Origin of the sequence: Streptomyces atratus (assembly GCF_900119365.1) — a bacterium.
Lineage (GTDB): Bacteria > Actinomycetota > Actinomycetes > Streptomycetales > Streptomycetaceae > Streptomyces > Streptomyces atratus_B.
Window position 1 is genome coordinate 57,672 of the sequence record NZ_FPJO01000004.1, and the last position, 55,616, is coordinate 113,287.

General features: G+C 72.1%; 50 protein-coding genes, 5 pseudogenes and 1 riboswitch (1 of these 56 only partly in view). Of the genes and pseudogenes, 30 read left to right on the forward strand and 25 right to left on the reverse strand.

Features of this window, described 5'->3' with window-relative positions:
• From BT364_RS09170 to BT364_RS09195, 6 genes are all read right to left on the reverse strand, one after another.
• Positions 1–718 carry the 5' portion of a LacI family DNA-binding transcriptional regulator gene (locus BT364_RS09170; RefSeq protein WP_072484637.1) on the reverse strand. 455 nt of this gene lie to the left of the window's left edge, so the window shows 718 of its 1,173 coding nt (coding positions 1–718); it begins with the start codon at positions 716–718; its stop codon lies off the left edge, out of view.
• A gap of 179 nt (positions 719–897) precedes the next feature.
• Entirely contained in the window at positions 898–1,968 is a 1,071-nt protein-coding gene (locus BT364_RS09175) for a LacI family DNA-binding transcriptional regulator (protein WP_072484638.1), read from the reverse strand.
• An 87-nt stretch (positions 1,969–2,055) separates the two neighbouring features.
• A complete protein-coding gene (locus BT364_RS09180) occupies positions 2,056–3,297 on the reverse strand; it encodes a mandelate racemase/muconate lactonizing enzyme family protein (RefSeq protein ID WP_072484639.1) in 1,242 nt (413 codons plus the stop codon).
• Between the two features lie 12 nt (positions 3,298–3,309).
• Positions 3,310–4,275, reverse strand: a complete 966-nt coding sequence (locus tag BT364_RS09185) for a D-2-hydroxyacid dehydrogenase (protein WP_079179369.1) — start codon at positions 4,273–4,275, stop codon at positions 3,310–3,312.
• Positions 4,269–5,240 (reverse strand): DUF6807 domain-containing protein, encoded by a 972-nt coding sequence (locus BT364_RS09190; protein ID WP_072484640.1) that lies wholly within the window; start codon positions 5,238–5,240, stop codon positions 4,269–4,271. The genes BT364_RS09185 and BT364_RS09190 overlap by 7 nt, the downstream gene beginning before the upstream one ends.
• A gap of 224 nt (positions 5,241–5,464) precedes the next feature.
• Positions 5,465–5,656 (reverse strand): DUF6381 family protein, encoded by a 192-nt coding sequence (locus BT364_RS09195; RefSeq protein ID WP_072484641.1) that lies wholly within the window; start codon positions 5,654–5,656, stop codon positions 5,465–5,467.
• Between the two features lie 131 nt (positions 5,657–5,787).
• Here BT364_RS09195 and BT364_RS09200 point away from each other — a divergent pair, with 131 nt between their 5' ends.
• Together BT364_RS09200 and BT364_RS09205 are read left to right on the forward strand one after the other, a co-directional pair.
• Positions 5,788–6,483 carry a ribonuclease H family protein gene (locus BT364_RS09200; protein ID WP_072484642.1) on the forward strand — a complete coding sequence of 232 codons (696 nt, stop codon included), beginning with the start codon at positions 5,788–5,790 and terminating at the stop codon, positions 6,481–6,483.
• Positions 6,484–6,592: 109 nt separating this feature from the next.
• Positions 6,593–7,318, forward strand: coding sequence for a CDP-alcohol phosphatidyltransferase family protein (locus BT364_RS09205; protein ID WP_072484643.1), 726 nt, complete (start codon positions 6,593–6,595; stop codon positions 7,316–7,318).
• Here the strand turns inward: BT364_RS09205 and BT364_RS09210 are convergent.
• Positions 7,293–7,733: an FAD synthase family protein gene (locus tag BT364_RS09210; RefSeq protein ID WP_072484644.1), complete on the reverse strand. Its 441-nt coding sequence runs from the start codon at positions 7,731–7,733 to the stop codon at positions 7,293–7,295. The two genes, BT364_RS09205 and BT364_RS09210, sit on opposite strands and share 26 nt — an antisense overlap.
• Positions 7,734–7,947: 214 nt before the next feature.
• Here BT364_RS09210 and BT364_RS09215 point away from each other — a divergent pair, with 214 nt between their 5' ends.
• Genes BT364_RS09215 through BT364_RS09225 form a run of 3 tightly spaced genes read left to right on the forward strand, consistent with a single transcriptional unit; the run spans position 7,948 to position 12,133 of the window.
• Positions 7,948–9,213, forward strand: a complete 1,266-nt coding sequence (locus BT364_RS09215) for a glycosyltransferase (protein WP_072484645.1) — start codon at positions 7,948–7,950, stop codon at positions 9,211–9,213.
• Entirely contained in the window at positions 9,210–10,883 is a 1,674-nt protein-coding gene (locus BT364_RS09220) for a lipopolysaccharide biosynthesis protein (RefSeq protein WP_072484646.1), read from the forward strand. Before BT364_RS09215 ends, BT364_RS09220 begins: the two co-directional genes overlap by 4 nt.
• Positions 10,880–12,133 carry an MATE family efflux transporter gene (locus BT364_RS09225; protein WP_072484647.1) on the forward strand — a complete coding sequence of 418 codons (1,254 nt, stop codon included), beginning with the start codon at positions 10,880–10,882 and terminating at the stop codon, positions 12,131–12,133. Before BT364_RS09220 ends, BT364_RS09225 begins: the two co-directional genes overlap by 4 nt.
• Here the strand turns inward: BT364_RS09225 and BT364_RS09230 are convergent.
• Entirely contained in the window at positions 12,093–13,562 is a 1,470-nt protein-coding gene (locus tag BT364_RS09230; protein ID WP_256259650.1) for a hypothetical protein, read from the reverse strand. The genes BT364_RS09225 and BT364_RS09230 overlap by 41 nt on opposite strands.
• A gap of 432 nt (positions 13,563–13,994) precedes the next feature.
• On the opposite strand from BT364_RS09230, the gene BT364_RS09235 reads away from it, so the two are divergent.
• Complete coding sequence (locus BT364_RS09235; protein ID WP_072484648.1) at positions 13,995–15,185, forward strand: glycosyltransferase; 1,191 nt, start codon at positions 13,995–13,997, stop codon at positions 15,183–15,185.
• Here the strand turns inward: BT364_RS09235 and BT364_RS09240 are convergent.
• The 4 genes from BT364_RS09240 to gmd all read right to left on the reverse strand — a co-directional run bounded on the left by BT364_RS09240 (position 15,157) and on the right by gmd (position 20,030).
• Positions 15,157–15,984, reverse strand: coding sequence for a glycosyltransferase family 2 protein (locus BT364_RS09240; RefSeq protein WP_072484649.1), 828 nt, complete (start codon positions 15,982–15,984; stop codon positions 15,157–15,159). The two genes, BT364_RS09235 and BT364_RS09240, sit on opposite strands and share 29 nt — an antisense overlap.
• Positions 15,981–16,676, reverse strand: a complete 696-nt coding sequence (locus BT364_RS09245; protein WP_072484650.1) for a hypothetical protein — start codon at positions 16,674–16,676, stop codon at positions 15,981–15,983. Before BT364_RS09245 ends, BT364_RS09240 begins: the two co-directional genes overlap by 4 nt.
• Complete coding sequence (locus BT364_RS09250; protein WP_371268449.1) at positions 16,673–18,913, reverse strand: LamG domain-containing protein; 2,241 nt, start codon at positions 18,911–18,913, stop codon at positions 16,673–16,675. The genes BT364_RS09245 and BT364_RS09250 overlap by 4 nt, the downstream gene beginning before the upstream one ends.
• 103 nt (positions 18,914–19,016) lie before the next feature.
• Positions 19,017–20,030 (reverse strand): GDP-mannose 4,6-dehydratase, encoded by a 1,014-nt coding sequence (gene gmd / locus BT364_RS09255; protein ID WP_072484652.1) that lies wholly within the window; start codon positions 20,028–20,030, stop codon positions 19,017–19,019.
• 128 nt (positions 20,031–20,158) lie between these two features.
• Here gmd and BT364_RS09260 point away from each other — a divergent pair, with 128 nt between their 5' ends.
• Positions 20,159–21,142, forward strand: a complete 984-nt coding sequence (locus tag BT364_RS09260) for a GDP-L-fucose synthase family protein (RefSeq protein ID WP_072484653.1) — start codon at positions 20,159–20,161, stop codon at positions 21,140–21,142.
• Positions 21,143–21,223: 81 nt separating this feature from the next.
• On the opposite strand, the gene BT364_RS09265 is transcribed toward BT364_RS09260, so the two are convergent.
• The 3 genes from BT364_RS09265 to BT364_RS09275 all read right to left on the reverse strand — a co-directional run bounded on the left by BT364_RS09265 (position 21,224) and on the right by BT364_RS09275 (position 25,088).
• Positions 21,224–22,777 carry an exopolysaccharide biosynthesis polyprenyl glycosylphosphotransferase gene (locus BT364_RS09265; protein WP_107408195.1) on the reverse strand — a complete coding sequence of 518 codons (1,554 nt, stop codon included), beginning with the start codon at positions 22,775–22,777 and terminating at the stop codon, positions 21,224–21,226.
• A gap of 430 nt (positions 22,778–23,207) precedes the next feature.
• Entirely contained in the window at positions 23,208–24,191 is a 984-nt protein-coding gene (locus tag BT364_RS09270; protein ID WP_072484655.1) for an MASE1 domain-containing protein, read from the reverse strand.
• 66 nt (positions 24,192–24,257) lie between these two features.
• The gene (locus tag BT364_RS09275) at positions 24,258–25,088 is read right to left on the reverse strand and encodes a PP2C family protein-serine/threonine phosphatase (protein ID WP_072484904.1); all 831 of its coding nucleotides are present in this window, start codon (positions 25,086–25,088) and stop codon (positions 24,258–24,260) included.
• Positions 25,089–25,355: 267 nt separating this feature from the next.
• Here BT364_RS09275 and BT364_RS09280 point away from each other — a divergent pair, with 267 nt between their 5' ends.
• From BT364_RS09280 to BT364_RS42650, 5 genes and pseudogenes are all read left to right on the forward strand, one after another.
• On the forward strand, positions 25,356–25,655 hold the full coding sequence (locus BT364_RS09280; protein ID WP_072484656.1) for a DUF1876 domain-containing protein: 300 nt from the start codon (positions 25,356–25,358) through the stop codon (positions 25,653–25,655).
• Between the two features lie 6 nt (positions 25,656–25,661).
• Positions 25,662–25,913: pseudogene (locus tag BT364_RS09285) on the forward strand (VWA domain-containing protein); the annotation flags it as partial.
• Positions 25,906–27,018, forward strand: coding sequence for an XdhC family protein (locus BT364_RS09290; RefSeq protein WP_072484657.1), 1,113 nt, complete (start codon positions 25,906–25,908; stop codon positions 27,016–27,018). The pseudogene BT364_RS09285 and the gene BT364_RS09290, both read left to right, overlap by 8 nt.
• Positions 27,019–27,080: 62 nt before the next feature.
• Positions 27,081–27,749: an SRPBCC family protein gene (locus tag BT364_RS09295; protein ID WP_072484658.1), complete on the forward strand. Its 669-nt coding sequence runs from the start codon at positions 27,081–27,083 to the stop codon at positions 27,747–27,749.
• 167 nt (positions 27,750–27,916) lie between these two features.
• Positions 27,917–28,243 carry a DUF6629 family protein gene (locus BT364_RS42650; protein WP_072484659.1) on the forward strand — a complete coding sequence of 109 codons (327 nt, stop codon included), beginning with the start codon at positions 27,917–27,919 and terminating at the stop codon, positions 28,241–28,243.
• Here the strand turns inward: BT364_RS42650 and BT364_RS09305 are convergent.
• From BT364_RS09305 to BT364_RS09320, 4 genes and pseudogenes are all read right to left on the reverse strand, one after another.
• Complete coding sequence (locus tag BT364_RS09305) at positions 28,240–29,091, reverse strand: SCO6745 family protein (RefSeq protein WP_072484660.1); 852 nt, start codon at positions 29,089–29,091, stop codon at positions 28,240–28,242. The genes BT364_RS42650 and BT364_RS09305 overlap by 4 nt on opposite strands.
• Positions 29,092–29,171: 80 nt before the next feature.
• Entirely contained in the window at positions 29,172–30,875 is a 1,704-nt protein-coding gene (locus BT364_RS09310) for an acyl-CoA dehydrogenase family protein (protein ID WP_072484661.1), read from the reverse strand.
• 66 nt (positions 30,876–30,941) lie between these two features.
• On the reverse strand, positions 30,942–31,553 hold the full coding sequence (locus BT364_RS09315; RefSeq protein ID WP_072484662.1) for a TetR/AcrR family transcriptional regulator: 612 nt from the start codon (positions 31,551–31,553) through the stop codon (positions 30,942–30,944).
• Positions 31,554–31,644: 91 nt separating this feature from the next.
• Positions 31,645–31,881, reverse strand: a pseudogene (locus BT364_RS09320) (ATP-binding protein); the annotation flags it as partial.
• 212 nt (positions 31,882–32,093) lie between these two features.
• On the opposite strand from BT364_RS09320, the gene BT364_RS09325 reads away from it, so the two are divergent.
• Positions 32,094–33,767, forward strand: coding sequence for a PHP domain-containing protein (locus BT364_RS09325; RefSeq protein WP_072484663.1), 1,674 nt, complete (start codon positions 32,094–32,096; stop codon positions 33,765–33,767).
• 46 nt (positions 33,768–33,813) lie between these two features.
• On the opposite strand, the gene pgm is transcribed toward BT364_RS09325, so the two are convergent.
• The gene (gene pgm, locus BT364_RS09330) at positions 33,814–35,454 is read right to left on the reverse strand and encodes a phosphoglucomutase (alpha-D-glucose-1,6-bisphosphate-dependent) (protein ID WP_072484906.1); all 1,641 of its coding nucleotides are present in this window, start codon (positions 35,452–35,454) and stop codon (positions 33,814–33,816) included.
• A 206-nt stretch (positions 35,455–35,660) separates the two neighbouring features.
• On the opposite strand from pgm, the gene BT364_RS09335 reads away from it, so the two are divergent.
• The 3 genes and pseudogenes from BT364_RS09335 to BT364_RS09345 all read left to right on the forward strand — a co-directional run bounded on the left by BT364_RS09335 (position 35,661) and on the right by BT364_RS09345 (position 37,055).
• Positions 35,661–36,143 (forward strand): GNAT family N-acetyltransferase, encoded by a 483-nt coding sequence (locus tag BT364_RS09335; RefSeq protein WP_072484664.1) that lies wholly within the window; start codon positions 35,661–35,663, stop codon positions 36,141–36,143.
• A 1-nt stretch (position 36,144) separates the two neighbouring features.
• Positions 36,145–36,675 (forward strand): annotated as a pseudogene (locus BT364_RS09340) (alpha-amylase family glycosyl hydrolase); the annotation flags it as partial.
• A 62-nt stretch (positions 36,676–36,737) separates the two neighbouring features.
• Positions 36,738–37,055 carry a cupin domain-containing protein gene (locus BT364_RS09345; protein WP_072484665.1) on the forward strand — a complete coding sequence of 106 codons (318 nt, stop codon included), beginning with the start codon at positions 36,738–36,740 and terminating at the stop codon, positions 37,053–37,055.
• On the opposite strand, the gene BT364_RS09350 is transcribed toward BT364_RS09345, so the two are convergent.
• Positions 37,045–38,310, reverse strand: a complete 1,266-nt coding sequence (locus BT364_RS09350; RefSeq protein ID WP_256259654.1) for an MFS transporter — start codon at positions 38,308–38,310, stop codon at positions 37,045–37,047. The two genes, BT364_RS09345 and BT364_RS09350, sit on opposite strands and share 11 nt — an antisense overlap.
• Before the next feature lie 80 nt (positions 38,311–38,390).
• On the opposite strand from BT364_RS09350, the gene BT364_RS09355 reads away from it, so the two are divergent.
• Positions 38,391–39,329, forward strand: a complete 939-nt coding sequence (locus BT364_RS09355; protein WP_079179371.1) for a LysR family transcriptional regulator — start codon at positions 38,391–38,393, stop codon at positions 39,327–39,329.
• Between the two features lie 117 nt (positions 39,330–39,446).
• On the opposite strand, the gene BT364_RS42655 is transcribed toward BT364_RS09355, so the two are convergent.
• Entirely contained in the window at positions 39,447–39,647 is a 201-nt protein-coding gene (locus BT364_RS42655; protein WP_256259655.1) for a hypothetical protein, read from the reverse strand.
• A gap of 220 nt (positions 39,648–39,867) precedes the next feature.
• On the opposite strand from BT364_RS42655, the pseudogene rpmE reads away from it, so the two are divergent.
• The 3 genes and pseudogenes from rpmE to BT364_RS09370 all read left to right on the forward strand — a co-directional run.
• Positions 39,868–40,035, forward strand: a pseudogene (rpmE, locus tag BT364_RS09365) (50S ribosomal protein L31); the annotation flags it as partial.
• 301 nt (positions 40,036–40,336) lie between these two features.
• Positions 40,337–40,504 (forward strand): LamG domain-containing protein, encoded by a 168-nt coding sequence (locus BT364_RS41395; RefSeq protein WP_177328071.1) that lies wholly within the window; start codon positions 40,337–40,339, stop codon positions 40,502–40,504.
• A gap of 14 nt (positions 40,505–40,518) precedes the next feature.
• Positions 40,519–41,451: a carbohydrate kinase family protein gene (locus BT364_RS09370; protein WP_072484669.1), complete on the forward strand. Its 933-nt coding sequence runs from the start codon at positions 40,519–40,521 to the stop codon at positions 41,449–41,451.
• A gap of 38 nt (positions 41,452–41,489) precedes the next feature.
• Here the strand turns inward: BT364_RS09370 and BT364_RS09375 are convergent, their stop codons facing one another.
• The gene (locus BT364_RS09375; RefSeq protein WP_072484670.1) at positions 41,490–42,782 is read right to left on the reverse strand and encodes a hypothetical protein; all 1,293 of its coding nucleotides are present in this window, start codon (positions 42,780–42,782) and stop codon (positions 41,490–41,492) included.
• A 198-nt stretch (positions 42,783–42,980) separates the two neighbouring features.
• On the opposite strand from BT364_RS09375, the gene BT364_RS09380 reads away from it, so the two are divergent.
• From BT364_RS09380 to BT364_RS09410, 7 genes are all read left to right on the forward strand, one after another.
• Positions 42,981–44,258, forward strand: a complete 1,278-nt coding sequence (locus BT364_RS09380; RefSeq protein ID WP_072484671.1) for a beta-ketoacyl-[acyl-carrier-protein] synthase family protein — start codon at positions 42,981–42,983, stop codon at positions 44,256–44,258.
• A gap of 13 nt (positions 44,259–44,271) precedes the next feature.
• Positions 44,272–46,128 carry an acyl-CoA dehydrogenase family protein gene (locus BT364_RS09385; protein ID WP_371268458.1) on the forward strand — a complete coding sequence of 619 codons (1,857 nt, stop codon included), beginning with the start codon at positions 44,272–44,274 and terminating at the stop codon, positions 46,126–46,128.
• A 259-nt stretch (positions 46,129–46,387) separates the two neighbouring features.
• Positions 46,388–46,666 carry an acyl carrier protein gene (locus BT364_RS09390; RefSeq protein ID WP_072484672.1) on the forward strand — a complete coding sequence of 93 codons (279 nt, stop codon included), beginning with the start codon at positions 46,388–46,390 and terminating at the stop codon, positions 46,664–46,666.
• Positions 46,663–47,886, forward strand: a complete 1,224-nt coding sequence (locus BT364_RS09395; protein ID WP_072484673.1) for a beta-ketoacyl-[acyl-carrier-protein] synthase family protein — start codon at positions 46,663–46,665, stop codon at positions 47,884–47,886. Before BT364_RS09390 ends, BT364_RS09395 begins: the two co-directional genes overlap by 4 nt.
• 79 nt (positions 47,887–47,965) lie before the next feature.
• Positions 47,966–48,155, forward strand: a riboswitch (cobalamin riboswitch).
• Between the two features lie 35 nt (positions 48,156–48,190).
• On the forward strand, positions 48,191–49,258 hold the full coding sequence (locus tag BT364_RS09400; protein WP_177328072.1) for an ABC transporter substrate-binding protein: 1,068 nt from the start codon (positions 48,191–48,193) through the stop codon (positions 49,256–49,258).
• The gene (locus BT364_RS09405; protein ID WP_072484675.1) at positions 49,255–50,346 is read left to right on the forward strand and encodes a FecCD family ABC transporter permease; all 1,092 of its coding nucleotides are present in this window, start codon (positions 49,255–49,257) and stop codon (positions 50,344–50,346) included. The genes BT364_RS09400 and BT364_RS09405 overlap by 4 nt, the downstream gene beginning before the upstream one ends.
• Positions 50,343–51,140, forward strand: coding sequence for an ABC transporter ATP-binding protein (locus tag BT364_RS09410; protein WP_072484676.1), 798 nt, complete (start codon positions 50,343–50,345; stop codon positions 51,138–51,140). The genes BT364_RS09405 and BT364_RS09410 overlap by 4 nt, the downstream gene beginning before the upstream one ends.
• A gap of 105 nt (positions 51,141–51,245) precedes the next feature.
• Here the strand turns inward: BT364_RS09410 and BT364_RS09415 are convergent, their stop codons facing one another.
• Positions 51,246–52,280, reverse strand: a complete 1,035-nt coding sequence (locus tag BT364_RS09415; protein ID WP_072484677.1) for a DUF2382 domain-containing protein — start codon at positions 52,278–52,280, stop codon at positions 51,246–51,248.
• A gap of 314 nt (positions 52,281–52,594) precedes the next feature.
• Between BT364_RS09415 and BT364_RS09420 the strand changes: the two are divergent.
• From BT364_RS09420 to BT364_RS09430, 3 genes and pseudogenes are all read left to right on the forward strand, one after another.
• Positions 52,595–52,792: pseudogene (locus BT364_RS09420) on the forward strand (alpha/beta hydrolase); the annotation flags it as partial.
• Between the two features lie 129 nt (positions 52,793–52,921).
• Positions 52,922–53,569: an adenosylcobinamide amidohydrolase gene (locus tag BT364_RS09425; protein WP_256259693.1), complete on the forward strand. Its 648-nt coding sequence runs from the start codon at positions 52,922–52,924 to the stop codon at positions 53,567–53,569.
• A 54-nt stretch (positions 53,570–53,623) separates the two neighbouring features.
• Positions 53,624–54,532, forward strand: coding sequence for an NAD(P)-dependent oxidoreductase (locus tag BT364_RS09430; protein WP_072484678.1), 909 nt, complete (start codon positions 53,624–53,626; stop codon positions 54,530–54,532).
• Between the two features lie 57 nt (positions 54,533–54,589).
• Here BT364_RS09430 and BT364_RS09435 read toward each other — a convergent pair whose 3' ends face one another.
• Positions 54,590–55,555 (reverse strand): RNA polymerase sigma factor SigF, encoded by a 966-nt coding sequence (locus tag BT364_RS09435; RefSeq protein ID WP_072484679.1) that lies wholly within the window; start codon positions 55,553–55,555, stop codon positions 54,590–54,592.
• Between the last annotated feature and the right edge of the window lie 61 nt (positions 55,556–55,616).

The window sequence follows — 55,616 nt, forward strand, 5'->3', positions numbered from 1 at the left end:
GTTTGTGCCCGGTCATCCGGTCGTGGACGCTGGTGCACTGCGTCTCGCCCCAGAGCGTCGCTATCCGCTCGTGGCCGTCGGCCAGCAGATGTTCGGTGAGCCGGTAGCCGACGCTGTAGTTGTCGGCGGTGACCGCGTCGATGGCATGGTCCGGGAAGTACCGGTCGACCAGGACCATCGGGATGCGCAGGCGCCTGAGCTCGTCGAGGACGTCGGCGTCCGGCGGGCCCTCGACGGGGTACAGGATGATGCCGTCGACCCGGTCCTCGACGGCCTGGCGCAGCGCCTGGTCCTGGCGGGCCAGCGACGCACCGTGGTCGGCGTGCCCGGTGTCGGTCATATGGACGGCGGAGTCCGAGAAGAACAGCCGCAGCCCGCGCTCCGAGCAGCCGGACTCGATCCCGCGCAGCACCTCCGACTGGTACGGCCCCTGGCCGCTGATGATGCAGGCGATCACACCGGACCTGTGGGCCGCGACCGGCTCCGCGGTCCGGTCACCGGGGTCGGCGACAAAGGTCCCCCGGCCCCGCCGGCGCACCAACAGCCCCTCCGCGACAAGGTCGTTGAGCGCCCGGACGGCGGTGGTGGAGCTGACCCCGAAGCGCTCGCGCAGCTGGTTCTGAGTGATGAACGGAGCACCGGCCTCGTACTCGTCGCGCGCGACCTCGGCCCGCAACTCGTCCTTGATGCGCTGGTACTTGGGCCCTGGCGTACCCATCCAGCCATCACCCCCTCGGATTTGACGCGTCAATCGACGTTGATGTCAGTGTGGTGGGGGTTAATGCATTATTTCAAGAGGGTTGCAGGGAAAGGATCGACAACTTGGCGCGTCAAGCCGGGAGTGTGTTGTTTTAACGCGTCAATCCGGTGTCCCGGACGGTCTCCGGGGCTCGGGATTCAGCCGGTCACGCGGGGCGGCGGTGTCGTGCTGGCCCGGACCACCAGACGCGAAGGCACATCGAGCGTGCGCGGCGAAGCCGTGGCATCACCGAGCGCCAGCAGCAGTGCCCGGCGGCCGATCTCCTCCAGCGGCAGCCGTACGGTGGTCAGCGCGGGCGTGACGTCGCAGGCCACCGGCAGATCGTCGAAACCGACGACGGAGACATCGGAGGGAACACTCCTGCCGAGATCGTCCCGGAGCGCCGCGAGCGCACCCAGCGCCATGGCGTCGTTGAGCGCGAACAGCGCGGTGATCCCCGGCGACCTGCGGAACAGCCGCACCGCCGCGGCCCGCCCGCCGTCCCGGGTGAAGTCGGCCTCGACCCGGTGGTGTTCCGTCACGACGACGCCCAGCTCGGCGGCCCGCTCCAGGAAGCCGTGCAGCCGGTCCTGCACGGAGACCAGCGCCAGCGGTCCGCAGATGACGCCGATCTCGGTGTGTCCCAGCCCGGCGAGGTGCTCGGCGACGGCCCGACCGCCCTCGCGGTTGCCCGGCACGATCGTGTCCACCGGAAGGCCCTGGTGCGCGACCGCGGTCACCCGGCCGCCCTGTGCCGCGAAGGCCTCCAGCTCCTGGGCGAGCGCGGGGCTCCCGCCGGTGAAGCCCGATCCGGCGAGGATCACGGCGCGGGCCCGCTGCGCCCGCAGCCGGGCCACGTACTCCGCCTGGAGTCCGGGTTCGTGGAAGGTGCCGGCCAGCATCACCAGGAGCTTGTGGTCGCGGGCGACCTCCATGACACCGGCCGCGATGGCGGAGTAGTAGGCGTCGTTCACATCGTGCACGACCAGACCGACGATCGAGGTGGTGGACTGCACGAGCGCGCGGGCCGGCGCGTTGGAGACATAGCGGAGCCGGGCGGCCGCCTCCAGGACGCGCTCCTGCAGCTCCTGGGTGACGTTGCGGTCGCTGTCGCTGAGGACGCGCGAAGCCGTGGCGAGAGAGACCCCGGCGTCCTGCGCGACCTGCTGGAGCGTCACGGCGGACGACGGGCGGGGACGGGCGGAACGTCGATTGACCTGGCTCTGCATAGGGCTACGATAGCCGCACTGAAAGCGTTTTCCCATTGCGCACGCCACAGGAAACCCGCCATCGGGACCGTCCTCCCGTACACAGGGTCAGCCCGTGCGCCACCGTCCCGCTGCGGCCGGCGGCACCGTGGTCGCACAGCGGTAGACGGCGTCCTCCCGGCAGGCGTACCGCCGTTCGGTCTCCGGAGTGAGCCGGACACCGAGCCCCGGGGCCTGCGGAGCGAGCAGGCAACCGTCCTCCAGACGGAACGGCTCGACCAGCAGCTCCGACCGCAGCGGATACCGCGGCATCGGCCACTCGGCCAGCCGCCCGCCGCCGGCGAAGGCGGCGTGGTAGTTGGCCGCCTGGCACACGGCACTGCCCCAGCAGTGCACGACCGCCTCGACGCCGTGCTCCGCCGCGCCCGCGAAGACCGCCAGCGTCTGGCGCAGGCCCCCGACGACCGTGGCGTCCGGCTGCACCATGTCGTAGTACCCCGATGCCATGCGTGCCAGCAGCTCCTGCGCGGTGGTGACGGTCTCCCCGCCCGCCACCGGACAGCCGGCCGACCGCCGCAGAGCGGGGTACGCGGCGGCACGCGCAGGCCCGAGCGGCTCTTCCAGAAAGCGCACCGGCCACCGGGTGCCGGTCCTGACCGCGTCGAGGAACGCCGTCGTGTCCGCCACCGACTGGCCGGGGTCCTCAAGATTCTGCGCCATGTCGACGGCGACGCCGATGCCGTGCGCTGCCGCGTGCTCCAGCGTCCACACCGCCTTGTCCGCCTCGTGGCCCCGCGCCCTGATCTTGAAGGTGTCGATGCCCAGGGCCGCCACGGCGGCGATCTCGGCGCTCATCGCCGACGGGGAGGTCGAGTCGCCCCCGCTGGCGTACAGCCGGATCCGGTCCGTACGACATCCGCCCAGCAATTCGTACGCGGGCACGCCCGCCCGTTTCCCGAGGGCGTCGACCAGGGCCGCCTCCACGGCGGAGACGACATGGCGGGCCGCTCCCTGAAGGCTCCAGTAGCCCGTCGCGAGGACCATGTCCCGGTACCGTCCAGCCAGGTCCCCGGCCGGACGGCCGACGAGACAGGGGGCGATCAGATCGACCGTCGACACGAAGACCTGCGGCGCGAAGACGGCGAGATAGCCCTCACCCAGGCCGGTCGTGCCGTCGTCCAGGGTGACCTCCACCAGGCCGGTCGTGCGCCACCCCGTCGGCAGTGCCAGGCGCACCTCCAGACTGTCCGGATCCGCGTAGGGGGCGCTGAGCAGCACCGGCCGGATCGCCGCGATGCGCACACCGTCGTCGAGATGTGCGCCGATGTGCGCGAAAGGTGGTTCGGACATGACGTCGCGTCCTCAGAATCCTCTGGACCACTGCACGGGATTGCGCAGCGGTGAGCCGGCTCGGAATCGGTGCCAGTTGTCGGTGAACAGGTCGATGACCCGGGCGCTCTCGTCCGTCGAACCACCCGCGGTGTGCTGGGTGAGGACGACCCCGGGGCAGGTCCACAGAGGGTGACCGGCGGGCAGCGGTTCCTCGGCGGTGACGTCCAGCACCGCTCCGCCGAGTCGCCCCGAGGACAGCTCGGACACCAGGGCCTCCTCGTCCACCAGCGATCCCCGGCCGGCGTTGACCAGAACGGCCCCCGTCCGCATCCGGGCCAGCCGCCGCGCATCGAGCAGTCCGCTCGTTTCGGGCGTCCCGGGCAGCAGCCCCACCACCACGTCGAAGTCCGGCAGCCGCTCATCGAGCTCGGCCAGGGTACGGAGGTCCCCGGAGCCGCGAGCGAAGTACGAGACGGCGCAGCCGAACGGGCCGGTCAGCTCGGCGAGCCGCCGGGCGATGGACCCCCGTCCCAGCACCAGGACCCGGGCCCCGGTCAGCATTCGCAGCCGGGGCCGCACGGCGGACTTCGCCCACCTGCCTTCGGCACGCAGCCCGGAGAGCCGGTCGATCCCGCGATGGAGCGCGAGGAGCCCCGCCAGGCACGACTGCGCGACCGGGTCGGCGAAGACATCACCCAGGTTGGTGACGGTCAGCCGGCGGCCGAGGCCGGGCCAGTCCAGACCGAGATAGCCGTCGATCCCGACCGAGGCGAGCTGCAACCACCGCAGCCGGGGTGCGTTCGCCACCCAGGCCGCCCTGGGGTTGCCGAGCGCCGTGCCGGCTCCGGCGAGGGCGCGGGCGTCCGCCTCCGACGTGGTCCCCGGCTCGGCGAACCAGACGGGCCCGGGGCCGAGTTCGCGCAGACGGGCGCGGTCGGCGTCGGCGAGCGGCAGTTCCACGTACAGGCCGGCGCCGTCCATGGCCGGGTTCACCACGGGTGCTCCGCGAGGTACGAGGCGATCCGTTCCCGGTCCCACGCCCCGTCCGCGACGGTGACCCGGTAGCGGCGGGCCAGGGTGTCGCCCGGGGCGAGCTCCAGCTCCTCGTGGAACGCGAAGGAGGGGGCGACGGCGGCGAAGGGCTCGTCGCGGACGAACCAGTGGGCCGGGTGGGTGCCGCCCGCTCCCGTGTGATCGTTCTCCGGGGCGTGCTGGAAGATCAGTGTGGCGTGACCGTCGGCGCCGTCGTGTTCGCCGCTGTAGGCCAGCCAGGGCGCGTGCGTGCCCATCAACTCCGGGCCCTCCCCGTCCGGGCCGAGGATCCGCCCGCCCCGGAAGGCGCGCGGCCCGCGCCAGAAGAGGCCGGTGTAGCCGGCCGCCTTCCGGCCGTGGGTTGTCGGGCTGCCGAAAAGCAGCGGTTCGGTACGCCGGTTGGTGATCGCGCTGGACCAGGTCAGTGACCAGCTGCCACCGGTGTTCGCGCCCGTGGTGCCGGAGTCGGGGCCGGCGTGATCGTCGTGCTCGACGTCGTGCAGCTCGACGCGGCGCAGCTCGTCCGCCCAGTGCGTGCCGTCGTTGTGGCGCCAGCTCAGCCGCTCCACGATGACCGCGCGGCCGGCGTCCGCCGCGACCTCGTCGAATCCGAGGTGCGCCATCGATCCGACCCGCTCGGGCAGCGGCTGGTAGTCCTGGCCGTGCACATAGGTGTTGCCTCCCCAGAGGTTCTGCCCAGAGAGGTGGGAGGCCGTCATCTGGAGGCCCTTGTGCCAGCGGTGGTCATGGGGCCGATAGTCGGTGACAACGTTGTCGGTCAGTGTGCGCATGGGGTGGATGTACGGCTTGGGGGCCTCCCAGGCCGCCTCCGGACGGTAGACGTAGCTGATCAGGTCGATGCCGCCCCGCTCCTCCGTGACCGTGATCCGGTCCCCGTGGGCGTGCGTGATGCGCAGTGGACTGCTCATGTCCCGAGTCTCCTGGGTGCGGCTGGAAAGCGCTTACCGCAACCTAGGGCCTTCGCCGGAGGCGCGTCAACAACCGTGGGGCGCAAGGGGGGAGAAGGCCTCGGTCGAGTGGGGGCGGCCGGGATGGGGGAGCGGGCCATGGGGTCGTCCCGCACGGCGGCCGACGGCTTGCCGCACACTCATGGAAGAGGGGCAAGCCGTCGGCCGTCGGCGTGAGGCGGGTGCTACTTGGGCGGGCGGATGCCGCCGCCGCCCGTGGTGCCCATCTGGTCGCACTGCTCCTGAAGCTTCCGGGCCTTCTCCTGGAGCCGCTGGCGCTGCTCAGGGTCGGTGGTGCGCTCGGCGGCCTCGGTCATGTGCCGGGCCTTGTCGCGCAGCTGCTGCGCACGGTCACCGGATTCACGTGCAACGCTCATCATCGCTCCTTGTGCGGTTGGGAAGAGCGGGCTCCATCAGAGAACCAGCGCCGTCGGACCGCCGCACCTCGAATCGTCACTCAGAGTCACGGTCTCCAGTGGGGTGCCGCGACGCTGGCATGATCGGGGGCATGAACGAAAGCATCATCGCCGCGTGTGACGGGGCGTCCAAGGGCAATCCGGGACCCGCTGCCTGGGCGTGGGTCGTGGCCGACGAGCAGGGGCGGCCCGAGCGCTGGGAGGCGGGACCGCTGGGGACCGCCACCAATAATGTCGCCGAACTCACCGCACTGCGAGAGCTGTTGGAGTCGACGGACCCGTCCGTTCCGATCGAGGTGCGGATGGACTCGCAGTACGCGATGAACGCGGTCACGAAGTGGCTGCCGGGGTGGAAGCGCAACGGCTGGAAGACCTCGGGCGGAAAGCCGGTGGCCAACCAGGAGCTCGTGGTCGCCATCGACGTCCTGCTGACCGGCCGGTCCGTGCGCTTCACCTACGTTCCCGCCCACCAGGTGGACGGCGACCCGCTCAACGCGCTCGCCGACCAGGCGGCCAGCGAGGCCGCGGTGACCCAGCGGCCGGCCGGAACCGCGCACGGTGCCACGCAGTTGCCGGCGCCCGCTCCGGCCCGCGCGACCGAGGGCCGCCGGAGCGGCACGGCGACGAAGAAGGCCGGGGGCGCGTCACGCCCCGCCCGCTCCGGGGGAACCATCCGGGCCAGGTTCGCCGGCCGCTGCCACTGCGGAAAGCCCTATGCGGCACAGGACATGATCGCCAAGAACCCCAACGGCTGGGGCCACCCGGAGTGCCGTACCGCACCCGCCTGACACGCACCGTCACCGCCGTGGCCGGCCGGAGCGGGCGAGTGGCCACGCGGGACCGGGCCCGCGTGCCATGATGCGGCTCCGACGGCAATGGCGGCACGCTGGGGGGCGGATGGGAAGCACGGGCACGGTTCTTCGTGAGCTGCGCGGCGCGCAGAAGACGGCCAAGGGGGTGTCGCTGTACTCGCGGTACGTGAACCGGCCGGCCGGCCGGGTGTTCGCGGCCGGTGCGTACCGCATGGGACTGACGCCCAATCAAGTCACTCTGATAAGTGCAGCCTTCACCTTCACTGCCATCGCATCGGTGGCCCTCGTCCGGCCGTCCCCCGGGCTCGCGGTCGCGGTGTACGCCGGTCTCGCCATCGGCTTCGCCCTCGACTCGGCCGACGGGCAACTGGCCCGGCTCACCGGCCGGGGCGGTCCGGACGGGGAGTGGCTGGACCATGTCGTGGACTGCGCCAAGATGATCCTCGTACACACCGCCGTGCTGATCTCGTTCCGGCGATTCCTCACGCTGCCCGGCGAGGTGTGGCTGCTCCTGCCGCTGGGTTTCCTGTTCACGGCCGTGCTGACCTTCTGCGCGGGGCTGCTGCGCGAACAGCTGGGAAAGGCGGCCCCCCGGCCCGCGGCCGACGCCGCCGCCCCGGTGTCGCGGCTGCGGGCCGTCGCGCTGCTGCCCGCCGACTACGGAGTGTTCTGTCCGGTGTTCCTGCTCCTCGGCGACCCCACCGCGTTCCGCATCGGCTACGCGGCCCTCGCGCTGGTGCACGCGCTGTTCCTGGTGGTGTTCCTCGCCAAGTGGTTCAGGGAGCTCAGAGCGCTCCGTACTGCGGACTGACGAGTGTGTCCAGCGCCCGGCGCAGCTGGGTGCTGGACGTGTGCACGGTGTACGGGAAGTAGACGACCTCCACGCCGACCTCGGCGAAGTCGCGTTCCAGCCGTTCTCCTCGTTCCGTGTCCCGCCAGTCGTCCCCCTTGAAGATCACGTCGAACCTCACCTGCTGCCAGGTCTCGACCTTGTCGGGCACCGTCTCGACGAACGCGGCGTCCACGTAGCGCACGCTGCGCACGATCTCCAGCCGCTCCGGCAGCGGAATCACCGGCCGGTGCCCCTTGGCGAGCGCGGCCATCTCGTCCGAGACAACCCCGGCGACGAGGTAGTCGCACTGACTGCGGGCATGCCGCAGGATGTTGAGGTGCCCCACATGGAACAGGTCGTAGACCCCCGGCGCGTAGCCGACCCTGTGCGCCATCCGTTCTCTCCCCCCCACGGTGAACGCGATGCCCGTGTCCCGCACGGCAGTTGTCCGGACATGGCATCCGGTGCGGTGGGATATCGGTATCGGTGTTGATGGTGCAACGACCTTACTGTGAAGGCCACTTGCTCATCACGTGAACGGATAAGCTCGCTTTTGGGGCTGTTCCTCGAGGGGAAGACAGATTGTTCCGGGGGGAAGGCGGGCGTCCATGTCCGATGCCGAGTCTCACAAGCCGTTCGAGGACCGCACGCTGCTGGTGGTCTCGACGAACTACGCACCGGAGGTGACAGGCATCGGCCCGTACGCCGCGCAGCTCGCCGAGCACTGGGCCGCGGCCGGGGCCGACACACACGTACTGACCGGAATGCCGCACTACCCCTCCTGGCGGACCGACCCGGAGTACCGGGGGGTGTGGCGGGTCGCCGAGAAGCGGGCCGGGGTCACCGTGCACCGAAGAAGACACTATGTGCCGCCCCGTCAGACCGCCCTGCGAAGGGCCGTGTTCGAGGCGACGGTGCTTGCTCACGGACTGCTGTCGCCACCCGCATCGCGCCCGCCGGACGCGGTGGTCTCCCAGATTCCCAGCCTCGCCGGGGGTGTCATCGGTGCCCGGCTGGCCGCCCGCCACCGTGTCCCGTACATCCCGGTCGTGCAGGACCTGATGGGCGCCGCCGCCGCACAGAGCGGCATCCGGGGCGGCGGCAGGGCGGCGGCCGCCGCCTCGGCCGCCGAACGGTACGCGCTGCGCTCCGCGGCTCTCGTCGGCGTCATCCACGAGAGCTTCGTGCCCCGCGTCACCGCGTACGGAGTGGACCCGGGGCGCACCCGCACCGTGCCCAACTGGTCCCATGTGCGGGCGTCTTCCGCCGACCGGGCCGGCACCCGGGCGCGGCTGGGCTGGAGCGAGGGCACCCCGGTGGTCCTGCACTCCGGGAACATGGGGCTGAAGCAGGGGCTGGAGGTCCTCGTCGACGCGGCCCGGCTCGCCCCGGATATACGCGTGGTGCTCATGGGTGACGGGAACCAGCGCGAGGTGCTGCGGGGGCGTGCCGCGGGCCTGCGCAACCTGGACATCCTGCCCCCGGCCGACGCGGCCGAGTTCACGGACATCCTCGCCGCCGCCGACGTACTCGCGGTGACACAGCGGGCATCCGTACTCGATATGAGCGTCCCGTCCAAGCTCACCTCCTACTTCGTCTCGGGCCGGCCCGTGGTGGCCTCGGTCGCCGCCGGGGGAGGCACCGCACAGGAGGTCCAGCGGTCCGGCGCCGGGCTCCTCGTCGCCCCGGAGGACCCCGCCGCCCTGCTCTCGGCCGTACGCAAGCTCATCGAGGCACCGGCCGGGGCGGACGCGCTCGGGGCCAACGGGCCGCAGTACGCCGCACGCCACCTGAGCCGCGAGGCGGGCCTGGCCCGCTTCGACGCCCTGCTCACCGAGGTCCTCGCGGACACACAAGGGAGACCACGTCGATGAACCAGCCGATCCGCGCCCTGGAGGACCAGGACGAACCCGCGCTGCTGAGGGACCAGTTCCGCCAGCTCCTGCGCTACCGGGCCCTGCTCGCCTGCGGCGTGGTCGTCGGGCTCCTCGGCGGCGGCTGGCTCGCCCTCAGCGGCGAGGAGGGCTACACCTCGACGGGCGAGGTCGTCGTACGCTCCGCCGCCTCGGACCCCTTCGCCGCCGGCGCCTCCGCCGACAAGGGCATCAACATCGGCTCGGAACGGCAGACCGCCGTCAGCGACACCGTCGCCACCCTGGCCGTCGCCACCCTGGCCAGGCAGGGGGACCGGGTGGAGGTCGGGCCACTGCTGTCCGGTCTCCAGGTCACCAACCCGCCGAACACCCTCGTGCTCCGCTTCTCCTACACAGGCCGGACCCCGGCACTGGCGAGGGAACGGGCCCAGGCGCTGGCCGACGCCTATCTGGAGATTCGCCGACAGCGCACCGAGAACAGCATCGCCAACATGGTCGAGGGCTACCGCGCCCAGCTGAGCCCGCTCACCGCGCAGCGCGACCAGCTGACGGAGCAGGCCGCCGGAAGCGACGACGTGGCCGGCGCACGGGCCAACCTCGTGGTCGCGATCTCCGAACTAAGCCGGAAGATCTCCGAGTTGCGGGCGCTGGACACCACGCCCGGATACCTGACGAAGAAGCCCGTCGCCCCGAGCGGGCCCACGGGCGCAGGGCTGCCCCTGCTGCTGGGGCTCGGCGGCGCCGTCGGCCTAGCCCTGGGACTCCTCCTGTCGTGGGTACGCCTCGTCTTCGACCCGGCCGTGCGCTCGACCCGGGAACTGGTCCGTTCACTCGGCGCGCCCCTGCTCGGCACCCTGCCCAGGGAGCGGGCCTCCGCCGGCGCGCTGCTGGCCATCGGGCGGAGCGGCAGCAGGCTCGCCGAGGAATACCGCGCGGTCGCCTTCCGGCTCGCCTACGATCCCTCGTTCGCCCAGCGCCGCAGGCTCCTGGTCACGGCCCCGCGCGGGGACGGCGCGGGGGCGGCCGCCGCCGCGGCCAACCTGGCCGCGGCCTTCGCCGAGATGGGGCGTGACGTCATCCTGGTCGAGGCCGATCTGCGTACCCCCGCGCTGGCCAGGGACCTGGGCCCGGCGGTGCAGGGCTCCCGGCCCCGATGGGCGAACCGGGGCGAACGGGCCTGGCCGTCGGAGAGCCGGATGAACGTCGACGTACCCGGGTCGGGCGCTTTCACCCTGATAGCGGGCCGGCGCACGGACAACGTGCCGCGAGCCCTGACCTCGGCACCCGTCGGGGTGATCGTCGCCGAGGGCGACCGGCCCGGCGCCGTCGTCATCGTGCTGGCCCCGCCCGTGCTCTCGTACGCCGACGCCGTCGCGCTCATCGACCGGGTGGAGGGCGTCGTGGTGGTGTGTGATCCGCGCGAGGTGCACCGCAGCGACCTGGAGCGGATCCGGGAGATCATCGGGGCGGCGGGCGGCACCGTGCTCGGCGCCCTGCTCCACCCCGGCCGCAGCCGCCACGAGCGCCGGGCCCTCAGGAAGGCGGCCAGGCGCCGCACGGGCGGTGAGCGGCCGGGCCGGGGGAGCGAGGGAGGCGGACCGGAGTACGCCGGTGACCCCGCCGAGACGCTGGGGCTGCGCCCCTTCGACTCCACCGCCGGACACAGATGAGGGCACGGACCGCGATCGTCTGCTCGGTCGCGGACCAGGGCGTGGCCGCGCTCACCAACATCCTGGTGCTGGTGACGGCCGCCCGGCTCTCCACCGTGGCCGACTTCGCCCGCTTCTGCGCGGTCTACCTCGTCTTCACTGTGCTGCTGGGCGTGTCCGGCGCCTACACCGGGCAGCCGCTCGTGCTGCGGCGCGGCGGGAGCGAAGAGGTGCGCGGCGCCTGCCGGTCGGCGGTCACCTTCACCCTGTTCGCGGCGGCGGTGCTCGGCGCGCTGCTGGCCGGCGTCTGCCCGATGCTGCCGGGAGCCACCGCGCAGGCCCTGATGGCGCTGGGACTCGTCCTGCCGGTCGTCCTGGGCCAGGACACCATGCGGTACGCCTTCTCCACCCTGCATCTGCCGCACCTGGCGCTGGCGGGCGACGCGCTCCGCCTGGTCTGTGTGCTGGGCGCGCTGGCCGCGCAGCCGCACGGTGCCCCGGCCGCCCGGCTGGTCGCCGTCTGGGGGCTGTCCGCCCTGCCGGCCCTGCTGCTGTCGGCCGCCCTGCTGCACCGCAGAGTGGCCGGTACGCCCCTGCGGCTGAAGGTGCTGCTGCGGCGAGGCCATCTGGGGCGGCGCTTCGTGGTGGAGTTCGCGGTGGGCAATGCCACCGGCCAGCTCTCCGTGCTCGGGCTCGGCGCGATCGGCAACCCCTTGGTGGTCGGCGCCCTGCGCGGTGCGACCACCCTCTTCGGACCGCTGAACGTGCTGTACACCTCGGCCACCGGCTTCGGCCCGCCCCTGCTGGGAAGACTCGCCGACGAACGGCGCGGAGTACGGGCCGCCGCGACGCTCGCAGCCGTCCTGGCGGCCACCGCGGCCGCCTGGGCCACCGTGCTGGCCCTGCTGCCCGGACCGGTCGGACGCCACCTGCTCGGCGACACCTGGCCCACGGCCGCCGCCCTGCTCCCGGCGACCGGCAGCCAGTACGCGGCGATGGCCGTCGGCACCTGCGGACTGCTGGCCCTGCGCATCCTCGACCCGCGTACCACCCTCGCCGTCCAGGTGGTCTTCTCGCTCGCCGCCGTCGCCTTCCTGACCGGCGGCTACCTGCTCGGCGGGGTCCCGGGCGCCGCCTGGGGCCTGTGCCTGGGGTCCGTGTGCAAGGCGGTGGCCACCTGGACCAGGGTGGCCGGGATGCTGCGCCGCAACGCCGTCGAGCGGCCACCGCTCAGTGCGGACGCCGCCCGGCCCGGCTCCGGAAGCTTGTGACCAGCAGCAGACAGAGTGCCGCGACGGCCGGCTTCCCCGCCGCCTGCAACAGCGGCCCGCGCAACAGAATGAAGGTGTACCCGGCGATCAGCGGCACGGTGACGGCCAGCACACTGCCGGGCCCCGGACCGTCCCGCGAGACGGCCCGCGCGTACCGCCGGTCGGTACGGGCGGCGGCGTACCCGATCAGCAAGAAGGCACCGGCCATGCCCGGCGCGCCGAAGTCCACCCAGAGCTCCGTCCACAGCGGTGCCGACAGGTTGGTCATGCTCATCCCCATCCACTGACCGACGCGCACCCCCGTGTCCTCCGGTTTGCCGCTCCACGCCGACCGGGGCACGAAGAAGAGGGCGGAGCCCGCCAGTTGACGCCCGTAGGTGTGGCCGCGGGTGTCGACCCAGGTGATGGTGTTGGCGAACATCACCGTCTGGTCGTAGTCCTTGGTGGCCAGCGGCTCGAACACCGACGAGGACTCCACCGGCCGGTACCCGGCGCTGTCGTAGCGGAACCGGTCCGCGTACGGGAACAGCACCAGCGCCCCGACCACCCCCGCGGCCAGCACCGAGCGGTACATCGCCGCGCTGCTCGGGAACGCGGTGAACAGCAGCGAGACCAGCACCGTCAGGAACCAGTAACGGGCGTTGGAGAACGGGTTGTTGACGATCGCGTTGAGGCCGGTCAGCCCGGCCCAGACCAGCACCGTCGACGGCGATCGCCGGGCCCTGCGCGAGGTCACGAGACGGCGGGTGAAGAAGAGCAGTGCGAGCAGCGCGGGCACCGTCCCGAAGCCCTTGAGAAAGGCCGAACCCACATTGGACCGGCCCGACACCACCCCGCTGGCCGCGACCGAGGCACTGATCTCCTGACGGCTGGTGAAGAAGACGGCGGGCCCGCCGAGCTTCACGATGTAGTAGCCGCTCGCCGCGAAGGCCAGCAGCACCAGCAGCCTGAGCCGCATCCGGTGCGCGACGGCCGGACCGCCCCCGGAACGCACGGCGTCCCGCCGCCGCAGCGGCCGCCGGGACGCCAGCAGTGCCCCCAGGTCGAACGCGGCACAGCCCACCAGGATCAGCGCGACGGCCGTCACCAGATCCGACCGCGGCCCGACCACCGGCGTGGGCGTCTGCCCGATCACGGCCTGGGCGAACGGCGCCACGCCCATCGCGATGTACACGAACATCCAGAAGACGCCCTGGAGCAGCCGCCGCCGGGTGGAAAGGATCATGGTCGCGAGCCGGGTCCCCGCATAACAGGTCAGCACCAGCTGGAGCCAGTACGCGGTGTCCCGGACTCCCGTGCCCGGCTGCGCGGCGATCACCGCGGGCAGGAAACACACCAGGGCGAGGATGAGAGGTACGGCCAGGGCGCGCGAGAGCATCGCCCACGACATGGGCTTCGCCGGCGGCGCCGCCTCGTGCACGGACGTCATGTGCTCCCCGTTCCCGTGGACCGGTGAACACTCTAACGAATCAACCCACTTGGGGGGTTTGGATGACTAGGGCCTGTCCGGCGGATCATGGCCGGGGTCGCGGCGCCTGGTACGGCACCTCGCGGCGTTGCCGAAACGTCCGAATGGCTCCGCTATTAAGACCGACCGGCAATTGGGGGGCGGCGTCGCGGGGCTGGGCACGCACATCTGCCGCGTTGTCGTCAATCAACAACGCTCCGCGTTGCCTCAGTCCTCCGCCTTGCAGCTGCACGCACCCAGCCCCGCTCCTTCACCCACCCCCCAATTGCCGGTCGGTCTAAGGCGATCCGGCGCCTTGCGATGCACCGCACTAGACGCCGCGCCCTGTCCGACCCTGATCCGCCGGACAGGCCCTATTCTGTAAAAGGCCGGCCGAGGTCGAGGGGAACCCTGGTGAAGATCCTGCACGTCGTCACACTGCACACCCCGGACCATGCGTTCGGCGGCCCGACCAGGGTGGCGCTCAACCTGTCGAAGGTCCAGCGGGCCGCCGGCGACGACGCCAGGATCATGGCGCTCGGCGACGGATTCGAGGGCCCCCTCCCGCGCCAGGTCGAGGGAGTGCCGGCCCATCTCTTTCGGGCCCGCCACCTGCTCCCCGCGTTCGAGGTCAGCGGGATCACCTCCGGTGCGCTTCTGCTCGCCGCGCGCCGCATGATGCGCGGCGCCGACATCGTCCATGTCCATCTGATGCGCGACCTGGTGACACTGCCTGCCGCGATGCTCGCACTGGCCTCCGGCACACCCCTGGTCCTCCAGACCCACGGCATGGTGGACCCCACCGAGAACCGGGTCGCCCGGCTGACCGACCTGCTGGGGGTACGCAGGGTGCTGCGCGGGGCCGACGCCGTACTGCACCTCACCGAGACCGAGCGCCTCGATGTGAACGCGGTCGTCGCACCGGTCCCGCTCACCCGCACCGTACGGCTCGTCAACGGCGTACGCCCGCAGCAGATCAAGCCCGCCCGCGAGCCGGGGTGGCCGCCGACGGTCCTCTTCCTCGCCCGGATCCAGGAGCGCAAGCGCCCGGAGGACTTCGTCGCCGCGATGCCGGCGGTCCTGGCCGAGCACCCGGACGCCCGCTTCGTGCTGGCCGGCCCCGACACCGGCGCGCTGCCCGCGACCCTCGAACTCGCCCGCAGGCTGGGGGTGATGGGGTCGCTCGACCTTGTGGGCCCGCTCGGCCACGAAGAGGTCCTGGCTGCGGGGCGGCGGGCCGATGTGTACGTACTGCCGTCGATCGAGGAACCCCTGGGCGTGTCCGTCCTCGAAGCGATGTCGGTCGGCACCCCCGTGGTCATCACCCGCACCTGCGGGCTCGGCCCCGATGTGGCGCGCGCGGGCGCGGGCCGGGTGATCGACAGCCGGGTCGGCGAGGACGGGAAGAACGCGCACAAGGTCGCCGCCGCCGTCCTGGACCTCCTCGAACCGGAGGCCAACTCCAAGGCGGGTAAGGCGGCTTGGAACCTGGTCAACGAGGACTTCACCATCGACGCCGTGACCGCTGCCCTCCGGCGGACCTATGAAGACGTGGTCCGCCGGAGAGCCCATGGGCTCACATCATCTTCCCCTCACGGGACTTGAGCGCGATCTGCCAGCGGTAGAAGCTCATCGCCAGCGCGAAGTCGAAACCCGCCCGCCCGTCGAGGAACCCCCGCCGGTACACATACATGTAGGCGAACGACACCAGCGGCTTGAACGGTGCCTTGTGGAACAGCTGCCCCTGGCGCGACTTCACCCTCCGCACCTGCTCCTTGACCTCGGGATGGTGCTCCAGCCACGCCTCCCAGTCCGAGTAGCGGTTGTGCCGCTCGAACCAGGCGGTGACCGGGTCGAGATCCTGGTGCTCGATCGGATTGCGGAGCGACCGGACCGACTCGGCGACCGGCTGGTAGTGGCCCTCGACCTCACCGATTCCCGGCGCGTCGAGATCCCCCACCTCCGGATACCGGCAGCGGGTCCGGTCGGTCAGCGACCGCTTGCGGATGGTGTATCCGTGCCGCAGTCGCTTCCCGGAGAACCAGTAGCCGAGCGGAATGTCGTACGCGGCGGGCTTCGACGCGCCGGGGTCGGCGAAGATCTGCCGCAGCTCGGCCAGCAGACCGGGACCGATCCGTTCGTCCCCGTCGAGCAGCAGGATCCAGTCCAGGTCCGTGCGGACATGGTCCAGACACCACTGCTTCTTGCGCGGATGACCGCCGTCCCAGGTGTACGTGACCACCTCGGCCCCGCAGTCCTCGGCGATCTTCGCCGTGTCGTCCGTGCTGTGCGAGTCGACCACGACGACCGCCTCGAAATGTCCGAGCACCGACTTCACCGCCTCGGCGATGTTGAGCCCCTCGTTCTTCGTGGGGATCACCACGGCTATCGGCAGCCTGCTCATCCGTGGACTCCTTCGGGCAGCCAGGCGTAGCAGCCTGTGGAGGTGAAGGCGCGGGCCTCCCGGGGGACGGTGACCGAGGCCCGCTTCCCGGCGGAGGCGGAGCCGGAGGCCAGGGACTTGCCGTCGGCCCCGGTGATCCGCCAGGTGCAGTTCCCGGTGGGGGAGACGTCGTGGTAGCGGCCCGGCCGGAGCCGCTCGCCCCTGTACGTGCCGTCCGCGTACCCCAGGGCGGCCTCCCGCAGCAGGTCCCGGTGCCGGGTGCAGAGGTGCTCGACGGCAGGTTCGGCACCGGCGATCTCACCGGTCACGATCGCGCCGACCGCCACGTCCCGGTCGGCCTTCACCAGGAATCCCAGCCGGTCGCAGGTCTCCTGACCGGTCTGGAGCACGGCCGCCGGGTCCATTCCCCGGGGCACCCGGTCGACCAGGTACTCCTTCTGCTTCCGGGTGAACGAGCCCGTGGCCGGGGTGAGTTCATCGGAGAGAAGCTTCGGCGGCTCGCTCGTGCGCGGAGCCGGGGAGCCACCCGGCGCGGCGGCGCCGGGCCCGGCCGACGGGGCGGTGAGCGGGGCCCGCACCGCCGACGGTCCGGCGCCGCTCGCCCCCTTGTCGCCGCCGGAGGGCGAGCCGCAGGCGGCCAGTGCCGCCGTCAGTGCGACGACGGCGGCACCGGCCCGGAACGGATGCCTCATCCGGCTGTCCTCAGCGCGTAGTGGGCACTGATCTGCGCGCTGCCCAGCGCGGTCGGGTAGACGGCGGTCTCGTCGATCTGCCCGGCGAAGAAGTCGCTCGTCGGCCTGCTGGGCCAGCCGTTCAGGTTGTCCCCGCCCGCCCGCCAGTAGCCGTCGTACTTCTCGTTGCCGGTGTACAGGGTGGTCGAGGCGCTGAGTTTCCCGTCGACGTACAGCGCCATGCCGCCGGTGCCCTGAGTGGCGACGACGTGATGCCAGACGCCGTTGTTGTAGGCGGTGGGTGTGGTGATGGTCCGGGCGCTGCCGCTCTTCACCCCGAAGACCAGCCGGCCGTCGTCGCGCATGTACACGTGCTTGTCGTACTGGGTGCTGTTCTGCATGGTCAGACTGCCGAAGCCGATGATCTTCCCGCCCTTGGCCGTCGTCGTCCTGATCCAGGTCTCCACCGAGAATGTGGTCGGCTGCGGATGGCGCTTGTTGCTGTAGACGTACTGGTTCGAGCCGTTGAGCCCGATCGCGGTCGAGGGACCCGCGACGGCGGCCGGGGTCAGCAGCCGGGTGGGGGAGTTGCGCGCGAAGCCGTTGTTCCGCCCGCCGCCGGTGTCGCCCGCGAAGGTCGAGGGGTCGTCGTACCGCCAGTAGAGCGAGGCACCGTCCGCGAGTACCTTGGCGGGGTACTTCGCGGCCGCGGATGCCACGGTCGCGGAGACGGCGGGCGACTTGGCGCTGGTGTTGGTGCCGTCGCTCGCACTGATCCGGTACGAGTGGGTCTCGCCCGCGGCCACGTCCGTGTCGGTCCACCTCAGCTGCGGCCGGTCCCAGAACATGGAGCGACCCGTCGTGGTGTACACCGGGGTGCTCGCGCCGTCCCGGTAGATCCGGTAGGTGAGGTCGCCGTCGTCGGCGTCGAAGCTCGCCTGCCAGTTGACCTCCACCTTGCCCGCGGCGACCGTCGAGAGGCTGACGTTGGGCACCCACGGAGCCCCGGTGTCGGGGCCGTCGGCGAACCGGGTCAGGCCCTGCTGGGAGGCGCCGTTGACGGTGGTGAACTCGCCGCCGACCCACAGATAGTGGTGGCCGCCCTTGTCGGCCTGGGCCATCACCCGCGGCCCGACCGGCTCCCCGATCCCGTCGTTGGTGTCCGGGAACCAGGGGAGCAGTTTCGGATCGTCGACGGACTGGGCCAGCAGATGCTTGCGCGGCTGGTTCGGGAACTCGCCCATGGTGGCGCAGTCATGGGCGTGACTCCCGCTGTACAGAACGCCCTTGTGCACGAGGACCGCCTGGGTGGCACCGAGGCAGGTGTCCCGCCAGCGCTGCTCGAAGTTGCTCAGGTCCAGTGCGATCCGGCCGTCGAAGACACCCCCGCCGGTGCCCTCGTTGGCGGTGTAGAAGCCGGTGGCGTCCGTGGTCAGGTCCTGCACCGTGGAGGTGTTGGGAATGAACCCGGCCGGATAGCTCTTGGCCACGGCCCCGGTCGTTGCGTCCACCACCGCCAGGGCATGCGACGTGGTGCCGTTGACGGTGAAGAAATTGCCGCCGAGCAGTACGTGCTTGCCATCGGGCGTCAGCTCGACGGCCCGGCCCACCTCATCGGCGTTGGCCTTCCACGGTTTCAGGGCCGCATCCGTGGTCACCGCGGCGAACTTGTTCCTGGTCTGTCCGGCCACCGAGTTGAAGTCACCGCCCAGGTACACGGTGTCGGCGGTGACGGCGAGGGCCCGCACCGTCGCGGAGACGGCGACCTTGAAGTCCTGGCGCGGGGTGCAGGTGGCCGTGTCGATCGCGGCGACGTTACTCACCCCGACGCCGCTCACCGAACCGAACTGCCCTCCCACGTAAAGGGTCTTCTGGTCCGGCGAGAGTGCCAGGGCCCGTACGGTCGCCGTGCCGGAGGAGAGCGTGAACGACAGGCTGCAGCCGGTCGGCGCACCGGTCGCGGCGTCGAAGGCGGCGAAGTTCACCGCGGGCCGTTCCGAGGTGCCGGGTGCCGCGTCCGGCGGACGGACGGTGGAGAAGGTACCGCCGGTGTAGACGACACCCGCGTCCGACCCGGCCATCGACCAGACGATTCCGTTGGTCTGCCAGGTGGTGAGGTCGTCCGCGGTCAGGGAGACCGGCGGGGTGAGGGCCTCGGCCGGGGAGCCCCCGGACGCGGCGGCGGTCAGCGCTCCGGCGAGCAGGCAGAGCGCGGCGGCAGCGGCACGTACCCGTCCGCGCCCCGTGGTTGCGTTCATCATTCAGCTCCGAAGGTGAGAACGAGCCGCGGCCGGCCGGTCGCGGCGCACGGCTCCACCGGGAGTGCGGTGGAGCCGGCTGTCGTGTTGGTGCCGGGTGATGTCATCGGTCCACCCGCACGGCCGCACCGGCGAGTTGGTCGGAAAGCTGGCGGATGTCCGCCTCGACCATGATCCCGGCGAGCTCCCGCGACCTCACGACCGGTTTCCAGCCGAGCAGTTCCTCGGCCTTGGTGGCGTCCCCGATCAACGCGTCCACTTCGCTGGGGCGTTCGTACTTGGCGTCGTAGCGGACGTGCTCGCGCCAGTCCAGGCCCGCGTGCGCGAAGGCGTACTCCAGGAACTGCCGGACGCTGACACCCTCGCCGGTGGCGACGACATAGTCGTCCGGGTCGTCGCACTGGAGCATCCGCCACATCGCCTCGACGTACTCGGGGGCGTACCCCCAGTCGCGTACGGCATCGAGGTTGCCCAGATGGAGATGGGTCTGCAGGCCCGCCTTGATCCTGGCCACCCCGCGCGTGATCTTCCGGGTCACGAAGGTCTCGCCGCGGCGCGGGGACTCGTGGTTGAAGAGGATCCCGTTGACCGCGAACATGCCGTACGCCTCACGGTAGTTGACGGTGGACCAGTACGAGTAGACCTTGGCGACGCTGTACGGGCTCCGCGGATGGAACGGGGTCCGTTCGTTCTGCGGCGGCGGGTTGGCGCCGAACATCTCGGACGACGAGGCCTGATAGACCCGGGTGTCGATCCCGCTCGCGCGGACCGCCTCCAGCAGCCGGATGGTGCCGAGCCCGGTGATGTCACCCGTGTACAGCGGAGCGTCGAACGAGACGCGGACATGCGACTGCGCGCCCAGGTTGTAGACCTCGTCCGGCCGGATGTCACGCAGCAGATTCACCAGGGCGACACCGTCGGCGAGATCGGCATGGTGCAGCAGAAACGAACGGTTCTCCTCCTCGGGCCCCTGGTAGATGTGGTCTATGCGCTCGGTGTTGAAGCTCGACGAGCGGCGTATCAGCCCATGGACCGTGTACCCCTTGTCGAGCAGCAGCTCGGACAGATAGGAACCGTCCTGTCCGGTCACGCCGGTAATGAGCGCGGTCTTCGCCACGACTCCCCCTTCTCTGGTCATCTGAGTGGCTGTTGTTCCGCACCGAATATTCCTCGCCGAAATATCTGAATCGAGCTGTTTGCGGCAAAACATCACCGCGGGCTGCGGGCGCTGGCAGAATCCGGCCCATGACGACTGATCTTCCCGGCCCGCCCCAGGAATCCGTCCGCCCCCTCCTGCGATCCGGTGCCCGTGTCTTCGTCGCGGGCCACCGCGGCCTGGTCGGCTCGGCGTTGGTGCGCCGCCTCACCGCCGAGGGGCACGAGGTGATCACCCGCGATCGCGCACACCTCGATCTGCGCGACGCCGGGCGGACCGAGGCGTTTCTCCGTGAGGCCCGTCCGGACGCCGTGGTGCTGGCCGCCGCCAGGGTCGGCGGGATCATGGCCAACAGCACCCACCCGGTGCAGTTCCTGGAGGACAATCTGCGCATCCAGTTGAGCGTCGTCGCCGGGGCGCACGCGGCCGGGGTCGAGCGGCTGCTCTTCCTCGGCTCGTCCTGCATCTACCCCCGGCTCGCCCCGCAGCCGATCCCTGAAAGTGCCTTGCTCACCGGCGCGTTGGAACCGAGCAACGAGGCGTACGCGCTGGCCAAGATCGCCGGAATCGTGCAGACCCGTTCCTACCGCCGACAGTACGGCGCCTCGTACATCAGCGCCATGCCCACCAATCTCTACGGTCCGGGCGACAACTTCGACCTGGAGACCTCGCACGTACTGCCCGCGCTGATCCGCCGCTTCCACGAGGCGCGCCGGGACGGCTCGTCCGCGGTGACGCTCTGGGGCTCGGGGAGCCCGCGCCGGGAATTCCTGCACGTCGACGATCTGGCCGCCGCGTGCCTCCTGCTGCTGGATCGCTACGACGGTGACGATCCGGTCAACATCGGCTGCGGCAACGACCTGACGATCCGTGAACTGGCTGAAAAAATACGCGATGTGACAGAGTTTCAGGGAGCTGTCGAATGGGACACGACGAAGCCCGACGGCACCCCGCGCAAACTGCTCGACATCTCCCGGCTCACCGCGCTCGGCTTCACACCGCGGATCGCCCTGCGTGACGGGATCGCCCAGACCTACGCATGGTGGCTGGAGCAGCGGACCGCACAGCTCTGAGCGGGCCCGACGGACCGACCGGCACGGCACGGAGACACGCGGCGGGAGCGGCGGCACTCCTCCCATCGACGGCCGCCGCTCTCAGTACGCCCCGCGGCCGTCGGTGACGGCACGCAGCGTACGGGCCATGAGTCCCATGTCCGTGGCCACCGACCAGTTGTCGACGTACCACAGATCCAGTGAGACCGTCTCCTGCCAGGACAGGTCCGAGCGGCCGCTGACCTGCCACAGACCGGTCAGTCCCGGTTTCACCGCGAGCCGCCGCAGCTCGCGCTCGTCGTAGCGGGACACCTCTTCCGGCAGCGGGGGACGTGGACCGACCAGTGACATCTCGCCACGGAGCACATTGAGGAGTTGCGGGAGCTCGTCGAGGGAGGTCCGGCGCAGCAGACGGCCGATTCCGGTGATCCGGGGATCGCGGCGCATCTTGAACATCGGGCCGTCGGTCTCGTTCGCGGCGACGAGCCGTTCCCGCCGGCTCTCGGCGTCGGCCACCATGGTGCGGAACTTCCACATCGTGAATGGCCGGTTGTGCTGCCCGTGGCGGGTCTGGCGGTGGAACACCGGCCCGTCCGAGCCGAGGCGGACCGCCGCCCCGATCAGGACGAGCAGGGGTGCCAGGGTCAGCAGGCCGAGGGCGGCGCCGGCCCGGTCCACTACGGCCTTCAGGGCCGGCTGCGGCCCCCGGCGCAGCGGTGGCGCGATATGGAGCAGGGTGAGCCCGGCCGCGGCGGTGGGCCGCACCCGGCCGGCCGCGATGCCCGAGAGCTCCGACAGCACGGACAGCGGGAGCCCGCCGTCGTGCAGCCCCCAGGAGAGCCGGCGCAACCGCTCCCCGGAGAGCTGCGGCCCGGGAACCACCAGCGCCAGGTCCGCGTCCTGGGCGAAGGCCCCGCCCAGGACGGTCGACACATCGTCGTCGGCGGGCGCCGGTGCGAGCCGGCCCGGCACCGGAATCCCGCACTCCAGCGGCATCGTCCCCACCGGGACCGCGGCCACGACCGCGTACGGATGGTCCGTGCGGGACGCGAGCAGCCGCACGGCGCGCTCCACTCCGGGAGCCTCGCCGACCACCAGCACCCGCCGGGCCGCCCGCCGTCGGCGCCCCGGCCACGGCAGCCGCCGCAGTGCCTGCGCCGCGATCCCCGCCGGCAGGCCGGGCAGCAGGGCCACGACCGCAGTCGCGGGACCGGTCGGATCGCCGGTCACGGTGGACAGCACGGCGAGCACCCCTATGAGCAGCAGCCAGTCGGCGGCAGTGCTCAGCACTCCTGGCGGTCCGCCCGGATGCCGCTCCGAGTACCGGCCGCGCACGGCCCGCAGGCCGGACCACACCAGTGCGGCCAGGACGACCGCTGCGGCCGCCGAGGTCCGGGACTGCCCGTCGGTGCGCAGCAGGAGCCAGGCCGGCACCCCGAGGCCGAGGAGTTCGGCGCCGACGACGACCGGTATGCACCGGGCCGTCCTTCTCTTCGCGGTGGCCGGTCCGCCACGTTCGCGCGGTGTGCTCGGTGCCCTCCACGGTTCGTCGAGTTCGTTGCCGCGAGGCCGGTTCGCGACAGACCGTGGCCGTGGCGCTCCCGCCAGTCCCACGAGCGCTGATCTGTCCGAATCGGGTAGCTCGACATGCCCCATGGACCCCCCAGTCACAGTTGCATCGTCACAAACGGGGCGCATCCGCAGATCTCATGGACTGACGGATGCGCCCTCGCTCGGTGCACGATATCCACACACGTGCCATTTCGCTGGAGTTCTCGTGAAGTTCAGACATGCACACTGGCTCGGATCTCGTCCCGTTCCGCGCCGGATCTCTTGGTCTGTGGGTAAGTGTTGGCATTTGGAATGCACCTGAATCGGGTTGTGTGCGGACATGTATGCCGGCAACTGCTCGGCCCGTCCACCAGGTTCATCCGCGACGACGTGCTGTCGGGAGTCCTTCCCCGGCCAACAAACGCGCGAGCGGACGAATGGTGACGGCCGGTGGCCGGATCGTTTCGGTGCACTCCGCCGACGGGGAGAGCCGCTGAGCGGTGATGACGGTGGGACGCGTGGTGCTCGGCGGCTTTCATTCGTCCTCGGGCCGTGACGGCCACGCGGCCGCCGCCCTGCCCGGCGCCAAATGGTCCACCACGTCGGCCAGTTCCTCGCAGGCGCGCTCGATCCTCCGCCGGATATTGCTCTGCTCGGTCACGACCGCCGCGAGCAGCAGCGCGGTCAGGGCCACACAGCCGTTGAACACGGCGAGGTGCACCATCACACGCAGGATGGTCTGGCCCTCGAAGGGACCCACCCCCTGCGTTCCCGCGATCGCGGCCAGGACCGACACCAGGAGGGCGCAGGGCGCGCTCCCCGCCAGCCGGAAGCGCAGCGCCGCCCAGATGAGCAGCGGAAACACCAGGTAGATCATGGCCAGTGAGCTCCGGGTGGCCACCAGCGAGACCGTGACGGACACGATCAGCAGCGCGCTCGCCTCGACCCACCGGTCACTGGCCCGCGGCATCCGCAGCCTGCGCAGCACCAGCAGCAGGGGAGTGACCACGAGCACCCCCATCGCGTCCCCCGACCACCACGCCGCCCAGACCGGCCAGAACCCGCTCAGGGGCAGTTTGCCGTCCAGCAGCAGCATGCCCGTGCCCACGGTCGCACTGATGGACATCCCGGCCAGCGCGCCGAGGAAGACCAGCACGACCCCGTCGCGCAGCCGGTCCAGCTCGCTGCGGAACCCGGCTCTGCGGAGTATGAGGTAGGCGCAGACGGGGGCCGCGGTGTTGCCCGCCACGACGGCGAAGGTGGAGGGCGTGACCGAGCCGCTGAGCGTGGCGACGACGAGCAGGGAGCCCAGCGCGATGCCGGGCCAGGCACTCGGACCCAGGTAGATCAGGGCGCCGAGCGCGATGCCCGTCGGCGGCCAGAGCGGTGTGACGACCGCACCGTGGACGGACACCTCCCGGATGAGACCGAGCCCTCCCGCCGCGTAGTAGGCAGCGGCGACGGCCAGGACACGCAGTACGGCCACGGCCGTACGTCTGGTTCTCTCGCTGCGGATCACACATCTCATCAGACACCGACCCGGACGGGTGGCGGCTGTTTGACACGCTCGGGACCCGTCGGCGGATCAGGAGCGGCCGGGGGCGGTCCCGTGGCGCACCACGAGGACAGCGGCGTCGTCCTGGTGCCCGGTCTGCTCCGCCGCCCGCAGCACCGTGTCGGCCAGCTCGCCGGCGTCGGCGCCGACCCGTGCGCGTACCAGCCGGGTCACCGCGCCCAGACCCCTGTCGACCGGGAACGAGGGACCCTCGACCACCCCGTCCGTGACCAGCACGAACGCCCCCGGGGCCGTCAGCCGCCGCCGGGTGACCGGATACTCCTCGCCCGCCTGGATCCCCAGGGGCAGCCCACCCTCGTCGCTGGTCACCCCGGAGCGCCCGTCGGCCGTGGCCCACACCGCGGCGACATGCCCGGCGCGGGCGCTGTGCAGTTCCCGGGACTCCGGGTCGAGGCGGATGAACGTACAGGTCGCGAAGAGGCCGGAGCCCGCCGAGACCAGCAGGTCGTTGGTACGGCCCACGACCTCGCCGGGGTCCGTGGCGGTGGCGGCGATCGCCCGCATGGCGATGCGGACCTGGCCCATGAACGCGGCGGCCTCGACGTCATGGCCCTGTACGTCCCCGATGGCGAAGGCCAGCGCACCGTCCGGCAGCACGAATCCGTCGTACCAGTCGCCGCCGATGTCCAGCCCGCTGCGGGCCGGTGTGTACCGGGCGGCGGTCTGGAGCCCGGGGCGGGCGGGCAGCGTCGCAGGGAGCATCTCGCGCTGGAGCACCTCGGCCAGTTCCACCCGCGCCTGATGGAGCTCCACCTGGCGGCGCGCCCGGGAGGTGAGCTGCTGCAGCGTGGTGAGCAGCTCCTCGGCGCTCGCCGAACGGGGAGGACGACGCCGGTTCATGAGCCGCTCCGCACTGCGTTCGTCCGCACGGCGCACCACAGGGCCTGCCGCGGCTGCGCCGGCCGGGGTGCCGACGGACCGCATCCCGGTGCGACGGCCGGGCGTCGCCCGCCTTCGGTGGAATTCGACATCCCGCATCCTATTTCGGCGCTGTGATCCCCGCAGGACGAGCCGGAACGCGCGAACCCGCGCGGCCGGGTGGATCCTGGTGACAGGACCGCGTCGAGGCGGCGCATCGTGACCGGACGCGGTCGCAGGAGGTGCGCGATGACCCGCACGCTGGAGTGGGAACTCCGCCTCGGTCTGACCGAGGACGACGGGACGACCAGGGCGGAGGCGGTGCTGGACACCGGCACCACGAAGCTCACCGGCCACGGGGTCGCCCGCTGCAACCCGCAGGACGTGGACGTACCCGTGATCGGCGACGAGCTCGCGGCGAGCCGTGCCATGAAGGACATCGCCGCACAGCTGATGAAGGCCGCCGACGAGGAACTCGAGACCGTGGGCGCCGGACCCGCGAGCGGCCCCGTGGCCCCGCCCTACGCATGGTCCGACACCACGGCCTGATCCCCGGTGGTGGTCGTCCTCTCCGGCGGCTGGGAGCGCGCGGACCCCGCACTGCTCGCCGCCCGGACGCGCCGGCTGCACCGGTTGGCGCACCGCGTGGTCTGGGCCAACCCCCGCAAGGCGCGGCCCGGTTACGCGCCGCTCGCGGCGGGCATGGCGGCGGCACTGCCGCACGTGGACGCGTTCGTCGAGGGGCACAGCCCGGCGGCCCTGGAGCAGCCGGCCGCGGTGATACGGGGGGAGGCCTTTGATGCGTGAGATCCTGCCGGTCCTCGGCCGCTGGTACGCCGCCGGGGAGCCGTTCGGGCTCGCCACCGTTGTCGCGGTCAGCCGCAGCGCGCCGCGCGGCCCCGGTTCGGCGATGGCGGTGGGCCCGGACGGCGAAGTCGTGGGCAGCGTCTCCGGCGGCTGCGTCGAGGGCGCGGTCTTCGAACTGGCCGAGGAAGTCGTGGAGACCGGCCGGGCCCGGCTGGAGACCTTCGGATGCAGCGACGAGGACGCCTTCGCCGTCGGACTCACCTGCGGCGGCGAGATCACCCTTCTGGTGCGCCCGGTGACGGCGGCGGACGACCCCACCTTCGGCGAGGTCGCCGCGGCGGTCGCCGGGCACCGTCCGGTGGTGGTCGCCACCGTGACCGACGGACCCGCCCCGCGCGGCGCCGCCCTCGCGGTCCGGCCGGACACCGTTGCGGGGTCACTGGGCGCGAGCGGCCTCGATGCCGCAGTGACCGCCGACGCGCGCGGGGAACTCGCCCAGGGAGCAACGGGGTTGCGGCACTACGGCCCGAACGGCGAACGGCGCGAGGACGACGTCACCGTGTTCCTCCAGTCGTTCGCCCCGCCGCCCAGGATGCTGGTCTTCGGCGCCATCGACTTCGCGGCGGCGGTGGCCCGGATCGGCGCGTTCCTCGGATACCGGGTCACCGTCTGCGACGCCCGCCCCGTCTTCGCCGACCCCCGCCGCTTCCCCGACGGCGCGGAGGTCGTCGTCGACTGGCCGCACCGCTACCTGCGCGGCACGGAGACCGACGGGCGGACCGTGATGTGCGTACTCACCCACGACCCCAAGTTCGATGTCCCGCTGCTGGAGGTGGCGCTGCGCACCCCGGCCGCGTACATCGGTGTGATGGGCAGCCGCCGGACCCACGAGGACCGCATGGCCCGGCTGCGCGAGACGGGGCTCGGCGAAGCGGAACTGGCCCGGCTGCGATCTCCCATCGGCCTCGACATCGGGGCGCGCACCCCCGAAGAGGTGGCCGTCTCCATCGCCGCGGAGATCGTGGCCCTGCGCTGGGGCGGCACGGGCAGCCCGCTCACGGACACGGCCGGGGCGATCCACCGTCTGCGGCCGGGATCCGGGTGACCGTGCCGGCCCCATGACCCCGCGGTCCCCGTGACCGCTGTGATGAGTGACAGGAGCGGACCATGCAGCTGCAGAACTCATTCACCGTCCCGGTCCCGGTCGACGAGGCCTGGCGGGCACTGCTCGACATCGAACACGTCTCGCAGTGCATGCCGGGCGCGACCGTGGAGGAGTTCGACGGTGACACCGTCAAGGGCTCCGTGAAGGTGCGGGTGGGACCGATCACCGTGACGTACCGGGGCACGGCGACCTTCCTGGAGAAGGACGACACCGCCCACCGCATGGTCCTGTCCGCCCGGGGCAACGAGGTCCGGGGCCAGGGCACGGCGAGCGCGACGGTGACCGCCGTGCTGACCGACGACGACGGCGGGACGACCGTCTCGGTGACCACCGACCTCACCTTCACCGGACGGCCCGCCCAGTTCGGCCGCGGCGTCATGAGCGACGTGGGCGACGCACTCGTCGGCCGGTTCGCCGACTGCCTCGGGCGACGGCTCTCGGCCGCGGAACCGTCCGCACCGGCGCAGCCCGTCGCCGACACGGCGGACACCGCGCCGACGGGCGGGGCCGAGCCGATCGATCTGCTGCGCACGGTGGGCGGACCGGTGGCCGGGCGCGCCGCGGGGGCGGCGGCCGTGGCCGCACTCGCCGTGCTGGGAGTGCTGCTCGCCCGGCGCTGCTGCCGCGGCTGCCGCTGCGGCGGCGCGTGCCGCACGTGTCATACCCGGTGACCGCCGCCGGAGCCGTAGCGTTGCGTACGGAAGCGACCGCTTCCGCGCTGCCGCGGTGGCCATCGAGATCCGGGGCCACGCCCTCGGCCTGTCCCGTAGTCCCTGGTGGATCAGCGTGCGGCGTCAGACGCGGTGCATCGCAAGGCGGAAGGACGCCCGGATACTGGATGTACTCGGGCGTTTCCGACAACGCGGCGAGGTGCCGTGGCTGTCGTCGCGCGCCCGCCAGGGATTACGGGACAGCCCTTACGCTCGACGTCCCCCGTCCCGGGCTGCTGGTCGCCGGGTATCTCCTGGCCAGGGTCGGCGCCCTGCTCCTGTCCGGGGACCGGCTGCTGAGAGGGCCCGGGGTGCCGGCCGCCGTCGGGGCCACCGTCTGCGCGGCACTGTGGCGTCCGGAGTCCGTCGCGGTCCGGTGCGCCTTCGCGGCGGTGTGCTCGGTGATCCTGCGGTGCCGGACCCGCCCGGACCCTGAGACCGACCCTGCGACCTAGACCTGCCGGGGCAGGCCGATCGGGTTGGGGAACGGCAGCAGCTGTGCCCCCAGCACCTGCCGGGCCGGCAGCTCCAGGGCGGCGAGCAGTTCGTCCACCGCGCTCTCGGCGAGGGGGCGCAGCAGCCGGGCGGCCAGCCGGTCGGTGGTGTCCTCGACGAGCTCCCGTTCCCGGTGACTGCGTGGGGTGACGCCCGACTCCGCGTCGATCAGGCCGCGGGAGCGGAGCCGTTCCTGGGCGTCCGCCCACTCCGCCTCGGTCCAGCCGCGGTCGAGCCGGATGCCCTCGCGCGGGACACGGTCCGTGGCGGCGGCGAGGACGAGCGCCTCTGGCGCGTCGAGACCGTGGTCGGCGAGCGCGGTGACATGGGCGTCGCCCCGGAACTCCCGCAGCGTGGTGGTGAGTTGCCAGAGGTTCTCCACCGGATCGGTGCGGTCGCACAGCGAGCGGTTCGCGGCGAACAGCGGGCGGGCGAGGGGCGATGCGTCCGCCACCATCGCGGCGAGCGGCGGATTGAGCCGGCCGGCGAGGGAGTCGACTCCGGGGACCAGGCGGCGCAGCGCACGGGCGGCGAGCCGGGCGCGGAGGTCGATGAGCTTCTCGGGGGTGACGAGCCGCCACGCGTCGGGCAGTGTGCGGGCCACCATGCCCGGTGCGAAGACGCCCAGCACAGCGGTGGCGGCCTCGGCCCCGATGCGTCCCATCGGGGCCGTACGGGTGGCGAAGTACCCCATCCAGAAGCTCTTGAGGCCGACGGACCTTCCGATGCCCCGGCACTCCTCGTCGAAGTAGATCACTGCGTGGAGGGGCTCGGTACGCAGCCACAGGGTGCGGGGTCTCGACTCCATGGGGCCAACCTAACCCGCGCCCCGCCCGACGGCGACGGGCGGGCACGAGCCGCCGCGCGACCCGGGCCCGCCCGCACGGCTCAGCCGCCGGTGCCGAAGTGCCGCTCCACGATCGCCGCCGCGTCGGTGCCGCGCGGCAGGACGCCGTACTGGTGACCGCGGGTTTCGCCGAGCCGGGCGGCCACGAATGCCTCGGCCGAGGCCGCGGGAGCGTGACGGAGCATCAGCGAGGCCTGCAGGGCCAGCGCCATGCCCTCGACCGACGCCCGGGCCCGGGTCTGCGCCGTGAGCGGGTCGCGCAGGTCCTCGGCGAGCTCCCGGCGCACCCGGCGGACGTGTGCGTCCAGTACGGGGCTGGCGCCGGCCGTGATCTCCAGCTCGGCCCAGAAGGCGTCCAGCGACTGCGGTGTCTTTCCGATGCCGCGCAGCACATCGAGGGCGATGACGTTGCCGGACCCCTCCCACACCGCCATCACCGGCTGCTCGCGGTAGCGCCGGGCCAGCGGCCAGTCCTCGGTGTAGCCGTTGCCGCCCAGGCACTCCAGCGCCTCGTAGGCGTGGTGCGGGCCGCGCTTGCAGATCCAGTACTTGGACACCGCGGTGGCCAGCCGGCGGAACATCTCCCCGGACTCGCCGCTGCCGCTCTCGTACGCGTGGGCCAGCCGCAGCGAGGTCCAGGTCGCGGCCTCCGTCTCCAGCGCCAGGTCGGCGAGGACCGCTGTCATGGCCGGCTGGTCGGCCAGCCGGACACCGAAGGCGCTGCGGTGCCGCGCGTGCCAGATCGCCTCCGACACCGACTGGCGCATGCCGGCGGTGGTGCCGAGCACACAGTCGAGCCGGGTGTGGTCGACCATCTCGATGATGGTCGGGACACCGCGGCCGGGCTCGCCGACCCGTACCGCCCAGGTGCCGTCGAACTCCACCTCGGAGGAGGCGTTCGACTTGTTGCCGAGCTTGTTCTTCAGCCGCTGGATGCGGACGGTGTTGCGGGTGCCGTCGGCCAGAACCCGCGGCACGAGGAAACAGGTGAGCCCGGCCTCGGCCTGGGCCAGCACCAGGAAGGCGTCCGACTGCGGGGCGGAGAAGAACCACTTGTGGCCGGTCAGCAGATGGGCCCGGCCCTCGGGGTCGGAGGCCAGCGGGACGGCCCGCGTGGTGTTGGCGCGTACGTCGGAGCCGCCCTGCTTCTCCGTCATCCCCATGCCGAAGGTGAGCCCGGATTTCTCGCCCGGGGCGATCAGGCGGGGGTCGTACGAGCGGCTGAGCAGGCCCGGCAGCCAGTCCCGGCCCACCTCCGGATCGCGCTGCAGGACCGGGACCACGGCATGCGACATGGACATCGGGCAGCCGTGACCGGGTTCGATCTGGGTGAACAGCATGAACGACGCGGCCCGCGCCACCGCCGCCCCGGGCTTCGGGTCGGCCCAGCCCGCGGTGTGCGTGCCATGGCTCACGGCCGCGCCGATGATCTCGTGGTACGCGGGGTGGAAGTCGATCTCGTCGACGCGGTTGCCGTACCGGTCGTGGGTGCGCAGGGCGGGCGGCGAGGTGTGGGCGAGCTCGGTGGCGGTCTGGAAGCGCTCGGAGCCGACCAGGGTGCCGATCTCGTGCAGCTCCGGTTCGTGCCAGGCTGCGCCGAAGGTACGGACGGCCTCGGCGAGCGGCAGGTCGGTGCCGTACTCGTCGAGGTCCTTCCGGGGCGGTGCCTGGTTGGTGACCTCATGGGTGGGGTGCGGCGCGGGGGCCCAGGGCGGCAGGTCGGTTTGGTGCTGAGTGGCGGTCATGGTGGGGGGGTCCTGTCCTGGGTCGGCGGTCGGGGAGGTGGGGGGATCGGGGCAGGCGGCTCGTGGTCAGGCGCCTTCGGCGCCGACCGCTCTGAGGCACAGCGTGGTGATGCTCTCCACGACCGGTTCCGGGTCGGTCCGCGCACTGACCGGCGAGAGCGGGCCGAGCAGTGCCTCGCCGACCGCCCCGATCACGGCGGCGGCCGACAACTTGGCGTTCTGCGGGGGCAGTTCACCTGCGGAGATCCCGGCGACGATGACCGTCTCGGCGAGGAGGTGATAGCCGCGCCGGTAGGTGAGCCGCTCCTCCTCCACGAGCGGATCGACCGGCTCGGCCAGCAGTGCCCAGGCCGTACGGGGGCTGCGCAGCGCGCGGTACGAGAAGACCTCGACGAGCGCCCGCAGCTGTTCGCCGGCACCGCTGTGTGCCCGCACCGCCTCCCGCACGGCGCCGAGCTCATGGCCCGCCACATGCCGGAAGACCGCGGCGAGCAGCTCCTGCTTGGACGAGAAGTGGTTGTACACGCTCCCGGTGGCGATGCCGGCCCGCCGGGCGAGCGCGGAGATGCTGGCCGCCGGGTATCCGCCCTCGGCGAGCAGCTGCCGTGCCGCGTCGAGCAGTCGTTCGCGATGGGCGAGCCGGGTCGCCTCCGTGCGGGCGGTGGGCCGGTAGGCCATGATCTGAACCTCGATTCATATCTTCTGTTGTTCAGCCAACCACTGTTGTTCTCCGGGTGCAATGGCCCGTCGCGGAATCGTCCCGGCCGGTTCAGGAACCGTCGGTGGCGGATCCGAGCTCCTGCTCGGTCCACAGGGTCTTGCCGTCGGTGCTGTACCGGGTGCCCCCGTGGGCGGCGAGCCGGGAGACGATGAACAGCCCGCGCCCGCCCTCGTCGATGGTGCGGGCATGGTGCAGATGGGGTGCGATCGGGCTGCTGTCATGGACTTCGCAGGTGAGCGTGCGGTCCAGGATCAGCCGCAGGGGAGGGGTGCCGTGGCGGACCGCGCGGACTCCGCCATTGGAGGGGCACCGGACGGGTGAACCGCTGCCGGCCCGGTGTGCTTCGGGAGCGAGCGCCACCCGCGTGCCCCGGGCGCGACTCCCGTACTTCGTCCGGGGTTCACCGAATGGTTCCGGAATCAAGGAATCCTCCTGGTGGCGGCCCCGCGGTCCGGCCCCGGACCGCCGCCGCCCCGCACGAAGGAGAACGACGCGTCATGTCCCACCCCGTGCCCGAATGGGCCGACCCCCAGGTTCCCGCGGAGTCGCTCGACCCCCAGGGACTCAGCCGCCGAGGGCTGATGCGCCGCGCCGGGCTGTTCGGCGCGGCCTTCGCCGCCGCCTCGCTGCCGCTGCCCGCGGTGGCCGACAGCCGGGGAGGCCGGTCCCACGGGCACGGTCACGGGCATGCCCCGGACCTGGTCTATCTGGTCGGCGACCACCACAACCACTCCGTGTACAGCCACGACGCCAAGTACACGTTCTCCCAACTCGCCTCGGCAGGACATAAGTTCGGCCTCGACTGGATGGTCCTCACCGAGCACAGCAACATCGGCCACGCCGAGTTCGGCGCCGCGCGGGAGCACCGGGAGATCCTCAAAGCCCGCGCCGACAACAAGCGCATGCTGATCTTCCAGGGGCTGGAGTGGTACATCCCCGGAGCAGAGCACTGCACCGTCTTCTCACCGCCCGGACGGCACGAGGTCGACCTCCTCACCCGCTTCGAGGAGGCCTTCGACGGCAAGCTGCTCGGCTACACGGCCGGCGCCCCGACGCACCCCGACACCCCGCGGAACGAGGCGCACGCGGTCAAGGCCCTCAAGTGGCTGGCCGAACAGCGCCGCACCCGCTACGTCGACGACGTACTCGTCCTCGCCAACCACCCCATGCGCCTCGGCATCGACTCCCCGCACGAGATGCGCGGCTGGCGCGACGCCGCCCCCGAGATCATGATCGGCATGGAGGGCGCCCCCGGCGCCCAGGCAGGCGCGATACCGGGCTGGCACGCGGACACCAACGTCCGCGGCGAGTACAGCAATTCACCGTCCGCCGACTCCTGGCCCGGCTACCCGCGCGAGGCCTACGTCACCTACGGCGGATTCGACTGGGCCACCGCGACCGTCGGCGGCCTGTGGGACGCGATGCTGGCGGAGGGCAAGCTCTTCACGATCACCTCCAACTCCGACGTCCACCGCGTCGCCCAGGACACCTGGGTCAACGGCGAGTGGCCGCCCGGCCAGAACTTCGACAACACCGGCCACCTCCCCGACCCGTACAACACGACCGAACCGCAGCCCGGCGGCGACTTCTGGCCCGGCCAGTTCAGCCGTACCCACGTCGGCGTCACCCGGTACGGCTACCGGAACGTGATGGAGGGGCTGCGGGCCGGCCGGGTCTGGGTCGACCACGGCCACCTCATCGACGGCATCGACGTCAAGGTGCGCGGCGAGCACGGCAACAGCGCCACGCTCGGCGGCCGGCTGCGCGCCCGGCGCGGCGAGCGGCTCACCCTCACCGTCACGGTGACCGCCGCGTCCCGCCGCAACCCCTACGGAGTGCTGCCGCGCCTGGAGCACGTCGACGTCATCCGCGGAGCGGTCCGCGGCCCGGCCGCAGACCGCGACGACTGGCGTGCCCCCGACACCCGGCTCGCCCACACCGCCGACGTCTCCCGCCGCCGCGGCACGTACACCCTGCGCATCCCGGTCGGCCGCGCGGACGAGCCGTTCTACCTGCGGCTGCGCGGCAGCGACGGCAAGCGCCACGGCAAGGGGTTCCTCGGCGCGGCGATCGACCCGCACGGCCCGCTGCCGCACGAGCCGGGCCAGGGAAATCCGTGGCTGGACACCTGGTTCTACACCAACCCGGTCTTCGTGGACGTCGCGCGCTGAGCCCGCGCGAACGGCCGGGGCGGCCTCCGGGCCGCCCCGGCCGGACTCAGGACTCCAGCGCCGCGGAGACCACGGCCCTGGCCTCCTCCTGCACCCGGCCGAGATGGTCGGCGCCCAGGAACGACTCCGCGTAGATCTTGTACACGTCCTCGGTACCCGAGGGGCGCGCGGCGAACCAGGCGTTCTCGGTGGTCACCTTGATGCCGCCGATCGGTGCGCCGTTGCCGGGCGCCTCGGTCAGCACGGCCGTGACCGGCTCTCCGGCCAGCGTGTCGGCGGTGACCTGCTCGGGGGAGAGACGCGCGAGGACCGCCTTCTGCTCGCGGTCGGCGGGAGCGTCGATCCGGGCGTACGCGGGCTCACCGAACCGGGCGGTGAGCGCCGCGTAGTGCTCGGACGGGGACTTGCCCGTCACCGCGAGGATCTCCGAGGCCAGCAGCGCCAGGAGGATGCCGTCCTTGTCGGTCGTCCACACCGATCCGTCGCGGCGCAGGAACGAGGCCCCGGCGGACTCCTCGCCGCCGAACCCGAGCGAACCGTCGACCAGACCGTCCACGAACCACTTGAAGCCGACCGGCACTTCGACCAGCTCACGGCCGAGACCGGCGGCGACCCGGTCGATCATGCCCGACGAGACCAGCGTCTTGCCGACCCCCGCGGAAGCAGGCCACTGCTCGCGGTGGGCGTACAGGTAGTCGATGGCGACGGCGAGGTAGTGGTTCGGGTTCATCAGCCCGGCGTCCGGCGTCACGATGCCGTGCCGGTCGGCGTCGGCGTCGTTCCCGGTCGCGATCTGATAGCGCTCCCGCTGCCCGATCAGCGAGGCCATCGCGTACGGCGACGAGCAGTCCATCCGGATCTTTCCGTCCCAGTCCAGCGTCATGAACCGCCAGGTGGGGTCGGTCAGCGGATTGACCACCGTCAGATCGAGCCGGTGCTGCTCGGCGATCCGGCCCCAGTACGCGACCGACGCGCCGCCCAACGGGTCGGCGCCGATGCGCACTCCGGCCGTGCGGATCGCGTCCAGGTCGAGCACGGACGGCAGGTCGGCCACGTAGTTGCCGAGGAAGTCGTACGTCCCGGTGGTCGACGCCGCCCGTGCGCGGGCGTACGGCAGCCGGCGCACGTCCTTCATCCCGCCCGCGATGATCTCGTTGGCCCGCTCCTGGATCCAGCCGGTGGCATCGGACCCGGCGGGACCGCCGTTCGGCGGGTTGTACTTGAACCCGCCGTCGCCGGGCGGGTTGTGGGACGGAGTGACCACCACACCGTCGGCGAGGTGCCCCTTCCGGCCCCGGTTGTGGCCGAGGACGGCGTGCGAGACCGCCGGGGTCGGGGTGTAGCCGTCGGCCGGATCGATGAGCACGGTCACGTCATTGGCGGCGAACACCTCGACGGCGGTGTTCCGGGCCGGCTCCGACAGCGCATGGGTGTCGGCGCCGAGGAAGAGCGGCCCGTCCGTGCCCCGGCGCGCCCGGTACTCGCTGATGGCCTGGCTGGTGGCGGCGATGTGGTCCTCGTTGAACGCGGTGGCCGTCGACGACCCGCGGTGACCGGAGGTACCGAACGCCACCCGCTGGTCCGGCTCGGCCGGGTCCGGGTGCAGCGTGTAGTACGCCGTCACCAGCCGGGCCACATCGATGAGATCCTCCGGCCGGGCCGGCTGTCCAGCTCGTTCGTGCGGCATCTGCCACTCCTCCGTGTCGGTCGCTGCGGTCTTCCCCGCCATATTTTCGCCGGTGGCCCGCGCCGCTTCGCGACTGCCCCGCCCGGACGGGCCGAATCCCGCTGGCGGATCCGACGGGCTCCGGCATAGGTTCGTCCACGATCATGAGCAGTTCACCACCGGACCGTGCGAGGCGGCGGGTTTCCGGCCGGACCAGGAGAGACGAGATGGCACCGAACGATTCCGCACCGGACGGCCGGATACTGCTGCGCGGCGCCACCGCCGAGGACGCCGGACCGCTGACCCGGCTCTTCCTCGCCTCGCGCGCCGAGTCCATGCCGTACCTGCCGAAGGTGCACAGCGACGAGGACACCCTCGCCTGGATGACCCATGTGGTCCTGCCCGGAACGACGGTGCGGATCGCCGAGACCGGCACCGGAGAGCTGCTGGGCTTCGCCTCCCTGGACGGAACCGAGCTGGAACACCTCTATCTGCGCCCCGACGTACGGCGCCGGGGCATCGGCACACTGCTCCTGGCCGATGTGCGTGAACGCGCGGCCGAGGAGCTCACGCTGTACGTCTTCCAGCGCAATACGGACGCCCGGGCCTTCTACGAGCGGCACGGCTTCACCGCGGTCGGCCTCGACGACGGCAGCCGCAACGAGGAGAACGAACCGGATGTCAGATACCGGTGGACGGCGAACGGCTGAGCTCGCCCTGCCCGGCGCGGTCTGTCTCTATCAGGGCGAGGAACTGGGATTTCCGGAAGCCGACGTCCCGCGCGAGCGGATCCAGGATCCGATGCACCTGCGCTCGGGCGGCACCGACCCGGGACGCGACGGCTGCCGGGTCCCGTTTCCGTGGTCGGCGCAGGAACCGTACGCCGGGTTCGGTTCCACCACGGAGCCATGGCTCCCGCAGCCGGCCGGCTGGTCCTCGTACGCCGCCGACCGGCAGAGCACCGACCCGGAGTCGATGCTCAGCCTCTACCGCGAGGCGCTGCGGCTGCGCCGGACCGAGCCCGGCTTCCGCGCCGCGGGGGCCGCCGGCCGGCAGCTGACCTGGCCGCCCTCCGCGCCCGGCGTGCTCGCCTTCACCCGCACCGGCGGGCCGACCTGTGTGGTCGGTCCGGGGGAGGAGCCCGTGGAGCTGCCCGAAGGCACGGACACCCTGCTGCTCAGCGGCCCGCTGGACGAGCGGGGGCGGCTCCCGCGGGACACCGCGGCCTGGCTGCGGCCGTAGGGCCGCCCGCACGGGCAGGACTCAGGATCGCGGGGAGACGGGCGCTGCGGCACAGTGGGCACATGGACGATCTCAATGCCCTCGCCGACGAGCATCTGGCCGCGGCCCGGGCCTCCGCGCACGGCCGCAGCGCCCACCGCCTGCTGCACGAGGAAACCCTGAGGCAGACCGTCATCGCCCTGACCTCGGGTTCCGCCCTCGACGAGCACAACGCCCCCGCCGCGGCCTCCCTCCAGGTGCTCCGCGGCAGGGTCCGGCTCACGGCGGCCTCGGGCGATGTGGAGCTGAGCGCCGGAGAGCTCCAGCCGCTCCCGCAGGAGCGGCACGGGCTGCTGGCGCTGGAGGACGCCGTGGTGCTGCTGACCGCCGTCAACGACTGACGGTGACGGTGCGGGGACGTGCGGCGGAGGCCGCCCGTACGCGCTCCAGGATCCACAGCACCAGGCTGCCCGCGGCGAGCGCACCGCCCAGGAGGCAGATGCCGCTCCAGCCAGCCCGGGACCAGACCACCGAAGCGAGCGCGGCCCCGGCCGCCCCGCCCAGGAAGAAGAGCGTCATGAACGCGGAATTGATCCGGTTGCGGGCCTCCGGGCGGAGCGCGTAGATCACGTTCTGGCTGCTGTTGAGTCCCGCCTGCTGGGCGATGTTCAGCAGGATCACGCCGACCGTCAGCCACAGCAGCGACGACTCACCGGCCAGCAGCGGCAGCCAGGCGAGCGTGAGGAGCGCGGCCGCCGTCCCCGATACGGCCTGCACCCGGCCGCGGTCGCTCAGCCGGGCCGCGATGTTCATGCCCACCACACCGATGACGCCCACCAGGCCGAAGAGCCCGATGGCGGCCGCGTTCCAGTGGAAGGGCGGCCGCGTCAGCAGGAACGTCAGCGCGGTCAGCTGCACGCTGTACGAGGCCATGGAGAACGCGCCGATGGCCGCCCGCCGGCGCAACAGGGGCTCCTGCCGCAGCAGGGCCAGCGTGGAGCGCAGCAGCCCGGTGTACGACATCGTGGCCGAGCCGTGCGGCCGGGGCAGGCGGGGGAGCCGACGGTGCAGAAGTACCGCCATGACGGCCATGAGCAGCGCGTTCACCCAGTACACGGTCCGCCAGCCGCCGAGCTCGGACAGCGCGCCCGCGGCCAGCCGCCCGAACAGCCCGCCGAGCAGCACGCCGGACATCACGACGCCGACGATCCTGCCGCGCTCGGCCGGAGCCGCGAGCGCCGCCGCGAACGGCACCACGACCTGGGCCCCGACGGAGGTCAGTGCGGTCAGCAGCGTGCCCGCGATCAGCAGCGGGCCGGTGGGGGCGGCGGCCGTGGCCAGGAGGAAGAAGGCGGTGAGCGCGAACAGGCCCACGGCGAGCCGCCGTCGGTCCATGACGTCCCCGAGCGGGACGAGCAGGATCAGCCCCAGCGCGTACCCGGCCTGGGCAGCGGTCACGATCAGCCCCGCCGCGGTGACACCGATGCCCAGATTCACCTCGATGATGTCGAGGAGCGGCTGCGCGAAGTAGTTCCCGGCGCAGGAGAGGGCGGCGGCCAGAGCCATCAGCAGAACCAGACCGCGCCCGAGCGCGGGCTGTCCGGACATCGCGCGGGGCACGGCCCGGCTGCGGGTTTCGTGAGTGGTGTGAGCCATGTGCCCCAGCGTCCGGGATCGACCATCCATGAGTCCAACACATGTTTTTCATTCCATCGATCGTGGTTCACGATGGATGGATGGAACTTCAGCAGATGCGGTACGTCGTCGCGGTGGCGGAACTGGGCAGCTTCACACGCGCCGCGAAGCGCTGCCTGGTCGTGCAGTCGGCCCTGAGCCATCAGATCGCCCGGCTGGAGAAGGAGCTGGGAGCAAGGCTCTTCGACCGCACCAGCCGTCAGGTGCGGCTCACCGCGGCGGGCGAGGTGTTCCTGCCGGAGGCCCGGCAGGCGCTGGACGCGGCGGAGCGGGCCCGGGCCGAGGTCGCCGCGACGGCGGGGGAGGTCCGCGGCCGCCTCGCGGTGGGAGCCATTCCGACCGTTGCCGCGGTCGACATCCCGGCGGCGCTGCGGGCGTTCCACCTGCGCTACCCGAAGGTGCACATCGTGCTGCGGGACGGGGCGAGCAAGGACCTGGTCCAGGAGGTGCGGGACGGGACGCTCGACGTGGCGTTCCTGGGGGTGCTGCCCAGCTACCGGCCGAAGGGCGTGAGCGATCACGAGCTCGGCACGGGCGAACTGGTCGCCGTCGTGGCGCCCACCCATCCCCTGGCCGGGCAGGCGGAAGCGGGTCTCGACCGGCTGGCGCGGGAGATGTTCGTCGACTACCCCGACGGCACCGCGGCCCGGGCCCAGTCCGAGGAGGCGTTCGCGGCGATGGGCCTCACCCGCGAGGTGGCGTTCGAGGTCAGCGGCACCGACTTCATCGTCCGGCTGGTACGCAGCGGACTCGGCATCGCCATGCTGCCGGCCGCCTTCGCGGCTGAGCTGACCGGAGTGCACGTGCTTCCCGTCCGCGACGCCCCCGCACGCACGGAGCGCCTGGTGTGGAGCCGCTTCCGCCCGGCCCCGGCGGCTGCGGCGTTCCTGACAGGACTCGGTGTCGATCCCGGTGCCGGGGTGCCGCCGGATGCGGGAGCAGGCGCGGCAGGACCGAGGAGTCGGCGACCGGCACCGTAGCGGCCACTCGCCCTCTCTCCGCACGAACGATCTCCGTGTCTCCCGGCGAACGGCCATGGGAGGGCGTGCCCCCGAGGCGTTCCCGCGCGCCGGGCTCGTCCCGGGCCCGCGGTGTGCTCAGTCGACGCCCGGCATCAGCGGAGGGCCGTCCGGCTCCGCGGCCAGGGCGATCTTCCGCAGCAGGACCACGAGTTGATCCCGTCCCGTGCCGGACGGGGGCGCCAGAAGCGTGTGCTCGGTCGCCATCTGGTCGCCGATCGTGGACGACCAGGCCTGATACCGGTCCAGGAACGCGATGTGATGCTCGTCCTCGTACACCGTGACATGCGCGGAGCCGGGGCACCCGCCACGAACTCGCACACGCAGCGCGGGCCGTTGCGCACCCTGGCTTCGTAGGCTTCGAGGTCATGGGATCACTGTTGCGGTGACACGCTCTTCCTCTCTGCCGATCCACCGAACCGCGAGGTGCACGGGGTCAAGCACAGGTTCCGCATGCAACGTCACCGCGCCCGACGTGATCAGGCCCGGCACTCGCCGATCCTCCCGCCGACCGATCGACTGGGACGACGGCAACAGCTACCCCGTCATCGACGTGGAGATCTCCGCCGAGAGCCACCCCTTCTTCACCGGGAAGGCGCGGGTCGTCGACTCTGAGGGACAGGTCGCCAGGTTCGAGCGCAGGTATGGGGGCGAGGACGCCTCCTGACCTGCTGGTGGACCCGGGTCCCCCGGCCCCGTCGAGGGGGCGGGGGACCCGGGCCGTTCCCCCCCTTGACACGGCTGGCCAAGCCCCCTCGGCGACTGGGACGGCACCGCCTTCACCACCGAGCTCGGCGGCCCGGACGGGACCGGCGGCGCCGGATCGGTGCTGCCGCGCACCACACCCGACACGGCCGACGGCTACGCCCTCGACCTCGACCCGAACCTGCGGACCGTCAGGTTCTTTCGCAGGGACGGCGGCCGGACCACCGTGCTCGCCGAGGCACACCTGCTGATCCGCAGCGGGGGTGAGCCTCCCGCTGCGGATCAGGGCCCGGGGCGCGCGGAGCGAGGCATTCGTCGACGGCCGGCAGGCCGTCGATGTGACCGATACCCGCCACACAGGCGGCAGGATCGGGCTCAATGTGTTCGGAGGCCGCGCCGCCTACCAGGACACGTTCGTCACCGCACTGTAGGAGAACCCAGCCCCATGCACGACAGACTCGACCTGCTCGTCATCGGTGAATGCGTCGCCGACATCGTCCGGCTGCCGGGTGCGGCCGATCAGGTCCACCCCGGCGGCAGCCCGGCCAACGTCGCGTACGGCCTGGCCAGGCTCGGGCACGGCGCCACCTTGCTCACCCAGCTCGGCCCCGACGACAACGGCCGGCTGATCAGGGACCATCTCGCCGGTGTCGGGGTCGAGGTCCGCACGGACGGTGCCACGGCCCCCACCCCGTCCGCCGCCGTCACCCTGGACGGGGCGGGCCGGGCCGCGTACACCTTCGAGATCACCTGGACGCTCGGCCCGGTCTCCCTGGACCGGCCGCCGCACCACGTCCACACCGGTTCGATCGCGGCGGTGATGGAACCGGGGGAGGCCACCGTCCTCGGCGTCGTCGAGTCGCTGCGTACTTCCGCGACGGTCAGCTACGACCCCAATGTGCGGCCCGAGCTGATGGGGGACCACGAGTCCGCCGTCCGCAGGGTCGAGCGGTGCGTCGCGCTCAGCGATGTGGTCAAGGCCAGCGACGAGGACCTGGAATGGCTGTACCCGGGCCAGGAGCCGGAGCGGGTCGCCGAGCGGTGGCTGGCCTCCGGTCCGGCGGTCGTCCTCGTCACCCGGGGCGGCGAAGGCGCGCTGGCCGTACTGCCCGGCGGGCGGGTGACCGTCGACGCCCTGCCCACCGAGGTCGTCGACACGGTAGGGGCGGGCGACGCCTTCATGTCGGGCACCCTGCACGCCCTCGCCGCACACGGACTGCTCGGCGCGGCCGGCCGGCAGCGGCTGCGCTCACTGGACCGGGCCCGGGTGACCGATGTTCTGCGGCACGCGGCCGCATCCGCCGCGGTGACCGTCGCCCGGGCCGGCGCCAACCCGCCGGACGTGGGGGAGCTGGCGGCGGCACTCGCCCGGAGCTGACACGCGGGCCGGGGGAGGGTGCGCCCGGGCGTCCCTCCTCACCCGGGCGCCACCAGATGCGGGCTGCTGTCGTCGTCCAGGAACTCCACGACGGCGAGAGTGAACAGCGCGCACAGCGCGATCCACACGGTGACCAGACCCGTCGGCCGGTCCCACACCACCAGCACCACGGCGGCCACCACGACCACCGTCCAGTTCAGCGGGCGCCTGGCGCGGTGCACCCACCGGCCGACCGGGCCGCCGGTGAACCCGGCCGCGTCCCGCACGGCACCGATGCCGCCGCTCCACATCGCCATGACACGGCCGGCGGCGCGGCCCTCACCGGTGAGCCACGCGGCGAGGGCCACCACGATGCCGAGGGTGATGACCAGCCGGACCATGGCACGCATCCGGCCGACCAGGGCGTCGAAGACCGAACCGGCCGCCGGCTGCGACACACCGGACGGCAGGCTGTCGAGATAGAAACCGCGGCCCACCCACAGGGCCAGTCCGAGCACCGCCGCACCGGCCGCGACCGCGAGCGCCGTCGTGACCAGGGCACGGCGGCGGCGCACCGCGAGGAGCACCCCGCCCGCGGCCAGCACCAGCGTGACCAACGGCAGCCAGAACCCGATGATCTGGAGGGCCCGGAACCACCTCTTGGCCTTGCCCACCGAGTCGGAGGTCAGCACCGTGAAGTCGGTGTGGATCTCGGGTATCTTCGCCGCGACGCCCAGCCCCCGGTCGACGAGGCGCTGCTTCACCCGGTCGATGACCGGTGCGAGGTCGATGGTGACGGTGTCGCCGGTGAGCTTCACCGCCCCGCCGCCGCTCCCGGACAGCGCCTTCAGCGTGGCGGACTGGGCGGTCCGGTTGAGGTCGGTCCAGACCGTCGCGAAGGCGTCGCTGGAGACGAATTTCTCCACCGTGCCGTGCACGAAGTTCGAAATGCCGGTGGTGAGGGGGCCGTTCAGCTTCGACAGCGCCTTGTCGAGAACCGGCCGGTCGGCGGGGGAGACATCGGCCAGCAGGACCTTCACGTCCAGGTGCTGCATGACGGCACCGGTGACCCGATCGGCCACCGCGGCCTGCACATCGGGATCGGAGGCGAGCGGCGCCATCATCGCCACATAGTTGTCGGTGTCGCCGATCTGGTTCTTCGCCCAGGTGGACACGATGCCCAGCGGAGTGAGGACGGCTGCGACGAGGACGAGCAGCAGGGCGAGGAACGAACGGGCCCGCGGCCGGTGCCGGGCCGGGGCACGGGCCTCCAGCACGGCCACCCTGGCGCGCAGCTCATCCAGTTCGGCACTCCCCTCCGGGGGCTTCGGCTGATCGCGGTCCGGTTCCATCCCCCCAGGGGACGGCCTGCCGCCGCCGACGGCACGGCGGACTGGTGCGGACGGGTGAACACAGTCACCGTGGCGTGCGGTGCTGTTCGATCAGCCGGGTGCATCGATGCCCCGTTCGGCTCATTGGCCACATCCTCCCCGGGGCTACTGCCGTTCGACAACCAGTAGGCGTGATCGATTACGGAGGAGGGGGCGGACATGGCGCAGTTCGACAGGGACGTCGCGGTGACAGGACTGGGGCTGGTGACTCCGGCGGGCGCGGACGAGCACAGCTTCTGGGAGGGGCTGTGCGCCGGTGTGTCGACGGCCCGTCGCTGCGAGGAACTGGCAGGGCTGCCGGTCGACTTCGGCTGCCCGGTGGACGGGATCGATCTGGACGGGGCGGTCGGCGGACGTTCGGTGTGGCGGATGGCGCGGTTCGTGAAGATGGCACTGGTCGCCGCCCGCCGGGCGGTGGCGGACGCCGGTCTGTCACCGGAGCGGTGGGACGGCGACCGGGTCGCGGTGGTGCTCGGCGTAGGGGTGGGCGGGGTGTCCGTGCTCGTCGACAACGTACGCAGGCTCGACGACGGCGGAGCGGACGCGGTGTCACCGCTCCTGGTCCCGATGATGATGCCCAACGCGGCCGCCGGGGAGGTGGCCATCGCCCTGCGGGCGCACGGCCCCAGCCTGGCCCCGGCGACCGCCTGCGCGTCCGGGTCGACGGCCGTCGCCCTCGCCCGCGACCTGCTGCTGGACGACCGGTGCGACGTGGTGGTGGCGGGCGGTGCGGAGGCCGTACTGACCCCGCTGGTGGTGAGCGCCTTCGCCGGAATGGGCGCGCTCTCGCTGCGCACCGGCGATCCCGCAGGGGCGTCGCGGCCGTTCGCCGCGGACCGGGACGGGTTCGTGATCGGCGAGGGCGCCGCCGTGCTCGTACTGGAACGGAGGGCCGACGCGCTCGCCCGGGGCGGACGGCCGCGCGCCCTGCTGGCCGGTGCGGGCTCCACCACCGATGCCCACCACCCCACCGCACCGGACCCGGACGGCGGCGGTGCGCGCAAGGCCGTCGAGGCCGCACTGCGCGAGGCGGGCTGGGCGGCTCGCGAGGTCGACCACATCAACGCGCACGGCACGTCGACCCAGTTGAACGACGCGATGGAGACCGAGCTGATCTCCGGGCTCTTCCCCCACCGGCCCTCGGTGACCGCCCCGAAGGGGGTGCTCGGCCACACCCTCGCGGCGTCCGGAGCGATCGAGGCGGCCGCCACCGTACTGACCCTGGAGCACGGCCTCGTCCCGCCGATCGCCAACCTGGGCTCGCTGCCGGACGGGTTCGACCTCGACTGCGTGGTCAAGGAGCCCCGGATCCAGCACGTCGAGCGGGCGCTGAGCCACTCCTTCGGCTTCGGCGGACACAACGTCGTACTCGCCTTCGAGCGCGTCGAACCGGTGGGCCCGCCGCCCGCGGATCCGGGTGTCCTCGCCGTTGCTTGATCGTTATATTTTCATGACCGCAACGATCGACAGCCCCTCCGCCGAACCGTCCACGGACCTCCTCACCGGTGTGCTCCTCGGCTACAACCACCGCCGGGAGCACGGCTTCTGGCAGCGGCTTATCAGTACGGAACCCTTCCGCCGCCCGGAGCACCGCACCACCGAGGAGCGCCTGGACCTCGCGTACGAGCGGCTGCGCGTACTCAACGACTGCCTGGACAGCGGCGCCCGGCTGGCCGCCGACCACCGCGCCCTGGCGGCCCTGCACGAATGGCTCGGGCCGGTGGACCCGGCACTCACCACGGTGGCGGGCATCCACTACAACCTCTTCCTCGGCAGCCTCCTCGACCACGGGGACGACGGCCACCACGACCTGTCGGACTTCCTGCGGCTGCGGCGCATCGGCACCTTCCTCTGTACGGAGGTGGCGCACGGAAACGACGCCGCGGCCGTCGAGACCACGGCCGAGTACGACCGCGAGCGCGACGGGTTCGTGCTCCGCACCCCGCACGCCGGGGCGCAGAAATTCATGCCCAACACCAGTCCGGCCGGCGGCCCGAAAACGGGGCTCGTGGCCGCGCGTCTGCTCGTCGACGGCGCCGATCACGGGGTCTTCCTCTTCCTCGTACCGCTCACCGACGCCGAACAGCCCCTGCCCGGCGTACGGATCCGCAGGCTCCCCACCCGTACCGGCAGCCCGGTGGACCACTGTCTGACCTCCTTCGACCGGGTCTTCGTGGGGCGCGCCGCGCTGCTGGGCGGGGACCACGGACGGATCGGCGCGGACGGGGAGTTCAGCAGCACCATCGACAACCGCAGGCGCCGCTTCCTCGCGTCGATCGGCCGTGTCACCTCCGGCAAGATCTCGATGACGGCCTGCGCGGTCGGCTGCGCGCGGGCGACCCTCGCCGTCGCCGTCCGCTACGGCGGCCACCGGTACATCTCGGGGCCCCGGGGCTCGCGGCCGGTGCCGGTGATCGCCCACCGCAGCCACCACGGACCGCTCGCCTCGGCCACCGCCACCGTCTTCGCCATGAGCCTGCTGCACCGCAGGGCCCTGGACCGCTGGGAGCGGGGCGGGCAGCCGGAGGAGGCGGAGCGTCTGGTCGCCGTCGCCAAGGGGTGGATCACCTGGCAGGCCAGGGCCGTGATCGTCGAATGCCGTGAACGCTGCGGCGCCCAGGCGCTCCTGGAGAACAACGGCATGAGTGAACTCCTCACCGGGGTGGAGGGCGCCATCACCGCCGAAGGCGACAACGTGGCGATCCACGCGAAGGCGGCCGCGGAGATGCTCTTCGCCGCCGCACCGGCCGGACCCGGGCCTTCTCCCGGCGGCGGACCCGGCGATCTCGACGACCCCGGGTTCCTCGGCAGGCTGCTCGCGGAGCTGGAGCGGATCTGGTTCGGCCGGGCCCGGGAGCGGATCGGCCTCGCACCGCTCGGTGATCCGCTGGCGCGGTGGAACGCGGCCTCCGGGCCGGCCCTGCGCGGCGTCGAGGCCCATGCCCAGCGGCAGGCGGCCGAGGCGTACACGGTAGCGGTGGCGGAGCTGCCCGAGGGGCCCGCCCGTGAACGGCTCGACGAGCTGCGGCGGCTCTTCGCACTCGACCGGATCGCCCGCAACAGCGGTGATCTGCTGGCAGCGGGCCTGCTGACCGCCGATCAGGTCAACGGGCTGCCGGACCGGGTGGAAGCGCTCATCACTGCGGTCGCCGCCCATCTTCCCGGCCTCGTCGAGTCCTTCGCGCTGCCGCCGGAACTGCTCGCCGACTGGCCCATCGCCGGAGCCGACTACGTGGCCGCCTACGACGATCCGGACGCCGCCTGGCAGACGGACGGGGGCCGCGCGACGGTTCCGGACGAGCGGTGAGAGCCATGACGAGAAAGGGAACTGCTGCACGGGGTCACCGGGTCAGGGAGGCGGCCGGGGCCTTCGGCGTACGCGTTGTGCTGCTGGCTTACTGGGGTACGGCGTCCGTCCTGGCCCGGTGGTGCGGGGAGCGGGGGGAGGACGATGCCGAATCGGTTCGGCACAAGGCGTAACTGGAGGCACTCCACCCAGTTGATTCGGCGTCGGGACGGTGTCACCGCCGGCCCGGCAGCCGGACCGAATGATGGAGAGAAAGCTCATGAGTACGATTCACCCCAAGATCACCGAGGTTCTGACACACACCTTCAAAGTGCCCGTTGCCGAGATCCACCCGGGCTCCACCATGGACAGCCTGGAGATGGACTCCCTCGCCGTGGCCGAGTTCGCCGTCCTCATCAGGGAGACGGCGGGCGGTGTCCGGGATTTGGACCAGCTCCCCAAGAACGCCACGCTGGCCGACATCACACGGTTCATCGACCCGGCGGCCGACGGCGGGGCGCGGGTGGGCGGCGGGCCGGCGATGAGCAACGCCCGATGAACAGGCCGGCCGTCGCCGTCACCGGCCTGGGCATGATCACCCCGGTCGGCAACGACACCGAATCCACCTGGGAGGGTGTGTGCGCGGGCGTGTCACCGGCCCGGACCGTCGCCGAACTCGAAGGATGCGCGATCGACTTCGCGTGCGTGGTCGACGGCATCGACCTGGACGCCGCGATCGGCGGCCGTGCGTCCTTCCGCATGGGGAAGTACGTGAAGCTCGCGGTGCTCGCGGCCCGGGAGGCGGTCGCCGACGCCGGGCTCGACCCGGCCGGATGGGAGAGCACCCGGGTCGCGGTGGTCGTCGGCACCAGCAGCGGGGGCTCCGCCTCGCTGACCGAGCAGGCGGTCGTGATGGACCGGCTCGGAGCCGGGGCCACCTCGCCCTCGGGCATCCTGCTCACCATTCCGAACATGCCCGCCGCCGAGATCGCGATCCAGCTGCGGGCCACCGGACCCAGCATGGCCCCGTGCACCGCCTGCTCGTCCGGCGTCACCGCGCTCTCCGTCGCCCGCGACCTCCTGGTCACCGGGCAGTGCGACATCGCGATCGCCGGAGCCACCGAGTCGATCGTCTACCCGGTCGCCATGGCCGGGTTCGCCCGGTCCGGCGCCGGGGCCCGGAAGGACGGCGACCCGGCCGGGATCTGCCGGCCCTTCGCGGCAGACCGGGCCGGACTGGTCATGGGCGAGGGCGCGGCCGTCATGGTGCTGGAACGGACGGAGGACGCCCGGGCCCGGGGCGCGGCCCCACGGGCACTGCTCGCCGGAACCGGCGCCACCACCGACGCCCACCACCCCATCAGTCCGCATCCCTCCGGCGCGGTCGCCCAGGCGGCGGTAGAGGCCGCGCTGCGCGACGCGGGCTGGGCGGCCGAGGACGTCGAGCACGTCAACGCGCACGGCACGGCGACCCCGGTCAACGATGCCGCCGAGGCCGCCCTCATCGCCCGGGCCTTCCCGCACCGGCCGCCCGTCACCGCCCCCAAGGGCGTACTGGGGCACTGCATGGGGGCGGCCGGAGCGATCGAGGCCGGACTCACCGTCCTCACGCTCCAGCGCGGAGTCGTCCCACCGATCGCCAACCTGGACGCCCCGGCGCCCGAGTTCGACATCGCATGCGTCACCAAGCAACCGCTGCGGCAGCCCATCCGGCGCGCCGTCAGCCATTCCTTCGGCTTCGGCGGGCACAACGCCGTGATCGCTCTTCAGCGTCCGTAGGCATCCGGCAGGTGGTGCGACGGGAAACACAGCCCGGCGTACCACCGGCCACACCCTCCGTGAGCTGCGCAGAGGCTCGTGATAGCTTGCCGGGGCCAGTCGAACTCCACGTAAGGGGTCAGGGAATCCGGTGCGAATCCGGAACTGACGCGCAGCGGTGAGGGGGACGGGCGGGGCCACGGCCACTGGGACCACCCTCGGGTGTCCTGGGAAGGCGTCCCGTCCGAAGGAACCCGAGTCCGAAGACCTGCTGGCACCCGCGGCCCGGCACCGGGCCGCGGACTCCGTACAGCGGGCTCCGCGCATGAGCCCCGAGACGCAGAGGGGCCCCGTGCCGTCCATAGCCAGCCCTGTCCGCACCATGGCCCTGCTCTCGGCGGGACTCGTCCTGCTGACCGCCTGCGGAGACGGAGCCGGTGACTCCGCCGCGAAACCGGGCCCCGCGCACGGATACCCGGTGACACTGAAGAACTGCGGACGCACCGTCACCGTCGAAGCCGCCCCGCGGCGCGCCGTCCCGGTGGACCAGGGATCGACGGAGATCCTGCTCTCCCTCGGCCTCGCCGACCGGCTGGCCGCCACCGCCACCTGGACCGACCCGGTGATGAAGGGCCTGGAGAAGGCCAACGCCCGGGTGCCCAGGATCTCGGACAACCGGCCGTCGTCGGAGAAGGTCCTCGACCGCGAGCCCGACTTCGTCAGCGCGTCGTTCGCATCGACACTCGCCAAGGGCGGCGTCGCACCGCGCGAACAGTTCGAGGAACTCGGCGTCCCCACCTACGTCTCGCCCGCCGACTGCACCGGCAAGGACAACAGCAAGGGCGGCGACGGCTCCCGTACCGCGCGGCTGACCATGGACAGCGTCTACGGCGAAGTGCGCGACCTGGCCCGGGTGTTCGGCGTACCGGAGCGCGGCGACGCGCTCGTGGCAAAGCTGCGGGCCCGGGTGAAGAAGGCTGCCGAGGGCGTCGACGCCTCCGGCGCCACCCTCCTGTACTGGTTCTCCGACTCCAAGTCCCCCTACCTGGCCGGTTGCTGCGGAGCGCCCGGAGTCATCACCGAGGAGCTCGGCGCGAAGAACGTCTTCGACGACACCCACGAGGAATGGCCCCAGATCAGCTGGGAGACCGTCGCCGACCGCAATCCCGACATCCTGGTCGTCGGAGACCTGACCCGCAGGGCCCAGACCGCCGAGAGCGCCGCGAAGAAGATCGAGTTCCTGGAGTCCAACCCGGTCACGAAGAACATGGACGCCGTCAGGCACAAGCGGTACGTCCTGCTCAGCGGCCAGTCCATGAACCCGTCCATCCGGACGGTCGAGGGCGTCGAACGCGTCGCCGCCGGACTGCGCCGGTTCGGGTTCGCCGGGTGACGGGGACCGAACGCGGCACCGCGGTGGCCGCGCCACCGGCCCCCGGCACCTCCGTCCGCGCCACCAAGGGCGTACGGACGCTGCGCGGCGGGGGCCTGTGGGCGTGCGGCATCGCGCTGCTCGCAGGCTCCGTCGCCCTCGCCGTCACCATCGGCCCCGCCCGGATCTCCGTGGCCGACGTCTGGTCCGCGGTCGCCTCCCACCTCGGCTGGGGCCAATCACGGCTCTCCCCGATCCGGGACGGCATCATCTGGAACCTGCGCATGCCGCGCACCCTGCTCGCCGCGGTGTGCGGCGCCGGACTCGCGGTGTGCGGGACCGTCATGCAGTCGCTGCTCCGCAACCCGCTTGCCGACCCGTTCGTCCTCGGGGTCTCCTCCGGGGCGTCCACCGGCGCGGTCGTGGTCGTCGTGCTCGGCGTCGGCGGGGGAGCGGTGTCGATCTCGACCGGTGCGTTCGCCGGGGCGCTCTGCTCGTTCGCCCTCGTGCTGCTGCTCAGCCACACCCTGGGCGGCACGACCGACCGGGTCGTGCTCTCCGGTGTCGCGGCCATGCAGCTGTTCTCCGCGCTCACCTCCTTCGTCGTGATGACCGCCGCCGACGCCGAGCAGACCCGCGGGGTGCTGTTCTGGCTGCTCGGCTCGCTCGCCGGGGTCGGCTGGATCGATGTGTGGATCTGCGCCGCCGTTCTCGTCGTGACGCTGCTGATCTGCCTGGGCCACGCCCGTACGCTCGACGCCTTCGCGTTCGGACAGGATGCCGCCGCGGCGCTCGGCGTCCATGTCGCGCGCACCCGGATCGTGCTGCTGTGCACCACTGCGCTGCTGACCGCCGCACTCGTCAGCTCGGCCGGTGCCATCGGCTTCGTCGGTCTGGTGCTGCCGCACGCCGCCCGCGCCCTCGCGGGTTCCGGGCACCGGCGGCTGCTGCCGGTCACGGCCCTGGCCGGGGCCGTGTTCCTGGTCTGGGTCGACACCCTCGCCAGGACGGTCCTCGACCCGCAGGAGGTGCCCGTGGGCGTGGTCACCGCGCTGATCGGCGTGCCCGCGTTCGTCGTGGTCCTCTACCGCACCCGGAGGGCCACATGACCGGGTCGGCCGCCGAGGGACTGCGCGCCGAACGGGTCAGCCGGGCGGCGGGCGGCCGGCTGATCCTGGACGGGGTCGAACTGGCCCCGCCGCCCGGCGCCACCCTGGGGCTGATCGGACCGAACGGATCCGGTAAGTCGACCCTGCTGCGGGTGCTGGCGGGAGTTCTCGCCCCGGAGACCGGTGTGGTCACCCTCGACGGCCTGCGGCTCGCCGAGATCGGCCGCCGCACCGTGGCCCGACGGGTCGCCGTGGTCGACCAGCATGCCGTCACCCAGGTCGAGCTGAGTGTGCTGGACGTGGTGCGGCTCGGGCGCATCCCACACCGCAGGGCCTGGTCGGCACCGACCCGGGAGGACGACGAAGCGGTGCGCGAGGCGCTCGCGCGGACCGGCCTCGCCGACCGCGGCGACCAGTCCTGGCACACCCTCTCCGGCGGCGAGCGCCAGCGCGTCCAGATCGCACGGGCACTGGCCCAGCAGCCGCGCGAGCTGCTGCTCGACGAGCCGACCAACCACCTCGACATCCAGCACCAGCTGGAACTTCTCGCGCTGATCGCCTCCCTGCCGCTGACCGGGGTGATCGCCCTGCACGACCTCAACCTGGCCGCGATGTTCTGCGACCGGGTCGTCGTCCTGAAGGAGGGGCGGGTGGTGGCCGCCGGACCCCCCTCGGAAGTGATCACCGAGGAGCTGATCGCCGACGTCTACCGGGTCACGGCACGCGTCACGCCGGACGGTCCGGACGGGCGGCCCTCGGTGCGTTTCCTGCCGGGGCGTCCCGAGAGGACGTAGCGCCCGGCGGCGGGAGCCGCGAATGCGGTGGGGCGGACCCCGGCACTGCGCGGGTCCGCCCTGGCTCTCCGGGTGCGGCCGTTCGCCGCGGTGTGCGGTACACGGTCAGCGGCGGCGTCCCCGGCCGAATTCTCCGCCCACGTCCTTGCCTCCGATGTCAGAGCCGTCCGCGTAGTCGATCTGTTCCTTGCGGAGTTCGGCGGAGACTTCCTTCTGCTCGGTCACCTTCTTCGTCTCCATCCGCACCCGCTCGACGGGCACGGTCTCCTTGTGCGTGGTCGGACGTTCCGCGTGCAGGGTGACCTCGACGTCCTGCTCACGGATGGCGGCACGTTCCGTGGTCTTCTCGCCGGGCTGGAGCGGCTCACGGATCAGGCGCACCTCTTCGTGCGTCACCGGCACGGTCCTGGTGACCTTCTCGGTGACGACGTACTTGTGCAGCCGCGCCTTTCCGCTCTCGTACTCCTCGGTGCCGACATGCAGTTGTTCCTCGGAACGGATCATCTCCTCCTTGCCGCCCAGGTCGGCCGAGGACCGCTCGGAGCCCGCCCCTGCGCCCGCGAGGGGCCGCGCGGTGCCGGCCGCGCCGGTGTCGCGGTGCCTGCCCTGGCCCGTGCCGGTGCCGCCGGCGATGCCGGACGAGGTGGTGCGGGCCGTGCCCGTGCCGGTCATGGCCGACTTGTCGGACCCGGTGGTGCGTCCGGTGCCGGCCGCACCCGCGGCCCCGGCGGCTCCCGCCGCTCCCATGGCCGTGGTGCCCGTCCCGGACGCCGTAGTGGTTCCCGGGTCCGCGCGGCCGCCCAGCTTGGCCGTGGTGTTCCTGGCGAGGCCGTAGTGCTTGTAGAGCTCCTCCTCCTCCGCCACGGACAGATGCGCGTCCGCGTCCACCCGGGGGGCTTCCTTGACACGGTCCTTCGGATGCGAGATGTGCAGATCGGATCCCACACGGCGGGCTCCGGCAAGCGGAACGAAGCTCTCCTTCATGCCGAACAGGCCGGTCTTCACCGTGATCCAGTCCGGCCGGCCGGTGTTGTCGTCGACATACACCCGGCCCACACTGCCGACCTTCTCGCCGTCGGTGTCGTACACCGTCAGGCCGTCGAGCTCTCCGGAATCCGTGAAACCGTCAGCGGCTGCCATGACCGATTCCTCCTCGTCCGGGCGCGTCCTGTGGCTGAGGCCATCAGAGGAGGCGCGTCCGCATTCCATCGCGCCTCACCCGGATGGTCGCTGCAACCTCCCGGACCTCGGCGGTCCGGCGGTGGCCGCCTGCCACGGCGGTGTGCGCCCCGTTCCCGCTTTAGTCCATTCGGGTGAGGTGCAGGGGCTGTGCGCCGGATCGCCGGGCACTTCCCTTTCCGCCGCGCTCTCCCTCACGCACCGGCGGCCCGCCACCACCTGTGAACAGCACTTTCGCCGCTCGGAGGCGAATTGCCGGGAAACTGATCGTCGGGCTCGCCGCCAACGAGGTCCCCGTCGTCGCGGCCGTCTGTCACGACGACATGTACGTCGACCGCGAGCAGGCTCTCGTCACGGCCGACGCGGTCCGCGGTCTGCGTACCTGGGTCACCGACGCCTACGCCCACGACGGGGTGCGTGCCGACGCCGCCGTACTGGACCGGCTGATCGCCATGGCCCGCGGCGAGGCCTGACCGTCCGTCCCTCGCGGCGGAGCACACTCGGGAGTGCTCCACCCCGGCACATATGATCGACCGGCCACGTGCCGAAACGTCGTCCAGCCGCGCCACCGGGGGTGCCCCATCCGTTCCGTACGCAGCCGGCTGCCCGAACAGCGCGGTGAACTGCTGGCCCGGCACGAGGACGGTGCGGACCTGCACCATCTGGTGTGGCGGCTCGGGCCGGGGTGGCGGGTCTGCTCCAGTGCCGTGCTCGGCGGCGGCATCGGCCCGCGCGACTGGATCCTCAACGCCCAGGTGCCCGGGGGCTACCCGCGCCTGGACCCCGACCACCATCTCGCCGAGATCGCCGCCGCCGAACACCTCACCGGCCCCGGCGCGGGGCTGATGACGGCCGCCGACGTCACCGCGTACACGGTCGCGGCCGACGAGGGCGTGACGGCGACCGCCACTTGCGGACTCGGCGTACGCGGCTGGGCCGCCGCCCCGGCGCAGGGCACACCGGGGCCGCCGCGTCCGGGCACCGTCAACATTGTCGTCACCCTCCCCGTGCCGCTCTCCGACGCCGCACTCGTCAACGCCGTCGCCACGGCCACCGAGGCAAAGGTCCAGGCACTCCTGGACGCCGGCCTCGACTGCTCGGGCACCCCCACGGACGCCGTCTGTGTTGCCGCCCCCTCCCCGGGACCCGCCCCCGCCGAACCCTTCGCGGGACCGCGCTCCCGCTGGGGCGCGCGACTCGCCAGGGCCGTGCACGCTGCCGTCCTCGAAGGCGCGCTCCGGCAATCCTGAGAAGCGACAGTGCCGCGAGCCGACCCCGGCGCGGCCCACGAAGGGAGCCCCCGCATGACATCGAACGCTGCCGACGCCGCCCCGCAGCGGCCGGTCGTCGCCGTCCTCGGCACCGGAATCATGGGATCGGGAATGGCCCGGAGCCTCCTGAGGGCCGGGCTCGACGTCCGCGCCTGGAACCGTACGCACTCCAAGGCGGCCCCGCTCGCCGCCGACGGCGCCACGGTCACGGAGACGGCGGAGGAGGCCGTACGCGGTGCCGATGTCGTCCTCACCATGCTCAACGACGGCCCTTCCGTCGCCGCCGCGCTCGCCGCCGCGGCCGGGGGACTGCACGCCGGCCAGGTCCTGCTCCAGAGCTCGACGGTGGGGCCCGAGGCCACCGTCGATCTCGCACAGCGCACCGCGGACCTGGGCCCGGTCTATCTCGACGCACCGGTCTCCGGCACCAAACAGCCTGCGGAACAAGGTGCGTTGACCGTATTCGTCTCCGGCCCCTCCGCCGTCCGTGCGAAGGCCGAGCCCGTGCTGGACGCGATCGGGCAGCGCACGGTCTGGGTCGGCGAGGTCCCGGGAGCGGCCTCGCGACTGAAGCTGGTGGTGAACACCTGGGTGATCACCATGGTCAACAACATCGCGGAATGCCTCAACCTCGCGGAAGGGCTGGGCGTCGACCCGCAGACCTTCCTCGACGTCATGAAGGGCGGTCCGCTGGACTCCGCCTATCTGCAGGGCAAGTCCGCCGCGGTCCTCTCCGGAGACCTCACCCCGAGCTTCACCCTGTCCACCGCACTCAAGGACACCCGCCTCATCCTGGACGCGGCGCGGTCCTCGGGGGTGCGGCTGGACCTGGTCGCGGCGTCGGCCGACCGCTTCGCGCGTGCCGAGGCGGCGGGGCACGGCGACGAGGACATGATCGCCACCTACTACGCGGGCCGCGCCCCGGAGAAGGACGGCGACTGAGCCCGCCCGGCCTGCCGACCCGTCATGGCCCGGACGAGGGGCCCCGGGCGGGCGGGGTCACTCCTCGACGAGCATCCCGCTGCGGAGCTTCCGCAGGATCCTGCTGAGCAGCCGCGACACGTGCATCTGCGAGATGCCGAGCTCCGCGCCGATCCGGGACTGTGTCATCTCCTGGCCGAAACGCATGTCGATGATGCGGCGCTCGCGAGCGTCGAGACAGCCCAGCAGCGGTGCGAGCGCATGCAGATTCTCGACCGTCTCCAGGGCGGGATCCGGACCGCCCAGGACATCGGCGAAGGTGCGTCCCGGGGCGTGCAGCCGTCCCGCCTCCGACGGATCGGCCGGCACGTCCAGCGAGCCCGCCGCATACCCGTTGGCCGCCACGATGCCCTCGTTGACCTCGTCCTCGCTCAGCCCCAGCTGCTCGGCCAGCTCCGGGACCGTGGGGTCGCGGTCGAGCTCCGTGACGAGCGACTCCTTGGTCCGGGCGATGTCGACCCGCAACTCCTGGAGCCGGCGCGGGACATGCACGGCCCAGGTGGTGTCGCGGAAGAATCGTTTGATCTCCCCGGTGATGTACGGGACCGCGAAGGAGGTGAACTCGACCTCGCGGGAGAGTTCGAACCGGTCGATGGCCTTGATCAGCCCGATGGTGCCGACCTGGACGATGTCCTCCATGTCGCCGCCGCCCCGGCTGCGGAACCGTCCGGCGGCGAACCGTACGAGGGAGAGGTTCATCTCGATGAGGGTGTTCCGCGCGTACTGATGGGCGGGGGTCCCCTCCTCCAGGGTCTGGAGGCGGGCGAAGAACAGCCTGGACAGTTCGCGCGCGTCACCTGGGGCGATCTTCCCCGCGTCCTCGATCCACGGCAGGCCGCCGGTGTCCCCGGCCGTCGCCGTGACCTCGGCGGGTACGGCGTAGGCCGCCGGGTCCGCGCCGGTGCCGGCCGGCCCGTCCACCGGTACCGGGCGGGCACTCTCCGCTCTCTGCGCAGCGGCGGTCCGCGCAGTGTGCGCCGTCATCTCGTCACACTCCCCTGGTCGTAGCCCGTGAGGTGTATGCACCTGCCCCCGAAGGCGAATC

What these genes read in the sequence shown, in the direction of transcription:
- BT364_RS09175 (WP_072484638.1), bottom strand. Translation starts at nt 1,968, where the DNA reads ATGCAGAGCCAGGTCAATCGACGTTCCGCCCGTCCCCGCCCGTCGTCC.
- BT364_RS09180 (WP_072484639.1), bottom strand. Translation starts at nt 3,297, where the DNA reads ATGTCCGAACCACCTTTCGCGCACATCGGCGCACATCTCGACGACGGT.
- BT364_RS09190 (WP_072484640.1), bottom strand. Translation starts at nt 5,240, where the DNA reads ATGAGCAGTCCACTGCGCATCACGCACGCCCACGGGGACCGGATCACG.
- BT364_RS09195 (WP_072484641.1), bottom strand. Translation starts at nt 5,656, where the DNA reads ATGAGCGTTGCACGTGAATCCGGTGACCGTGCGCAGCAGCTGCGCGAC.
- BT364_RS09200 (WP_072484642.1), top strand. Translation starts at nt 5,788, where the DNA reads ATGAACGAAAGCATCATCGCCGCGTGTGACGGGGCGTCCAAGGGCAAT.
- BT364_RS09205 (WP_072484643.1), top strand. Translation starts at nt 6,593, where the DNA reads ATGGGAAGCACGGGCACGGTTCTTCGTGAGCTGCGCGGCGCGCAGAAG.
- BT364_RS09210 (WP_072484644.1), bottom strand. Translation starts at nt 7,733, where the DNA reads ATGGCGCACAGGGTCGGCTACGCGCCGGGGGTCTACGACCTGTTCCAT.
- BT364_RS09215 (WP_072484645.1), top strand. Translation starts at nt 7,948, where the DNA reads ATGTCCGATGCCGAGTCTCACAAGCCGTTCGAGGACCGCACGCTGCTG.
- BT364_RS09220 (WP_072484646.1), top strand. Translation starts at nt 9,210, where the DNA reads ATGAACCAGCCGATCCGCGCCCTGGAGGACCAGGACGAACCCGCGCTG.
- BT364_RS09225 (WP_072484647.1), top strand. Translation starts at nt 10,880, where the DNA reads ATGAGGGCACGGACCGCGATCGTCTGCTCGGTCGCGGACCAGGGCGTG.
- BT364_RS09230 (WP_256259650.1), bottom strand. Translation starts at nt 13,562, where the DNA reads ATGACGTCCGTGCACGAGGCGGCGCCGCCGGCGAAGCCCATGTCGTGG.
- BT364_RS09240 (WP_072484649.1), bottom strand. Translation starts at nt 15,984, where the DNA reads ATGAGCAGGCTGCCGATAGCCGTGGTGATCCCCACGAAGAACGAGGGG.
- BT364_RS09245 (WP_072484650.1), bottom strand. Translation starts at nt 16,676, where the DNA reads ATGAGGCATCCGTTCCGGGCCGGTGCCGCCGTCGTCGCACTGACGGCG.
- BT364_RS09250 (WP_371268449.1), bottom strand. Translation starts at nt 18,913, where the DNA reads ATGAACGCAACCACGGGGCGCGGACGGGTACGTGCCGCTGCCGCCGCG.
- BT364_RS09260 (WP_072484653.1), top strand. Translation starts at nt 20,159, where the DNA reads ATGACGACTGATCTTCCCGGCCCGCCCCAGGAATCCGTCCGCCCCCTC.
- BT364_RS09265 (WP_107408195.1), bottom strand. Translation starts at nt 22,777, where the DNA reads ATGGGGCATGTCGAGCTACCCGATTCGGACAGATCAGCGCTCGTGGGA.
- BT364_RS09275 (WP_072484904.1), bottom strand. Translation starts at nt 25,088, where the DNA reads ATGAACCGGCGTCGTCCTCCCCGTTCGGCGAGCGCCGAGGAGCTGCTC.
- BT364_RS09280 (WP_072484656.1), top strand. Translation starts at nt 25,356, where the DNA reads ATGACCCGCACGCTGGAGTGGGAACTCCGCCTCGGTCTGACCGAGGAC.
- BT364_RS09290 (WP_072484657.1), top strand. Translation starts at nt 25,906, where the DNA reads ATGCGTGAGATCCTGCCGGTCCTCGGCCGCTGGTACGCCGCCGGGGAG.
- BT364_RS09295 (WP_072484658.1), top strand. Translation starts at nt 27,081, where the DNA reads ATGCAGCTGCAGAACTCATTCACCGTCCCGGTCCCGGTCGACGAGGCC.
- BT364_RS42650 (WP_072484659.1), top strand. Translation starts at nt 27,917, where the DNA reads ATGTACTCGGGCGTTTCCGACAACGCGGCGAGGTGCCGTGGCTGTCGT.
- BT364_RS09305 (WP_072484660.1), bottom strand. Translation starts at nt 29,091, where the DNA reads ATGGAGTCGAGACCCCGCACCCTGTGGCTGCGTACCGAGCCCCTCCAC.
- BT364_RS09310 (WP_072484661.1), bottom strand. Translation starts at nt 30,875, where the DNA reads ATGACCGCCACTCAGCACCAAACCGACCTGCCGCCCTGGGCCCCCGCG.
- BT364_RS09315 (WP_072484662.1), bottom strand. Translation starts at nt 31,553, where the DNA reads ATGGCCTACCGGCCCACCGCCCGCACGGAGGCGACCCGGCTCGCCCAT.
- BT364_RS09325 (WP_072484663.1), top strand. Translation starts at nt 32,094, where the DNA reads ATGTCCCACCCCGTGCCCGAATGGGCCGACCCCCAGGTTCCCGCGGAG.
- pgm (WP_072484906.1), bottom strand. Translation starts at nt 35,454, where the DNA reads ATGCCGCACGAACGAGCTGGACAGCCGGCCCGGCCGGAGGATCTCATC.
- BT364_RS09335 (WP_072484664.1), top strand. Translation starts at nt 35,661, where the DNA reads ATGGCACCGAACGATTCCGCACCGGACGGCCGGATACTGCTGCGCGGC.
- BT364_RS09345 (WP_072484665.1), top strand. Translation starts at nt 36,738, where the DNA reads ATGGACGATCTCAATGCCCTCGCCGACGAGCATCTGGCCGCGGCCCGG.
- BT364_RS09350 (WP_256259654.1), bottom strand. Translation starts at nt 38,310, where the DNA reads ATGGCTCACACCACTCACGAAACCCGCAGCCGGGCCGTGCCCCGCGCG.
- BT364_RS09355 (WP_079179371.1), top strand. Translation starts at nt 38,391, where the DNA reads ATGGAACTTCAGCAGATGCGGTACGTCGTCGCGGTGGCGGAACTGGGC.
- BT364_RS09370 (WP_072484669.1), top strand. Translation starts at nt 40,519, where the DNA reads ATGCACGACAGACTCGACCTGCTCGTCATCGGTGAATGCGTCGCCGAC.
- BT364_RS09375 (WP_072484670.1), bottom strand. Translation starts at nt 42,782, where the DNA reads ATGGAACCGGACCGCGATCAGCCGAAGCCCCCGGAGGGGAGTGCCGAA.
- BT364_RS09380 (WP_072484671.1), top strand. Translation starts at nt 42,981, where the DNA reads ATGGCGCAGTTCGACAGGGACGTCGCGGTGACAGGACTGGGGCTGGTG.
- BT364_RS09385 (WP_371268458.1), top strand. Translation starts at nt 44,272, where the DNA reads ATGACCGCAACGATCGACAGCCCCTCCGCCGAACCGTCCACGGACCTC.
- BT364_RS09390 (WP_072484672.1), top strand. Translation starts at nt 46,388, where the DNA reads ATGAGTACGATTCACCCCAAGATCACCGAGGTTCTGACACACACCTTC.
- BT364_RS09395 (WP_072484673.1), top strand. Translation starts at nt 46,663, where the DNA reads ATGAACAGGCCGGCCGTCGCCGTCACCGGCCTGGGCATGATCACCCCG.
- BT364_RS09400 (WP_177328072.1), top strand. Translation starts at nt 48,191, where the DNA reads ATGAGCCCCGAGACGCAGAGGGGCCCCGTGCCGTCCATAGCCAGCCCT.
- BT364_RS09410 (WP_072484676.1), top strand. Translation starts at nt 50,343, where the DNA reads ATGACCGGGTCGGCCGCCGAGGGACTGCGCGCCGAACGGGTCAGCCGG.
- BT364_RS09415 (WP_072484677.1), bottom strand. Translation starts at nt 52,280, where the DNA reads ATGGCAGCCGCTGACGGTTTCACGGATTCCGGAGAGCTCGACGGCCTG.
- BT364_RS09430 (WP_072484678.1), top strand. Translation starts at nt 53,624, where the DNA reads ATGACATCGAACGCTGCCGACGCCGCCCCGCAGCGGCCGGTCGTCGCC.
- BT364_RS09435 (WP_072484679.1), bottom strand. Translation starts at nt 55,555, where the DNA reads ATGACGGCGCACACTGCGCGGACCGCCGCTGCGCAGAGAGCGGAGAGT.